This is a genomic window from Pseudomonas sp. FSL W7-0098 (assembly GCF_005930585.1).
Lineage (GTDB): Bacteria > Pseudomonadota > Gammaproteobacteria > Pseudomonadales > Pseudomonadaceae > Aquipseudomonas > Aquipseudomonas bubulae.
The window spans coordinates 1-56,027 of the sequence record NZ_RXHW01000012.1 but is presented as its reverse complement, the minus strand read 5'-3'; the positions used below and the strand labels follow the sequence as shown (position 1 = coordinate 56,027).

The window sequence follows — 56,027 nt, the reverse complement described above, 5'->3', positions numbered from 1 at the left end:
CTCATCTCATGCTGTAGAGGTCGTGTTTGCGACCTTAGATCACCCGCGAATAGCGCTGACGGGTTTGTTGCTCAAGGTAAGCGTCGAACACCATGCACACCGAGCGCACCAGCAGCCTGCCAGCAGGCAGCACAGTCAGTTGCTGGTCGTCCAGGGCGATCAGGCCGTCGGCGGCCATGGTCTTGAGCGTCGGCCACTGAGGGGCAAAATAGCCGCGAAAGTCGATATTGAACGCCTGCTCCACGGTCGCGAACGGCAGGTGCAAATTGCAGATGATCTGCTGGATGACCTCGCGACGGATACGGTCATCCTGATTGCATACCAGGCCACGGCTGGTGGCGAGCTGGCCGCTGGCCAGGGTGTGCTGGTATTTGGCCAGGTCGCTGTCATTTTGGCAGTACAGGTCGCCGATCTGGCTGATGGCGGAGACACCAAGCCCGATCAGGTCGCAATGGCCGTGGGTGGTATAACCCTGGAAGTTGCGTTGCAGGGTTGATTCTTCCTGGGCGATGGCCAGTTCATCGTCTGGCAGGGCGAAATGATCCATGCCGATATAGCGGTAGCCGGCGCCGGTCAGTTGCTCGATGGTGCGCTCCAGCATCTGTAGCTTGGCGGCAGGCGAGGGCAGGTCGCTGGTGTTGATGCGTCGTTGGGGCATGAAGCGTTCAGGCAAGTGCGCGTAGTTGAACACCGACAGGCGATCGGGCTGCAGGCTGATCACTTCTTCAACGGTGCGGGCAAAGGCTTCCGGGGTCTGCTTGGGCAGGCCGTAGATCAGGTCGATATTGATCGAGCGAAATTGCAGCGTGCGTGCAGCGTCGATCACTGCCCGGGTCTCTTCAAGGCTTTGCAGGCGATTGACCGCCCTTTGCACGTCCGGGTCGAGGTCTTGTAGGCCGATGCTGACACGGTTGAAGCCCAGTTCACGCAACAGGCCCATGGTCGACCAGTCGGCTTCGCGGGGGTCGATTTCGATGCCGTAGTCGCCGGAGTCGTCGTCCAGCAGATTGAATTGCTGACGCAGCTTGGCCATCAGTTGGCGCAATTCGTCGTGGCTAAGAAAAGTCGGGGTGCCGCCGCCAAAGTGCAGTTGCTCGACCTTCTGCCTGGGGTCGAGGTGGCAGGCGATCATCTGGATTTCCTGCTCGAGTTTCTGCAGGTAGGGCTGGGCCCGGCCACGGTCTTTGGTAATGACCTTGTTGCAGGCGCAGTAATAGCAAATATTGGCGCAAAACGGCACGTGCACATACAACGACAGCGGGCGCAGAGCCTTGCGGCTTTCGCGCAGGGCGTGCAGCAGGTCGAACGGGCTGACCTGGCTGTTGAACTGCATGGCTGTCGGGTATGAGGTGTAGCGCGGTCCGGCAAGATCGTAGCGGCGGATCAATTCTGGGTCCCAACGAATGGCGTCGAGCATGCGGGCATTCCCCTGGGATGGCTGGCAATGCTGCGGATTCTAGGGGGTGGGTCGTTGTAGCATCTTGATTTGCATCAACAGCTGTGATTGGCAAGTTCACCTGTGGGAGCGAGCTTGCTCGCGATACCGGCGACGCAATCTGTCAGGCAAATCGCGGTGATGCCATCGCGAGCAAGCTCGCTCCCACGGGTTCTGTCTAGTGCCCCATCAACCAGTGCTGATGCGGGCCGGGCAGGGTCCAGATACCGAACAGGATCACCAGTAATCCTCCAGCCATGCGCACGCTGCGTTTGCGCAGCACTGCGGTAACACGTTCTGCGGCAAGGCCGGTGGCCAGCAGTACGGGCCAGGTGCCCAGCCCGAACCCCAGCATCAGTAATGCACTGTCGACTGCGCTGCCCTGGCTGGCGGACCAGATCAGCGTGCTGTACACCAGCCCGCAGGGCAGCCAGCCCCACAGTGCCCCCAGCAGCAAGGCGCGCGGCAGGCTGGTGACCGGCAACAAGCGGCTGGCCACCGGCTGGATATGCCGCCACAGGCCGCGGCCCAGGCTTTCAATGCGGGTCAGGCCGCTCCACCAGCCGGCGAGGTACAGGCCCATGCAAATCAGCAGCAAACCGGCGAGGATGCGCATAAACATGGCCGCCGGGCTGTTGGCTACTGCCCAGCCTGCCAGCCCCAGCAGTAGTCCTGCTGTGGCATAGCTGAGAATTCGGCCAAGGTTGTAGGCCAGCAGCAGCCTGAAGCGTCGGCTGCGTTGCTCTTTGGGGATGGCCAGCGTCAGCGCGCCCATCAGACCGCCGCACATGCCCAGGCAGTGTCCGCCCCCGAGCAGGCCCAGGATAACGGCCGATACCAGCAGCGGGGCCAGCTCAAGCATGGGGCGGGGCTTTTTTGTCGGTGTCGCTGGCCGACTCCGGGTGCAGGTTTTTGGCTTCTTCGACGGCAGCGGTATGCTGCGGATCCTGGTCATCGAACAGGATGCTGTGGGCTGGGCTGTCCAGGTCATCATACTGGCCGCTGTCGACTGCCCAGAAGAAGATAAAGATGCAGATGGCGACAATCAGCAGGGCCGCCGGAATCATGATGTAAAGCGCTGGCATAAGGGCTCCAGGGGACCGGGTCAAGCCGGTAGCGGGCGAGAGTGTGGCATGGCTGGAGTATGCGCCTGGGCGGGCATGCGCGTCAGGCGCAAGGCGTTGAGCACCACGGTCAGTGAGCTGATCGACATGCCGATGGCGGCCCAGATCGGAGTAATCCAGCCCAGTGCGGCGAATGGCAGCATCAGGCCATTATAGAGTCCGGCCCACAACAGGTTTTCGATGATCACCCGTCGGGTCCTTCGCGCCAGGCTGAACGCTTGCACCAGCGCGTCCAGGCGGTTGGACAGCAGCACCGCATCGGCGCTGGTTTTCGCCAGGTCGGTCGCCGAGCCCATGGCCACGCTGATATCGGCAGCGGCGAGCACAGGTACATCGTTGACACCATCCCCCAGCATCAGCACCTTGCGGCCTTGGGCGTGCAGTTTTTGCAAGACCTGCAATTTGTCATCCGGGCGCAAGCCGCCCTGAGCTTCATCGATCCCCAGTTCGGCGGCCACGCTGGCGACCATCGGCGAACTGTCCCCCGACAGCAGCAGCGTGTGCCAGCCGCGGGCCTTGCACGCTGCCAGCAATGCCGGGGCATCGTCCCGCAGGCGGTCGTCCAGAACAAACCAGGCCAGCACGCCTTGGGTGTCGCCCAGCAGCAGCCATTGGCCGGGTTCATCCGGCATGTCCGGGATCGGGCACTGGCTTAGCCCACAGGCAAATCCTGGCTGGCCTATGCGCAAGCGCTGCTCGCCGACCAGCCCTTCAAGGCCCAGTCCAGGCACGCTGCGTACTTCTTCAGCGGCTTGCGCAGCGCGGCCAAACGCACGGGCAATCGGGTGCTCGGAGCGGTTTTCCAGAGCGGCCGCAAGGGCCAGGCAGTGGTCGCTGTCCAGCTCGCGCAAAGGGCGAATGGCCCGCAGCGCCAGGCGTCCTTCAGTCAGGGTGCCGGTCTTGTCGAAAATCACTGTGTCGATCTGGTTCAGGCCTTCGATCACATGGCCACGGGTCAGTAGCAGGCCCAGCTTGTGCAGGGTGCCGGTAGCGGCGGTGAGTGCGGTCGGCGTCGCCAGCGACAAAGCGCAAGGGCAGGTGGCGACCAGCATCGCCAGGACAATCCAGAAGGCCCGTGATGCATCAAGTTGCCACCACCACAGGCCGATACCCGCAGCAGCGATCAATGAGAACAGCAGGAACCACTGCGCGGCCTTGTCGGCAATCTCCGCAAGGCGAGGTTTTTCGCTTTGAGCGCGATCAAGCAGGCGCACGATGGCGGACAGGCGCGTGTCCTGGCCCAGCGCCATGACTTCAACGGTCAGCGCGCCTTCCACATTGAGGGTGCCGGCCGTGACGGCGTCGCCAATCTGCCGTGGTTGTGGCAGGTATTCGCCAGTCAGCAGGGATTCGTCGATGCTGGACTGACCATCCAGGATCTTGCCGTCAGCCGGCATGATTGAGCCGGGGTGCACCAGCACCCGGTCGCCGACCTTGAGTTCAGTCAGCAGAATGCGTTCGCTTTGCCCGTCAGCGCTCAGGCGCAGGCATGAGGCTGGCAGCAGGTTGACCAATTGCGCAGTGGCGGCGGCGGTGCGCTCGCGGGCGCGGCGCTCCAGATAGCGGCCGGCCAGCAAAAACAGGGCAAACATGCCCACAGCATCGAAATACAGCTCGCCGACGCCGGTGATGGCCGTCCAGATCCCGGCGATATAAGCACCGCCGATGGCCAGGGAGACTGACACATCCATGGTCAGGTGGCGGGTGCGCAGGTCGCGCATGGCGCCTTTGAAAAAGGGGGCGCAACTGTAGAACACGATAGGTGTTGTCAGAAACAACGCTACCCAGCGCAGGATGGTGTGCATCTCGGGGCTGAGGTCGATATTGAACTCTGGCCAGGTGGCCATGGTAGCCATCATGGCCTGAAACCACAGCAGCCCGGCGACACCGAGCTGGCGCAAGGCCAGGCGGTTTTCGCTGGCCAATTGTTCGGTGGCACGGTCGGCCTGGTACGGGTGCGCGGCATAGCCGATATGGCGCAGTTCGCTGAGGACTTCACTCAATGGCAATTGGCTATCGTCCCAGCGTACCTGCAGGCGATGGTTGGACAAGTTGAGTCGCGCTTCACTGACGGCTGGCAGATGGCGCAGGTGCTTTTCGATCAGCCAGCCACAGGCGGCGCAGCTGATGCCTTCGATCAGCAGGGTGGTTTCGGCTTGCTCGCCCTCATGTCGGACAAAGGGTTTTTGCACGTCGGGGCGGTCATACAGCGCCAACTCTTCAACCAGTTGCACGGGCAGGGCTTGAGGGTTGGCGGATGCTTCACTGCGGTGCTGGTAATAGCTTTCGAGACCGCCAGCGACGATAGCCTCGGCCACTGCCTGGCAGCCGGGGCAGCAGAACTCGCGAACTTCGCCCAGAACAACGGCGGTAAACCGGCTGCCGGGCGGGACGGGCAGGGCGCAGTGATAGCAGGGAACGGGAGTGGTCATGGTGCTCTATCGCGATATTGTGTCACCAGAAAATACGTCATCGCGGACAAGACCGCTCCCACAGGGTTCGCGCATCCCTGTGGGAGCGGGCTTGCCCACGATGGGGTTATTTCGACTTGTGGTCTTCAGCGCCTTGAATGGGCTCGTCGCCCAGCAGCAGGTCCTTGTCGTGGCCGACCAGTTCTTCTTCGAACAGGCGCCAGGTCTTGCCATCTTCAACACCCAGCAGCTCAACAAAGCGGCGACCTTCAATCTTGTCATCCAGTTGGCCGATATAGCGACCCGGTTCCGTTGCGCTCTGGCTCAGGCTGACCTTGCGGTCTTTTTCCGGCTGGGTCGGTGAAATCAGGTTCAGTTCCAGCACTTGGGGCTTGCTGTTGCCCTCAAGCAGCAGCACGACTTCGCCGGTCATTTCATCCAGGCGCAACTTGGCTTTGAGTTGCAGGGTCTGGCCCAGCAGCTCACGGTCCAGTGCCCGATTGATGCCTTTGCCCGCCTCGTAGTAATTATCGTTGACCAGGTTGTCCGGGTTGTTCACGGCAATGGTGACCATCGACAGGGTCAGGGTTACCGAGCAGGCCAGGATGGCAATGATGATCCATGGCCAGATGTGCTTGTACCAGGGGCTGGAAGCATTTGCTGCGGGCATGTCGAGTTCTCTTATCTGATTTGTGGGCCGATGAATCGGCTCTTGGCTTTAACGTTGACGTCGTTGTTGTCGGCGTCCTTGAGGATAAAGAACACCTCGTTGGTACTCGACGGCAGCTTCTCGGGGGCAATTGACAGCTCGACCGGCAGGCTGACGATATCGCCGGCCGCGACCTTGATTTCGCGTTTGCCCTGCAGCTTGAGATCCGGCAGGCCGGTGGCCTCCAGCACGTAGGTGTGGTCGTGCTGGTCCTTGTTCATGATCTTCAGGCTGTAGACGTTTTCGATCCGCCCTTCGGCGTTCTCGCGATACAGCACGCGGTCTTTGCTCACGTCGAAGCCTACCAGCGTGCGGGTAAAGAACGCAGCGGCCAGCAGACCCATCATGGTCAGCAATACCAGGGCATAGCCGATCAGGCGCGGACGCAGCTTATGGGTTTTCTGGCCGGAGAGGTTGTGCTCGGTGGTGTAGCTGATCAAGCCGCGGGGGTAGTTCATCTTGTCCATGATGCTGTCGCAGGCATCGATACAGGCCGCGCAGCCGATGCACTCGATCTGCAAGCCATCGCGGATATCAATCCCGGTCGGGCATACCTGCACGCACATGGTGCAGTCGATGCAGTCGCCCAGGCCCATGGCCTTGTAGTCGGCGTCCTTTTTGCGCGGGCCACGGACTTCACCACGGCGCGGGTCGTAGGAAACGATCAGGGTGTCTTTATCAAACATCACGCTCTGGAAGCGCGCATACGGGCACATATAGATGCACACCTGCTCGCGCAGCCAGCCGGCGTTGCCATAGGTGGCGAGGGTGAAGAAGCCGACCCAGAAATACGCCCAGCCATCAGCCTGACCAGTGAAGAAGTCGATCACCAGTTCGCGGATGGGTGAGAAGTAGCCGACAAAGGTCATGCCGGTGACAAAGCCGATCAATAGCCAGAGTGTGTGCTTGCTGAACTTGCGCACAAACTTGTTGGCGCTCATCGGTGCCTTGTCGAGCTTGATGCGCTGGTTGCGGTCGCCTTCAGTCACCTTCTCGCACCACATGAACACCCACGTCCAAACGCTTTGCGGGCAGGTGTAGCCGCACCACACGCGCCCGGCGTAAACCGTAATAAAGAACAGGCCAAAGGCCGCGACGATCAGCAGCCCTGAGAGCAGGATAAAATCCTGTGGCCAGAAGGTGGCGCCAAAAATAAAGAATTTGCGTTCGGGCAGGTTCCACCACACCGCCTGGTGACCGCCCCAGTTGAGCCATACCGTACCGAAATACAGCAGGAACAACAGCGCTCCGCCGCCAATGCGCAGATTGCGGAAAAGCCCGGTAAAGGCGCGGGTGTAGATTTTCTCCCTGGCCGCGTACAGGTCAGTGCTTTCAGCGGGTTTTTTGGCAGGTGGAGTGACGTTGTGTACAGGAATCTGATTGCTCATTAGTGCGTCCCACGGCAGTGGAAAATGCCTCGGTCAGTACGTGCCGACCGCGGTCAGAAGGTGTTGCGATAGCGTAATGATACCCCTGTGACTCTAGCTCAAGGGTGCGACCTTTGGTCGCGTTCCGGAAAATGGCAAGTTGGTATAGGAGTTGTAACAACTCATGACATGGATCAATTGACTTACACCTGCAGGTGAGTTGCGTTCTGGCCGAGTCAAAGCTCCCAAGGGTTGAGTACAGGGGCGCCGCTAAAGGCAAAGTCCCGGGTATTGCGGGTAACCACGGTCATGTCATGCACCAGTGCGGTGGCCGCGATCAGGGCGTCGCATTCATTGCTGCGGTCAGGCACATGCAGGCGGGCGCAGCGTCTGGCAACGGCGCCATCGACTGACAGCACGCGCCCGGCAAAAGCAGACATAACATGTACTTCAAGCCAGTTGCGCAAGGGGGCTGCCTGCTCCGGGTCGCGGCGCTCCAGGCGCAAGATGCCAGTTTCGATTTCCAGCAGGGTAATGGCCGAGATATACAGTTTGTAAGCCGGGACGCTGCGGGCCCAGGCCACCACTGCAGGGTCGGCCTGGGTTTTGCGCAGTTCAGAAACTACGTTGGTATCGAGCAGGAACATTAGAAATCCACTGGGCGCGGCGTGATGACTGCGCGTTCGGGTTCGAATTCAACCGGCGTTGTTTCGGGCATCACCAGCAGATCGACAATGCTGGTGTCCAGGCCGGTTAGCCGTTGGTACTCCTCCATGCATAGCAGTACATGGGCGGGGCGGCCACGGTCCGTGATGTAAACAGGCCCTTGTTGCGATGCTTTTTTGGCACCGCTTGTGTCCTGGTTGAATTCGCGGCTTGAAATGGTGGTGATGGTCATGGGCTGATCCTCCCCAAAAATACAATGTAGAAACGTTACTACCTTGTGGGTGCGTACGGCAATAGCTGCTGCAGCCCTGAAACAAAATGGCCCCGCCAACTGTCGTTGGCGGGGCCATTTTTTGCAGCGTTCAAACTAACGCGTTACTCGTCTGTCTTGGCTTCATCACCATGGGACAGGCTGTACACGTAGGCGGCCAGCAAGTGAACCTTGTCGTTCCCTTGCAGGTCAGCCTGGGCAGGCATCTGGCCCTGACGGCCGTAGCGGATGGTCTGCTGCAGTTGAGCAAAGCTCGAACCGTAGATAAACGCCCCCGGGTGAGTCAGGTTGGGTGCGCCCATCAGCGGGTTGCCCTTGCCCTCCGGCCCGTGGCAAACCGCACAGTTGGTCGCGTAGATTTCCTTGCCTTTGGCAGGGTCGGCTTTCGCACCTTCCGGCAGCTTGCGCCCGTCGAGACTGGTCAGCACGTAGGCGGCCACGTCGCTGACGCCTTGCTCACCGATCACTTCGGACCAGCCCGGCATGACCGCGTGACGGCCGGCCATGATGGTGGTCTTGATGTCGGCAGGCGTCCCGCCCCAGCGCCAGTCGGCGTCGGTCAGGTTGGGGAAGCCGTAGGCGCCTTTGGCGTCGGAGCCGTGGCACACCGAACAGTTGGAGGCGAACAGGCGGCCACCCATTTTCAGTGCTTGCGGGTCCTTGGCCACTTCTTCAATGGGCATGGCGGCGAATTTGGCGAAGATCGGCCCAAACTTGGCGTCCGATTTGGCCATTTCCTTTTCCCACTCGTGTACACCGGTCCAGCCGGTCTGACCATTGGCAAACGGCGTCTGCTCTTTGGTGTCCAGGTACTGGTAGCCCGGCAGCAGGCCTTTCCAGTTACCCAGGCCCGGGTACAGCACAAGGTAGCCGAGGGCGAAAATGACGGTGCCCACAAAGAGCATGAACCACCATTTCGGCATTGGGTTGTCGTACTCTTCGATGCCGTCGAACGCGTGGCCGACTTTCTCGTCGGTCTGCTCGCTGCGCTGGCCCTTGCGGGTGGCCAGCAACAACCAGGTCAGGGCGAAGATGGTACCCAGAGTGAGGACTGTAACGTACAGACTCCAGAACGTAGTCATTCTTTGTTACTCCTAGAAGCTTGCTCTTGCTCGACGTGCTTGATGGCTTCGGGATCATCCTTGAACGGCAACAGGGTCGCGTCGTCAAATTCTGACTTGCGTCGCGGGCTGAAGACCCACAATGCCAAACCGATAAAAGCCACCATCACGACGACAGTGCCCAGGCCACGAATCATCCCGATATCCATTCAGATCACCGTTTGCTTTTGATGATGGTGCCCAAGCCCTGGAGGTAAGCCACCAGTGCGTCCATTTCGGTTTTGCCCTTCACTGCATCCTTGGCCCCGGCGATGTCTTCGTCGGTGTAAGGGACGCCGAGCGTGCGCAAGACTTCCATTTTTTTCGCGGTGTCCTTGCCGTCCAGCTTGCGCTCAACGAGGAACGGGTAAGCCGGCATGATCGATTCGGGCACAACGTTGCGCGGGTTATACAAGTGCGCGCGCTGCCAGTCATCGGAGTAACGCCCGCCCACTCGGGCCAGGTCCGGGCCGGTGCGTTTGGAGCCCCACAGGAACGGGTGGTCCCACACGCTTTCACCGGCAACCGAATAGTGGCCATAGCGTTCGGTTTCGGCACGGAACGGACGGATCATCTGCGAGTGGCAGCCGACACAGCCGTTGGCGATATAAATGTCACGGCCTTCAAGTTCCAGCGCGCTACGCGGCTTCATGCCCTCGACCGGGGTGTTGGTCACGTCCTGGAAGAACAGCGGAACGATTTGGGTAAGGCCGCCGATGCTCACGGCGATAACCATGAAGAAGGCCATCAGGCCGATGTTCTTCTCGATTGTTTCGTGCTTGATCATCAGTGCGCTCCAACTACAGCGATCTTGGTCGCCGCTTCAGCTTCTACCGGGTTCGAGGCACGCACGGTGCGGAACACGTTGTAGGCCATGAACAGCATACCGCTGGCGAAAATGGCACCGCCAAGGGCGCGAACAATAAAGCCCGGGTGGCTGGCTTGCAGTGCTTCGACAAACGAGTAGGTCAGAGTGCCGTCGTCGTTGATCGCACGCCACATCAGGCCCTGGGTGATGCCGTTGACCCACATCGAGGCGATGTAGAGCACGGTACCGATAGTCGCCAGCCAGAAGTGAACGTTGATCAGGCCGGTGCTGTACATCTGCTTCTGGCCATAGACTTTGGGGATCATGTGGTACATGGCACCGATCGAAATCATCGCCACCCAGCCCAGAGCGCCGGCGTGTACGTGGCCGATGGTCCAGTCGGTGTAGTGCGACAGCGCGTTGACGGTCTTGATCGCCATCATCGGGCCTTCGAAGGTCGACATGCCGTAGAAGGCCAGGGATACCACGAGGAAGCGCAGGATCGGGTCGGTGCGCAGCTTATGCCAGGCGCCCGAGAGGGTCATCATGCCGTTGATCATGCCGCCCCAGCTGGGTGCCAGCAGGATGATCGACATCGCCATGCCCAGAGACTGGGCCCAGTCCGGCAGTGCGGTGTAGTGCAAGTGGTGCGGACCGGCCCAGATATACAGGGTGATCAGCGCCCAGAAGTGCACGATGGACAGGCGATAGGAGTAGATCGGACGTTCGGCCTGCTTGGGCACGAAGTAGTACATCATCCCCAAAAAGCCGGTAGTCAGGAAGAAACCTACCGCGTTATGGCCGTACCACCACTGAATCATGGCGTCAGTCGCACCGGCATAAGCCGAGTAGGACTTGAAGAAGCTCACCGGCAGGGACGCGTGGTTGACGATATGCAGCATTGCCGTCACGACAATGAATGCACCGTAGAACCAGTTACCGACATAGATATGCTTGGTTTTACGCTTGGTGATGGTGCCGAAGAACACAATGCCGTAGGTCACCCAGACAATGGCCAGCAAAATAGCCAAAGGCCATTCCAGCTCGGCGTATTCTTTGGTGGTGGTGTAACCCAGTGGCAGGGTGATGATCGCGCCGACGATAACCGCTTGCCAACCCCAGAAGGTAAACGAGGCCAGCGAATCGGAGATCAGTCGTGTCTGGCAGGTTCGCTGCACGACGTAGTAGGAGGTGCCAAACAATGCACAGCCACCAAAGGCAAAGATCACAAGGTTGGTATGCAGGGGACGCAGACGGCCGAAGGTCGTCCACTCGAGGCCAAGGTTCAATTCAGGCCACACAAGCTGTGACGCGATGAAAACCCCGAGCCCCATGCCAAGGATCCCCCAGACCACCGTCATGATGGCGAACTGGCGGACTACCTTATAGTTATAAGCAGTCGGGCTGATTGCTGTGCTCATTCTAAGGTTCCACGGTTTAGGTATTTTATTAGGATAAAAATCGGTCGCAAGTATGTATAAAGCGTAGGGCTATTGCAACGAACCATGACCCCGGTCAATGCTTTCCAAGGCTTGTTCTGCGGCCTTTCCATGCGCGGAGTAAGGTCAAAGTGACCTCGCCAAAAACGCCGCATGCAGGGCAAAAGTGGAGGGGTCGAGGCGGGCGGGTTGAGGTGGGGGCAAGGCGCGGCAAACATCGTAATGCACGATAGCCGGTGCAAACCCACCATTGTGGCCCGTAACGCTGCCCTTCAACTTACCGGTTAGTTTCACTTGACGTGGCGCTGCACAGATCCGGCTCACACAAGCGTTGAGCTTAGTCCTGAATGGCGGGAGAGCAATGGCGGGGCTGAAAGAGGTGCGACACTTGGTCGCGCTTTGAGGCGGGAACTGCCGCACCAAAATGATGCGGCAGGAAATGTCCGGTAATTATTCGGCTATTTTTTCCTCTTGATTACCGTGTGACAAGCTGAACACGTAGGCCGCCAGCAGCTGCACCTTGTCGTTGCCCAGCAAATCGTTTTGCGCAGGCATGTGGCCCTGACGGCCATGGCGAATGGTTTGTTGCAATTGCGCCAGGCTGGTGCCGTAGATAAAACCGGCAGGTTGGGTCAGGTCTGGCGCGCCCATCAGCGGCATGCCTTTACCGTTTGCCCCGTGGCAGGCCACGCAAGTGGTTTCGTAGGCTTGCTTGCCAGCCGTCAGATCGACAGTGGCGCCTTCAGGGAGGGGCAGGCCCGCCAGGTCGTGGCGTACATAGGCGGCGACGTTTTTGACTCCGTTTTCACCCAGTACTTCACCCCAGGCCGGCATTGCCGCGATGCGACCGCCCATGATGGTGGCCTTGATCGTGTCGGCGTCGCCGCCCCAGCGCCAGGTGTTGTCGGCCAGGTTAGGGAAGCCGAAAGCGCCCTTGGCATCCGAGCCGTGGCACACCGAGCAGTTGGAAGCAAACAGGCGCCCGCCCATTTTCAGTGCTGCCGGATCCTGAGCGACTTGTTCAACGGGCATGGAGGCATATTTGGCGTAGATGGGCCCAAATTTGGCGTCCGCCTTGTCCATTTCCTTTTCCCACTCATGTACACCGGTCCAGCCATTCTCATAGCCGGGCAGCAGGCCTTTCCAGTTGCCCAGGCCCGGGTACAGGATCAGGTAGCCCACGGCAAATACCAGCGTGCCGACGAACAACATGAACCACCATTGTGGCAGCGGGTTGTCGTACTCCTCGATGCCGTCAAAGCTGTGGCCCATGGTTTCGACCGTATCGCTTTTGGTCTCGCCCTTGCGCGTGCTGACCAGCAGCCAGGTCAGGCCGATCAGCGTGCCGATAGTCAGCACGCATATGTACAGACTCCAGAAGGTGGTCATGCTTTTTTACTCCTAGACGCTTGTTCTTTCTCGACGTGTTGAATCGCCTCTGGATCGTCCTTGAATGGCAGTAAGGTCGCGTCTTCAAACTCCGATTTGCGTCGCGGGCTGAACACCCACAGCGCCAGGCCTATAAACGCCACGGCCACCACCACGGTGCCCAGGCCGCGAATCATTCCACTACTCATCTCCAAGACCATGGCTCACCTCTTGCTCTTGATGGCAGTGCCCAGCACTTGCAGGTAGGCGACCAGAGCGTCCATCTCGGTCTTGCCCTGCACGGACTGCTTGGCGTTGGCGATGTCTTCGTCGGTGTAAGGCACGCCCAGGGTGCGCATCACTTCGAGTTTTTTCTCGGTATGGCTGCTGTCTACCGGCGAGGCCACCAGCCATGGGTAAGCTGGCATTTTTGATTCGGGCACGACGTTGCGCGGGTTGTACAAGTGCGCGCGGTGCCAGTCATCCGAATAGCGGCCACCGACGCGGGCCAGGTCCGGCCCGGTGCGCTTGGAACCCCACAGGAAGGGGTGATCCCACACGCTCTCACCGGCTACCGAGTAGTGACCATAACGCTCGGTCTCGGCACGGAACGGACGGATCATCTGCGAGTGGCACTGCACGCAGCCTTCACGGATGTAGATGTCGCGACCTTCCAGTTGCAGTGCGGTGTAAGGCTTCATGCCCTCCACCGGGGTGTTGGTCACGTCTTCAAAGAACAGCGGGACGATTTGCGTCAGGCCGCCCACGCTTACGCACAGGATCATCAGCAACAGCATCAGGCCGATATTTTTTTCAACGACTTCGTGTTTCATTGCCAACTCCTCAGGCCATCTGCGCGGCGGCTACGACTTCAGCGGGCTCGGCGTTACGCACGGTGCGCCAAGTGTTGTAAGCCATCAGCAACATGCCGCTGAAGAAGATTGCACCACCGACCAGTCGCACGACATAGCCCGGGTGGCTGGCCACCAGAGTTTCGACGAAGGAGTAAGTCAGCGTGCCGTCTTCGTTGACTGCGCGCCACATCAGGCCCTGGGCAATGCCGTTGACCCACATCGAGGCGATGTAGAGCACGGTGCCGATGGTGGCCAGCCAGAAGTGCGCGTTGATCAGGCCCAGGCTGTACATCTGCGGGCGGCCGAAGATTTTCGGGATCATGTGGTACAGCGCGCCGATCGAAATCATCGCCACCCAGCCCAGGGCACCGGCGTGTACGTGGCCGATGGTCCAGTCGGTGTAGTGGGAGAGGGCGTTGACGGTCTTGATTGCCATCATCGGGCCTTCGAAGGTCGACATGCCGTAGAAGGCCAGGGACACCACGAGGAAGCGCAGGATCGGATCGCTGCGCAGCTTATGCCAGGCGCCCGAGAGGGTCATCATGCCGTTGATCATGCCGCCCCAGCTCGGTGCCAGCAGAATCAGCGACATCACCATGCCCAGCGACTGCGCCCAGTCCGGCAGCGCGGTGTAGTGCAGGTGGTGGGGGCCCGCCCAGATGTACAGGGTGATCAATGCCCAGAAGTGCACGATGGACAGGCGATAGGAGTAGATCGGACGTTCGGCCTGTTTAGGCACGAAGTAGTACATCATCCCCAAGAAGCCAGCCGTCAGGAAAAAACCCACAGCGTTATGCCCGTACCACCACTGCACCATGGCGTCAGTGGCGCCACCGTAGAGCGAGTAGGACTTGGTGAAACTGACCGGGATTTCCAGGTTATTGACGATGTGCAAAATCGCCACGGTCACGATAAACGCGCCGAAGAACCAGTTGCCCACGTAAATATGCTTGGTTTTGCGCTTCATGATCGTGCCGAAGAACACGATGGCGTAGGCCACCCAGACAATGGTGATCAAAATGTCGATCGGCCATTCCAGCTCGGCGTATTCCTTGGAGCTGGTGTAACCCAGTGGCAGGCTGATGGCCGCCAGGACGATGACCAGCTGCCAGCCCCAGAAGGTAAACGCCGCGATTTTCGGCGAAAACAGGGTGGCCTGGCAGGTGCGTTGCACCGAGTAGAATGAAGCCGCGAACAGCGCGCAGCCGCCGAAGGCGAAAATCACCGCGTTGGTGTGCAATGGGCGCAGGCGCCCGAAACTGGTCCAAGGCAAATTGAAGTTAAGTTCTGGCCAAACCAACTGCGCGGCGAGAAAAACGCCGAGCCCCATACCGACGATGCCCCAAACCACCGTCATAATGGCAAATTGGCGGACCACCTTGTAGTTATAGGCGGTACTTGTAGAAGTGTTCATGGTTCCCCATCCACGGTTCAGGCGCGTCAAACGCACGCCTGGAGTTATAGGCAGACTAAAAGCGAGGCAAGCATGGTCGTAGCGGGCAAGGCCGGTATTGACGGGGATCAATGGGCGCAGTGCGTGCAGGACAGGGGCTGGCTGTGGAATGGCGCGTCAGCGGGTTCAACCGCGACCCTTATCCTGGCCCACGGCGCGGGTGCGCCGATGGACAGCAGCTGGATGAACGGCATGGCTGCACGCCTTGCTGCACGCGGGGTGAGCGTGTTGCGCTTCGAGTTCCCGTATATGGCGCAGCGCCGTCTCGATAATGGCAAAAGGCCTCCTAATCAGCAGGCGAAACTGCTCGAAAGCTGGCGTGAAGTTTTTACCGAGGTGCGACCGCATGTCGCTGGGCCATTAGCCATTGGCGGCAAGTCAATGGGTGGGCGTATGGCCAGTCTGCTGGCCGATGAGCTGCAAGTGGACGCGCTGGTGTGCCTGGGTTATCCGTTCTATGCCGCAGGCAAGCCGGAAAAACCCCGGGTGGCGCACCTGGCTGAATTGGCAACGCCGACGTTGATCGTACAAGGCGAGCGCGATGCCTTGGGCAACCGCGAAGCGGTAGAGGCCTACACGCTGGCGCCGGGCATTGAAGTGTCGTGGCTGCTATCGGGGGATCACGACCTTAAGCCGTTGAAGGCCTCCGGGTTTACCCATGAGCAGCATCTGGATGCGGCGGCGGACCGGATTGCGCGGTGGTTGCAGCAACCTTGAACGATTTGTGGGAGCGAGCCTGCTCGCGATTGGATCGCTGCGGCGTGTTGATGCCATCGCGAGCAGGCTCGCTCCCACAAGGCTCAGCGGTTAAACCGCTCCACCAGCGAATACTGGGTGTTGACGGTCTGGGTCAGTTCTTCGCTGAGCAGCGCCGAATGCTGCGCCTGCTCTGAGGTCTGGTCAGCCAGGTCGGCAATGGTGCTGATATTGCGGCTGATTTCTTCAGCCACGGCGCTTTGCTCCTCGGTCGCTGCCGCGATTTGGGTGGTCATGTCGGTGATATTGGCCACCGCTTCGCTGATGCCCACCAGTGCCTGATCTGCTTCCAGTACCCGCGCTACGCCTTCTTCCGCCTGACGATGGCCAGCGTCCATGGTTTGCACCGCGGTGGCTGCTGTCTGCTGCAGCTTGGCGATCAGGCTGTGAATCTGCCCGGTCGAAGCGCTGGTGCGTTGCGCCAGCTGGCGCACTTCGTCAGCCACCACGGCGAAGCCCCGGCCCATTTCTCCAGCCCGTGCCGCTTCGATGGCGGCGTTCAGGGCCAGCAGGTTGGTCTGGTCGGCAATGCCCTTGATCACATCGACCACGCCGCCGATCTCGTCACTGTCCTTGGCCAGTTGCGTTACCGTGGCCCCGGTTTCACCCACCACAACCGACAGGCGCTGGATCGCTTCGCGGGTTTCGCCGGCAATATCGCGACCGCGGCTGGTCAGACGGTTGGCTTCCTGGGTCGCGTCGGCAGTGCGCTGCACATGGCTGGCCACTTCCTGGGTGGTGGCAGCCATCTGGTTGACGGCGGTGGCCACTTGCTCGGTCTCGACGCGCTGGCGCTCCAGTCCGGTCGAGCTTTTGTGCGCCAGAATGTCGGACTGACGGGCCTGGCCGCTGAGGTGTTCGGCGGTATCCTGCAGGCGTGTCAGGCAGGTCTTCAGGCGCGCTTCCTGGCTCAGGATGGACATTTCCAGACGCGCTTGCGGGCCACGGCTGTCGGTGTACATCTGGGCAATCAACGGGTCGGAGGTGGTCTGCTCGGCCAGACGCAGCAGGCGTTTGACCCCGCGCTGTTGCCAGCTCAGGCCCAGCAGCCCCAACGGTATCGACAGCAGGGCTGCCAGGGCAAAACCCCAGCTCGAATTGAGCATGGCGCCAATCATGAAGCTCAATTGGCTGACCAGGATAAAGGGCAGCCAGTCCTGCAGCACCGGCAGCCACTTGTCGCGCTGAGGCACCGCGGATTTGCCGCGGTTGAGGCGTGTGTACAGGGCTTCGGCGCGGCGGATCTGTTCGGCCGTTGGCTTGACCCGCACCGACTCGTAACCCACGACCTGCTCATTCTCGAAAACCGGCGTTACATAGGCGTTAACCCAGTAATGGTCGCCGTTTTTGCAGCGGTTTTTGACGATGCCCATCCACGGCGAACCCTTTTTTAGGGTGCTCCACATATGCTCGAAGACTGCTGAGGGCACGTCCGGGTGGCGCACCAGATTGTGCGGCGCGCGTATCAGCTCCTCACGCGAAAACCCGCTGATTTCCCTGAACGCATCGTTGCAGTAGGTGATCACGCCTTTGGCATCGGTCGTGGAAATCAACCGTTGTTGCGCGGGGAATGTGCGTTCGCGTTGAGTGATGGGCTGGTTGTTACGCATGTCGTTTCAATCCGCAAGACTTTGACAGGCTGTCGGCATGCTCAAGGAATTGTTTAATTTATATTTCAGGCCCCTGGCCTTCAGGGGGCGAGCATCGGGTAGGTAAAAAACAGGAAATGCAGCACATTGAGGCCAAAGTGGGTGGCGATCGCCGCACCCAGCCCGCCAAAGCGGTAGGCCAGGCCGTAACCGACACCGGCCAGCCCGGCCAGTAGCATCCATTGCCAGCCGGCGGGTGCATGGGCCAGGCCAAACAGTATCGAGGCCAGCACCAGCGCAATGCTCTGCCCATGGGGCAGCAACTTGAACTTGCGGCTAAGTCCGCCCTGGATGTAACCGCGAAACAGCGCTTCTTCAACCAGGGTGACCAGCAGTAGATTATTCAGCAGCCAGAGGGTGCTCTGATGAGGCCATTTCGGTGCCCAGGCAATCATGCCCAGCAGCATCGCTCCGCCCAGCGCCGCAATGGCGGCCAGGGCCAGACCCATTGCAGTGGCCCCCAGGGATACCCGCCAGGCAAAGCGCGGTGCTATCCAGGGGCATACCAGCAGCAGCCAGAAGCCAATCAGCGGTTTGTCCAGATTGAAGTACATCGAGAAGGGCACGGCATCAGGGGTCAGTCGCGTGGGGGTGATGGCGCGACCGTTATGGAAACCTGGCAGCCAGTGCAAGGCCAGCGCCAGCGCCAGCAGCACAAACAAGGCATGCCCGGCATAGCGCAGCAACTGGCTTTTGTTCTGCACAACGGCAAACCCGCTGACAGTCAACAAGGCTAGCGCGATGAGGGTTTGAGCGCCTAATTGCCCGTAGCTGAGGGCAAGGCCGTAGCCGAGGGTCAGTAGTGCCAGATAAGGCCAGGGCAAAGCAATCATGTGAATCCTTGCAATCGTTAAAAAACACCCCGGATCCAGTCCGGGGTGCGCAAGTATAACGATTCGTGGCCCTGTGGGAGCGGGCTCGCTCGCGATGGCATCACCTCGGCCTGGCTGACAGACCGTGTAGTCCGAATCGCGAGCAAGCCCGCTCCCACAAGGTTGAGGTGCGTCTATGAAGCAATCAGCTGACGCAGCACATAGTGCAAAATCCCTCCGGCCTTGAAGTATTCCACCTCGTTAAGGGTATCGATCCTGCAGAGCACTTCGACTTTTTCCTGGCTGCCGTCCTCGCGGGTGATCACCAGGGTCAGGTTCATTCGCGGTTGCAGTTCGGTACCGGTCAACCCGAGGATATCCAGGGTTTCCTTGCCTGTAATGTTCAGGCTTTTGCGGTTCTGATCGAGCTTGAACTGCAAGGGCAGCACGCCCATGCCCACCAGGTTTGAGCGGTGGATGCGCTCGAAACTCTCGGCAATCACCGCCTTGACCCCCAACAGGTTGGTGCCCTTGGCCGCCCAGTCGCGGCTTGAGCCAGTACCGTATTCCTGGCCGGCTATCACCACCAGCGGAGTGCCTGAGGCCTGGTAACGCATGGCCGCGTCAAAGATCGGCAGTTTTTCACCGGTGGGGATGTAGATCGTATTGCCGCCTTCTTCGCCGCCGAGCATTTCGTTGCGAATGCGAATATTGGCGAAGGTACCGCGCATCATCACTTCATGGTTGCCACGCCGCGAGCCGTAAGAGTTGAAGTCCCGTGGTTCTACGCCCTTGTCGCGCAAATAGCGCCCGGCGGGGCTGTCAGCCTTGATATTGCCGGCCGGGGAAATATGGTCGGTGGTGACCGAGTCGCCCAGCAACGCAAGGATGTTTGCGCCTTTGATGTCGGCAATCACCGGTAGTGGCCCGCTGATTTCGTCGAAGAACGGCGGATGCTGGATGTAGGTTGAGTCCTCTTGCCAGACATAAGTTGCGGCTTGCGGTACTTCGATGGCTTGCCACTGTTCGTCGCCGGCAAACACCTCGGCGTATTCCTTGTGGAACATGCCTGTGGTCACCTGGGCCACGGCGTCGGCGATTTCTTTCTGGCTGGGCCAGATATCGCGCAGGTACACCGGTTTGCCGTCTTTTCCGGTCCCCAGCGGTTCACGGCTGATATCAATGCGTACTGTGCCCGCAAGGGCATAGGCCACCACCAGGGGTGGCGAGGCCAGCCAGTTGGTTTTCACCAGCGGATGCACGCGCCCCTCAAAGTTGCGGTTGCCCGACAGCACTGAAGCCACGGTCAGGTCGGACTGGGTAATGGCCTTTTCGATCGGCTCGGGCAGTGGCCCGGAATTGCCTATACAGGTGGTGCAGCCGTAGCCCACCAGGGCAAAGCCCAACTGGTCGAGGTACGGGGTCAGGCCGGCGGCCGCGTAGTAATCGGTGACTACCTTGGAGCCCGGTGCCAGCGACGTCTTGACCCACGGTTGGCGTGTCAGGCCTTTTTCGACGGCTTTTTTTGCCACCAGGCCTGCAGCCATCATCACACTGGGGTTCGAGGTGTTGGTGCAGGAAGTAATGGCGGCAATCACCACAGCGCCGTTTTTCAGGCGATAGGTATGGCCTTCGTAACTGTAGTCCGCTTCACCGATCAAGTCGGCATTGCCCACGGCAACACCGCCGCCACCTTCGCTTTCGAGGCGACCTTCCTCTTTTTTAGTGGCCGGCTTGAATTGCAGGCTGAGAAAGTCGTCGAAAGCTTGCCCGACATCGGGCAGTGCAACCCGGTCTTGCGGTCGTTTTGGCCCGGCCAGGCTGGCTTCGACGGTGCCCATGTCCAGAGCCAGGGTTTCGCTGAAAACCGGCTCCTGGCCTGCGACCCGCCATAGCCCTTGGGCCTTGCAGTAAGCCTCGACCAGTTTGACTGTGGCCTCTGGGCGGCCTGAAAGACGCAGGTAATCCAGGGTGATCTCATCCACCGGGAAAAACCCGCAGGTGGCGCCGTATTCCGGGGCCATATTGGCAAGCGTGGCACGGTCGGCCAGCGGCAGATCCGCCAGGCCATCGCCATAGAATTCTACGAACTTGCCGACCACACCCTTGCTGCGCAGCATTTGCGTCACGGTCAGCACCAGGTCGGTGGCGGTGATGCCTTCTTTGAGCTTGCCGCTGAGCTTGAAGCCCACGACTTCGGGGATCAGCATCGACACGGGCTGGCCCAGCATGGCCGCTTCGGCTTCAATGCCGCCCACGCCCCAGCCCAGCACACCCAGGCCATTGATCATGGTGGTATGGGAGTCGGTGCCTACCAGGGTGTCGGGGAAGGCGTAGGTGCGGCCGTCTTCATCCTTGGTCCAGACCGTGCGGCCCAAGTATTCCAGGTTCACCTGATGGCAAATCCCGGTACCGGGTGGGACCACGCTGAAATTATCGAAGGCATTTTGACCCCAGCGTAAAAACGCATAGCGTTCGCCGTTGCGCTCCATCTCTATATCGACGTTTTGCTCGAAGGCGCTGGCGCTGGCAAACCGGTCGACCATCACCGAGTGGTCAATTACCAGGTCCACGGGGGACAGCGGGTTGATACGTTGCGGATCACCCCCGGCTTTGGCCATGGCGGCGCGCATGGCGGCCAGGTCGACCACTGCCGGTACGCCGGTGAAGTCCTGCATCAGCACCCGCGCAGGGCGGTACTGGATTTCCCGGTCGCTGCGCCGTGCCTTGAGCCAGGCGGCCAGAGCTTTGAGGTCGGGCTCGGTGACGGTTTTACCGTCTTCCCAGCGCAGCAGGTTTTCCAGCAGCACTTTGAGTGACATGGGTAGCCTGCTCAAATCGCCGAGTGATTTGGCGGCGAGGGCAAGGCTGAAATAGTGATAAGTCTTATCGTCGACTTTTAGTGTGGCTAGGGTGTTCAGGCTATCGAGGGAGGACATGAAATGACTCCTTTAGACGGATCACGTGGCACAAGCAGAGCTTCTAACCTAGCTCTGATTAGGGGCTGTGGCTAATAACTGGACTGTCTATGCGGGTTCAAGGTTCCGAACTCGGCTATCATGCCGACCTTTTCGTGACAGTCCTTGCGCCAAATCAAGGATGCGCAGCCGGGCAATTCCTGCCCGCTGCCCAGGAGTAATTCAATGAACACCGTTTTTATGCACTGCCGGCCCGGGTTTGAAGGCGAAGTCTGCTCGGAAATCGCCGAGCACGCCGCCCGCCTTAATGTGGCTGGCTACGCCAAGGCCAAGCCTGGCACTGCCTGTGCCGAGTTTGTGTGCACTGAAGAGGGCGGCGCTGAACGGCTGATGAACAGCTTGCGTTTTGCCGAACTGATTTTCCCGCGTCAATGGGCTCGTGGCGGCTTTGTCGAGCTGCCGGAGACCGACCGGATCAGCGTGATCCTCGAACACATGGCCGACTTCCCGGTGTGTGGCAGCCTGTGGCTGGAAATCGTCGACACCAATGACGGCAAGGAACTGTCCAACTTCTGCAAAAAGTTCGACGGTCATCTGCGCAAAGCGCTGATCAAGGCCGGCAAACTGACTGAAGAAAAGGACGGGAGCAAACCGCGCCTGCTGCTGACGTTTAAAAGTGGTCGTGAAGTGTTTCTTGGCCTGGCCCCGGCCAACAACTCGGCCATGTGGCCCATGGGCATCCCGCGCCTGAAATTCCCCCGCGAAGCGCCTAGCCGTTCAACCCTCAAGCTTGAAGAGGCCTGGCACCATTTTATCCCCCGCGACCAGTGGGACGAGCGCCTGCACAGCGACATGACCGGTGTTGACCTTGGCGCTGCGCCGGGTGGCTGGACCTGGCAACTGGTCAACCGTGGCATGATCGTGACTGCCATCGACAATGGCCCTATGGCTGAAAGCCTGATGGATACCGGTCTGGTGCAGCACTTGATGGCCGATGGCTTTACCTTCAAGCCCAAGCAGCCGGTGGACTGGATGGTCTGCGATATTGTGGAGAAACCGGCGCGCAATGCGGCCATGCTCGAAGAGTGGATTGGTGAAGGTCATTGCCGTGAAGCGGTAGTCAACTTGAAGCTGCCGATGAAACAGCGTTACGCCGAAGTACGCCGTTTGCTCGACCGTATTGCAGACGGTTTCAAGGCACGCGGCATTCAGGTTGAAATCGGCTGCAAGCAGCTGTACCACGACCGTGAAGAAGTGACCTGCCATTTGCGTCGACTGGACGTTAAAAAAACCAAATCTCGCTGATCGGGGAGTAAGTGATGAGTTTTACCAACCTGCCGGTTGACGGCACCCTGGACGCTACCGGCCTGAACTGCCCGGAGCCGGTGATGATGCTGCACCAATATATTCGCGACCTGGCGCCGGGTGGCTTGTTGAAAGTCATTGCGACGGATCCTTCGACCCGCCGCGACATTCCCAAGTTCTGCGTGTTTCTGGACCATGAGCTGGTGGGCCAGCAGGAAGAGGCGGGCACGTACCTGTACTGGATCCGCAAGAAGCAGGATTGACGGCGCCCATAGCAATTGCGCCGGTCTTGTGGGAGCGGGCTTGCTCGCGATGCAGGGCGCCACGGTCTGTCAGGCAAACCACGCTGATGCCATCGCGGGCAAGCCCGCTGCCACCGCATTTATGTGCGGCGGCGGATATGTTTTTTCGCACTGCGCGCCAACCGCACACCCAGCATCAGTGCCGCGCAGGTCAGGCCAACGATCAAGCCCTGCCATAGCCCGCTCGGGCCATTGGCCGGGCCGAACCAGTCGGTCAGCCCCAGGGCGTAGCCCACCGGCAAACCAATCCCCCAGTAGGCAAACAGGGTCAGGATCATCGTCACTCGTGTGTCCTGATAACCGCGCAGGGCACCGGCAGCGGTGACCTGGATCACGTCCGAGAACTGATACAGCGCAGCAAACATCAACAGCATGGTCGCCACCTCGATCACCATGGGATCGGCGGTGTAGACGGTGGCAATCTGCTCACGCAGCAGCAGGATCAGACTGGCGGAAATCGCCGCCCAGACCAGTGCGGTGCCCATGCCCACGCCCGCTACAAAGCGTGCCTCGCGCGGTTGCTGGCGGCCCAGGGCCTGACCCACGCGCACGGTAATCGCCATACCCAGTGAGTATGGAATCATAAAGACCAGCGAACTGAAGTTCAGGGCGATTTGATGGCCCGCCACCACCGTGGCCCCCAAACTGCCGATCAACAGCGCAATCACCGCAAAAATGCTCGATTCGGCAAAGACTGCGATGCCAATCGGCAAGCCCACACTGAGCAAACGCTTGAGGATCGCCCATTTTGGCCATTCAAAATGGCTGTAGACCTTACTCGACTGGTAGATGGCCCCTCTGAACGTCCAGACCACCATGCCCAGAGCCATAAACCACATCACAATGGCCGTGGCCCAGCCGCAGCCCACACCGCCCATGGCAGGGACGCCAAAGTGGCCATAGATGAAGATGTAGTTGATCGGGATATTCAGTGCCAGGGCACTGAGCCCCAGGATCATGCTTGGCCGGGTTTTTCCCAGGCCATCGCTGAAATTACGCAACACGCAATACAGCCCCACGGCGGGCATGCCGCTGGCGATCCCGTGCAGGTAACCCATGCTGGGGGTGATCAGCTCAGGGTCGACCTTCATCAGATGCAATAGCGGCTCGGCCGCAATCAGGATCAACGCTGCGCACAGGCCGGTAATCAGTGCCAGCCACAGTGCCTGGCGTACGATGGGGCCGATTTCGCCGTGTGCATTGGCGCCAAACCGCTGGGCGACCTTGGGCGTGGTCGCCAGCAGAATGCCGGACATCAACAAAAACACCGGAACCCAGATCGAGTTGCCCAGTGCCACGGCGGCCAGATCCCGAGGGCCGACACGCCCGGCCATCACGGCATCGACAAAACCCATGGCCGTGGTTGCGATCTGCGAAATGATGATGGGAAATGCCAGCGCCAACAGCGCGCGCACCTCGGTGCGTACCCGGGCCGGGCGGCTGACAGGGAGGGAAGAGGGGGGGTGAGTCACAGAGTTCACTGGCTTGTATCCACAGGGTTAAACGCGCAAAGCCGGGGATTGTACGCCTGACCATGTGGTCAGTTAATAGCGAGTTGTAGGCCCTTTGTAAGCGTGCCCGCAAGTACCTGCACACCCGGCTGGCCCATTGCGCGTAACAACGCCTACACTGCCACTCCGCGAAAGGAGCCTGCCATGTTGATTGTTGCTGATGAAAATATTCCGCTGATCGAAGAATTTTTTGCTGACTTCGGTGAAATACGCCGCTTGCCGGGGCGCCAGATCAACCGTGCAGACGTTCACGATGCCGATGTTTTGCTGGTGCGCTCGGTGACCAAAGTGGACCGCGAGCTGCTCGAAGGCAGTGCAGTGCGGTTTGTCGGAACCTGCACCATCGGCACTGATCACCTGGCGCTGGATTACTTCCAGCAGTCTGGTATCCACTGGTCCAGTGCTCCTGGCTGCAATGCCCGTGGCGTCGTGGACTACGTGCTCGGCAGCCTGCTGACGCTGGCTGAAATCGAAGGCGCCGACTTGACCCAGCGCACCTACGGCGTGATTGGTGCCGGTGAAGTGGGCGGTCGCCTGGTCAACGTCTTGCGTTCACTGGGCTTCAATGTGCTGGTTTGCGACCCGGTGCGGGCGGCGGCCGAGTGCGGTGACTATGTCAGCCTTGAGCACGTGATCGAGCAGTGCGATGTACTCAGCCTGCATACGCCGCTGGACAGGACCGGCGATTACCCGACCTGGCATCTGCTTGATCAGCAGCGGCTGGAACAGCTGAAACCGGGTACCTGGCTGATCAACGCCAGCCGCGGCCCGGTGGTGGATAATGCCGCGCTGCGTGAAGTTTTGACCCGCCGGGATGATCTGCAAGCGGTACTCGATGTATGGGAGGGTGAGCCGCAAGTAGACCGCGAACTGGCGGATCTGTGCGTGCTGGCCACCCCGCATATTGCCGGCTACAGCCTGGATGGCAAACAGCGGGGTACGGCACAGATTTATCAGGCATTGTGCGAATTTCTGGGGCATAGCCCTGAAGTCAAACTGGCCGACCTGCTGCCGTCCCCCTGGCTGGCCAAGGTTGAACTGAGTGCTGACAGCGACCCGGCATGGGCCCTGGCCATGCTCTGTCGCGGTGTGTACGACCCGCGCCGTGACGATGCCGACTTTCGCCGCAGTTTGAGTGGAACCGTCCAGGAGCAAAAGCTGGCATTCGACGGACTGCGCAAAAACTACCCGATTCGCCGCGAAATTGAAGGCTTGCCGGTGCATATCGCGGGTGATTCAGTGGCCCTGAAGCAACTGGTAAAAGCCTTGGGCGCCGTGCCGGTCTGAATGTGCAGGCCTAAAAAAACCGGCCCTACGCAGTAAGGCCGGTCAGTGACGCGAATGCTGTTTAATCATGTACAGGGTCTTGTTGGCAAGGATCAGCCCTTGCGTGATGGCGTGACCAGGCGTTGCTCCAGCTCATGGCAGGCGTCCTGAATCATCGCCTCGGTGATCAGGATCTCCTGACCATTTTCGTCGATAAACGCGCACCCCAGAGATTGCTGTGGCTGGGTACGAATCACCGGTACGGCTTGAGCGTTCTGTTGCAAATCCATGGCCTGTCTCCTCATCAGGGTGTAGCGCTACTGTAGATCCGCTTAATGACCAAGCTGTTACAAACTTGGCGACCACCCCAGTCCAACAGAAATATCCTGAAACTTCCAGCCCGACTTTAGAACATTACTGTCTAGGGTTTGTGGTGACAGGTCATATTCAAAACGAGTGAGAAAGATTTACCGGTTTTAGGCGAACTTCGTTGTAGGCTGTGTAAGGCTTTTTACGCTGATCCTCACTGCGGATACCCTCCCATGCTTTCTTCCCGTCATCGCCGCGCCATTCGTCTGGCAGCGCATTTTATTGCACCCTATCGTTGGCAGGTTCTTGGCGCCCTGTTGGCGCTGATTGTTACGGCGGGTATTACCTTGTCGATGGGGCAGGGCATCCGTCTATTGGTCGACAAGGGTTTCATGACCCAGTCAGCGCATTTGCTAAACCAGTCCATCGGCTTTTTTCTGTTGCTGGTGCTGGGCTTGTCAGTGGGCACTTTCGTGCGCTTTTACCTGGTGTCATGGATCGGTGAACGGGTGGTCGCCGATATTCGGCGCCAGGTGTTCAATCACCTGATCGGTCTGCACCCGGGGTTCTACGAGAACAACCGCAGCTCGGAAATCCAGTCGCGGCTGACCACGGATACGACCTTGCTGCAGTCGGTGATCGGTTCATCGCTGTCGTTGTTCCTGCGCAACAGCCTGATGGTGATCGGCGGCGTGGTGCTGTTGTTTGTCACCAACCCCAAGCTCACCAGTATCGTGGTGGTGGCCTTGCCACTGGTGCTGGTGCCCATCCTGTTTTTTGGTCGCCGGGTGCGCAGCCTGTCGCGCCAGAGCCAGGACCGTATCGCTGATGTCGGCAGTTATGTCGCCGAGGCCCTGGGCCAGATCAAGACGGTGCAGGCTTATAACCATCAACAGCAAGACCAGCAACGCTTTGCCAGTACCGTGGAGCAGGCGTTTGCCACTGCCCGCAAACGCATCCTGCAACGGGCGTGGTTGATCACGCTGGTGATCTTGCTGGTGCTGGGCGCCGTGGGTGTGATGCTGTGGGTCGGCGGCATGGACGTGATCGCCGGGCGCATCACCGGCGGCGAGCTGGCCGCCTTTGTGTTTTACAGCCTGGTGGTGGGCAGCGCATTCGGCACCCTGAGCGAAGTGATTGGCGAGTTGCAACAGGCGGCGGGCGCGGCCGAGCGAATTGCCGAGCTGTTGCAGGCGAAAAGCTTGATCCTGCCACCGAGCACGGATTTGCGCGTGTTACCCGCACGGGTGAAGGGCAATTTGCAGCTTGAAAACTTGCGCTTTTCTTACCCTTCACGGCCCGAAAGCCATGCGATCGATGGCCTGAGCCTGACGATCAATGCGGGAGAAACCCTGGCGCTGGTCGGCCCTTCCGGGGCGGGCAAGTCAACATTGTTCGACTTGTTGCTGCGCTTTTACGATCCGCAACAAGGGCAAATCCTGCTTGAAGGGCAGCCGATCACTCAGCTTGACCCGCAAGACCTGCGTCGTTGTTTTGCCCTGGTGGCGCAAACACCTGCGCTGTTTTTCGGCACCATTGAAGACAACATCCGGTATGGCAATGCCGGGGCCAGCGATGAGCAGGTCCAGGCTGCGGCGCGAATTGCCCACGCCCACGACTTTATCCTGCAAATGCCCGAGGGTTACAAAACCCACTTGGGTGATGGCGGCCTGGGCTTGTCGGGCGGTCAACGCCAGCGTCTGGCGATTGCCCGGGCGTTGCTGGTGGATGCGCCGATCCTGTTGCTGGATGAGGCCACCAGTGCCCTGGATGCCCAAAGCGAGCATCTGATCCAGCAGGCTTTGCCGAGCCTGATGCAAGGCCGTACCACGCTGGTGATTGCCCACCGTCTGGCCACCGTGCAAAACGCTGATCGTATCGCGGTAATGGATCAGGGCAAGCTGGTCGCCATCGGCACCCATGCCCAATTAATCGCCGCCAACCCGCTGTATGCACGGTTGGCGGCGTTGCAGTTCAACGTAGGGGTGTAGCTGTGGGAGCGGGCTTGCTCGCGATGGCATCAACGCGATTCAACAGACAGACCGGGTCGTCTGTATCGCGAGCAAGCCCGCTCCCACATGGCAGCATCAAGACAGTTGCTGCCAGAGGGAGATTTAGCGGTACTCACACAGGTAGGCGGTATCCACTGCGACCTTGAGCTGGAACTTGCTGTTGGCCGGCACGTTGAACTGGCTGCCGGTCTTGAAGGTTTCATATTCGCTGCTGCCCGGCAACTTGACGCTCAGCTCGCCCGAGACCACGTGCATGATTTCACGCTCTGCGGTGCCGAACTCGTATTCACCTGCAGCCATGACGCCAATGGTGGCCTTGCCTTCGGTTTGGGCGAAGGCAATCGACTTGACGGTGCCGTCGAAGTATTCGTTGACTTTAAACATGGCGATTCCTCGGAATGGGCTAAAAAGGGCTGGCCAGTATGCAGAAGCGGTTTTATCCCGTCACGCCCTTTTATGGCCGTCACCCCTTGAGCACCAGGGGCAATAAACGCGCAGTATTACGGGCATCTTCCAGGGCCCGGTGCTGTTGACCATTGAATTGCATTCCGGCCAGTTGCAACGCGCTGTTCAGGCCCAGCGGCTGCTTTAACTGGCGGGCCCTGGCAAATTGCTGCTTGAGGTTCATATGCGGCAATTGCTGCAGGGCGCTGTGCAGTTGTTTGTGCTGCCATTCCTGTTCCAGTTGTTTTCGGTCGTACTCGCCCCAGCTGGCCCAGCCTTCAAGCTTGGGCAGGTGCTGGCCGAGCCAGCGTTCAAATTGCTCCCAAACCAAAGGCATCGATGCAGCGGCATCAATCTTGGCCTGGGTGATGCGGGTCAGTTGCCGACAGAACGGGGTCAACAGCGGACGACGTTGCGGGCGAATAAATCGCTGAAAATGATCCACCTCACGACCTGCGCGGGTGACCACGCTGGCGCCGATTTCGATCACTTCCATTTCCTCCAGGGGCCAGCCGCCATCATCGGTAGTGGCTTCCAGGTCAATTACCAGCCAGTGAGGCATGTGCAGCTTCCTTTAACAGCATCGGCGTTGAAGTTGGAGCGTAGCTAAAACACTGAGCACGGTGCTTATTTTGTAGTGGGCCAGTCGACCCCTTGCTTGCTAGTCTATATGCGCTTTAATGGTGTGCGTGCCCGATCTCAGGTCGTGTGTCGATCAATAAGTTCCAGCCATGAACGGCGTCAGGTGTGTATGGTTTTGAAGTGTTCGCCAATTCAATTGGCCCACAGCCTGTTGCTGACCCTGGGAATGGGCTGGCTGGCACCGGTGTGGGCGATTCAGGAAATCAGGGTTGGAGCTGCGCACTTTCCGCCTTATATCGTACGTCCCGAGCGCGGCACCGACACGGGCCTGTTGTCGCAACTGCTTGCAGCCCTCAACCAGTTGCAAGGCGACTACCGCTTTGTCCTTGTGCCCAGTTCCATTGCCCGGCGTGTGCGTGACTTCGAGCGTGGGCGGGTGGACATGCTGATGTTCGAGAACCCGGCCTGGGGCTGGCAGGCGTTCTCCTATGCTGCAGTTGATATGGGCCTGGAAGACGCTGAAGTGTTTGTTGCCCGGCAGCATCCTGACCGTGAACAAGGCTATTTTGATGACCTCAAGGGCAAGCGCCTCGCCCTGTACAGCGGCTATCACTATGCTTTTGCCGGGTTCAACGCCTCGCCGAAATTTCTCACCGAGACCTTCGGCGCAACCCTGACCTATTCCCACGAAAGCAATTTATTGATGGTCTTGAGGGGGCGGGCGGATATTGCCTTGATGACACGTTCCAACCTGATCGACATGCTGGGCTGCGACCCGCAGGCCAAGGCGCAGGTGATGGTGTCAGAGCGTATCGATCAGACTTATCGTCACTTCGCCCTGCTGCGGCCACAGGCACCGATCCAGAGTCAGCAGTTTGCACAAATGCTGCAAAAGCTGCGCGACAACGGCCAGTTGAAGGCGATTTTTGCGCCTTACAAAATTGCCGTGGTTGAGATGTAGGAAGGTGCAAGCCCGGTTGTATCAACGCCGCGCGTAGGTATCTGCGTGGGTGCCCGACACTGCGCGGCAATGGATCAGGGCATCGCGGATCATGAAGTTGACCAGGGTGGGAGATACGCCCAGTTCCTTGGCAATATCTTTTTGCTGTACGCCATGCAGGCGATACATCTCGAAGGCATAACGGGTACGGCTTGGCAGCTCGGTGAGTGCCACCGCGATATGTTCCAGAGTCGAGAAATTGATCAGCGAGGTTTCCGGGGAGGCGCCGTGGATCACCACGTTCATGCCTTCTTCTTCGGTGCCGGAGTATTTTTGCTCCAGCGCCTGCTTGCGGTAGTGGTCAATTGCCAGGTTACGCACGATCTGGAACAGGTAGCTCAGTTGTGCCTTGAACGATGAAGTGATCTGCGGTGCGGACTGCAAACGGAAGAAGGCATCCTGAACCACATCTTCAGCCCGGTATCGGCAGCCCGTTATGCGGGCTGCGATTTTGACCAGGACCAGTCGGTTATCAACAAAGGCTTGAAGTAGGGGTGAGTCGCACTTGCCTGTGGACATTGGTTCCGTCATGGAGATCACCTGCTGCGAATGAGTGAGTGAGGACCTCTTCGTGGGAAGCGTCCTACACAGCTGTTCACAAGCTAGGCTTAATGATAATGATTGTCAATTGAGAAATAGAATTAATAGCGCTGCAGGTGGTGAGCTGAGACATGCCTCACGCCAGCATCGGCGTGGGCTGCGAACGCTTTGTAGCGCGATCGCAGCCCTCGGGTTTTACTTGGGCCCCAGGATCTGGACCAGTTTCTCCGGCGATGGCGCGCCTTGCTGCTGTTGCAGGTTACCTTGTGCGTCCTGGTAGAAAATGGCCGGGGTGGCGGCCACGTCCAGCTCTTCCATCAACTTGGCATTGGCATCGAGCTTGGCTTGAATGTCAGCCGGGATTTTGGCCAGGGGCTTGAGGCTACTGGCCTTGCCGGCTTTTTCGTGTTCGTGCAGGGCTTGCTGCGGGTCCTTGGCGGCCAGCAGGGCGGCAGATTTGGCCGGGCTGTCTTCGCGGATGATGCCCACCATGATATGGCGCAATTGCACTTTGCCCGAGTCAACCCAAGGGCGGGCCTGCTCCCAGAACATGTTGCAGTACGGGCAGTTGGGGTCGCTGAACAAGTACACGATACGCGGTGCATCCGCCTTGCCGTCGGCAATCCAGTTGCTCTTCTCCATTTCGCCCCAGACCTGCTTGGCCATCGGCTCGTACACCAGCTTTTGCAGCGGCGCCAGGCTCAGGTCTTTGCCGTCGGCATCATACAAATTACCCACCAGAACGTTACCGTCCTGGGTCAGGTACAGCGCCATGCCACGGTTCTGGTACTGGGCGGCATAGCCACGCAAGCCGCCGGGAGCATCGAAGCTGCCAATGATTTTTGCACCCTTGGCTTCAATCTTCTTGATCGCCGGCGGCAGCTCTTCTGCCTGCAATACAGGCGATTGCAGGAGCGCAGCTCCCAGCAGGGAGGCCATGCCCAGGGTTAGCAGTTTGCGGTTAAACATTTTTGCTCATTCCTTGCAGGGTCGACCTGTTGGGCCGACATTGAATGGTTCAGATTGAAAGGCTCCATGGCCCGGGCCAGACTGGCTTTTGACAGCTCGCCCAAATGACTGCCCAGCAGTCGACCATCAGCGCTGTAGAACAGCGTAGTCGGCAGGGCCATCGAACCGACTTTTTGTGCCAACTGGCCGCCGCTGTCGAACAGCACGTTGCTGAGGTTCAGACCCTGGGTTTCAAGGAAGGTGCTGACGCTCTGCATGCTCTCGCCCTGATTGACGAACAGGAAGGTCACGTTTTGATGTTGATGCTGGGCGTTTTGCAGCACCGGCATTTCGCGCCGGCACGGCGGGCACCAGGTGGCCCACAGATTGATCACCAGCGGGCCGCCCTGATAGCTGCTCAACTGCACCGACTCGCCATTGGCATTGCGCAATACCATTTCCGGCAGGCGCGTGCCTTTTTCGTAAAGGCTGGACGACAGGCTGGCCAGCAGCCAGAACGCCAGCCCGCTGGCCAACCCCCAACCCAGCGGGCGACGCAAACCGGCGCGGCGCCAGCCCCAGATAAGCCCACCCAGCAGTACCGCCACCAACCCCGGCCACAGTAAAAAACCGCCATCGCGCAGGTCGAGAATTTGCAGTGGGTCGTCCTTGAAGTAGCGCCAGTAGCTGAGCACAAAGCCGATGCGTGCGCTTAGCAAACCCAGTAAGAACAGGCTGAACAGCACTGATTCGGGGTTTTCACCACCGCGTTTGGCCACACGCCACCCCACCAGTGTCGCCAGGGCAAGGGCCAGTATCAGCAGCAAGTGGTTGATGGCCAGCGCAAACGAACCGATGGTCAGGGTCAGCATTTAGAGGAGTTCCCGAGTGGCGTTCCAGTTATTCAAAAAGGTCTGGGCGTTGACTTCGCCAGTGATGCGTTGTCCGCGCCGCTCAACACCATTGGGGCCGATCCAGACAAAACTGGGCGGGCCGGGTACTTGATAGCGGCTGAGCAGCTCGCGGCTGGCGACATTATCGGCGGTCACGTCAAGACGCAACAGGCGCACGCCTTGCAGGGCATCCATCACCTGGGGTTTGGCAAATACCTGCTTCTCCATGACCTTGCATGACACGCACCAGTCGGCGTAGTAGTCGAGCATCACCCATTGGCCTGCTGCCTTGGCATCTGCCAGCTCGCGGTCCAGGCTGGCCGGGTCCTTGAGGGTGATAAAGGCGTCATGGGCGGAGTTTGTCGTGCTCCCCGCCACGGTTGTGGCGGTATACACCTGCAGCGGTTGCCACAGCTCGGTCCCGCCCCCGGCCGCTCCCACCAGCAACAGGCTGCCCCACAGGCCGGCCAGCAGGCTGAGCGGGCGGAACAGCGGTTTGGCGCGAAGGAATGCCTGTGCCTGTTGCCACAGGCTGGACGCCAGAACGACCAGCAGCACGCCCCACAAACCGACCCACAAGGATTCATCGAGGACCGGGCGTACCAGCAACAGCGCAGTACCCAGGAAAAAAAAGCCGAACAGGCCTTTCATCAGGTTCATCCACGCACCGGGCTTGGGCAGGAAACGGCTGCCCACGGTGACCAGCAGCAACAACGGCACGCCAATGCCCAGGCCCATCACAAACAGCACCAGGCCACCTTCAACGGCGTTGCCGCTTTGCGCGATATACAACAGGGCACCGGCCAGCGGTGCGGTCATGCAGGGGCCCACCAGCAGGCCAGAGAGAGCACCCAGAATACCCGCACCCAGCAAGCTGCCGCCCTTGCGGCCACGCCCGGCGCTTTCCAGGCGGTCACGCAGGCCGGCAGGCAGTTGCAGTTCAAAAAAACCGAACATCGGCAGTGCCAGCACTACGAACAGGGCAGCAAAACTACCCAGCAACCAGGGTTGTTGCAGCAACGCCTGCAAGTTGGCGCCGAGCAGGGCCGCCAGCACGCCCAGCCCGGCATACACCAGCGCCATGCTGATCACATAACTGCCGGCCACGGCAAAACCGCGCCCGGCCGTGGCGCCACTGCCCACCACCAGCCCGGCCAGAATCGGCAGCATGGGCAGCGAGCAAGGCGTAAAGGCCAGCAGCAGGCCCAGGCCGAAGAACAGCAGCAGGCTCCAGCCCAGGGAGCGCTGCTGTAAGGTGGCCGCCAGCGACTGGTCCTGGGCCTGACCCTGCGCTGCGGCAGACTGCATGCCGCCCAAATCGATGGTCCGGCTTTGTGGCGGATAGCACAGGCCGGCATCGGCGCAGCCTTGCCAGCTGACCTTGACCTGACCGCTGGCACCTGCCGGAATCACTAGCGCAACGTTGTCGCGATACACCTCTGTGGCGCCAAAAAACTCATCGCTGTGTTCCAGCCCTTTAGGCAACTCGGGTGTGTGTGCGGCATCCAGCCCGTCAAACTTGAAGCGTTTTTGATACAAATAGTACTTGTCGGCTATTTTCCACTGCAGGCGGGTTTCACCAGAGGGCAGATCTTCGCTGCTGAACACAAACGCCTTGGCGACCGGAAGGAAGTCCGGCTTTTGTGCAAACGGATCTTCACTGGCATGCGCCTGGCTAAAACCGGCGACCAGCAGCAGGAGAAAGAAAAACAAACGAGACATGCGCCCAACCTTGGAGTGTACGGATACGCCACACCTTGGCGGGCGTTGATTAACCGAGTGTTAATACGCGAGAGGTTCAAGCCGGTTGAGGGCTCAGAGCAAGCAGGCGCGCAGGCGGAATTCGGACAGCAGCGGGTAGTGCTCACGCCACTCATGGGCAATCTCTTTGGCGGTAATGACTTGGGCCGGGCCCAGCTCCGACTCAAGATGATGGAGTTTGTCCTGGATATTATAGGGATTGCTCCCCCGGCCCTTTACCTGGTTGACCAGCCATAACAGGGCATACCCCCCTGTGTAATCGGCTTCGAAACCGCTGACGATATCGTTATGGGTGCCATCGCTGTTCATGCCGGTCAGGGCCAGGCCATATTGCTGGACAGCATTGATGCTGCCGGCCTGGGCTTCCTTGAGTATCCAGTGTTGAATAAGCGCAAAGTTCCGGCGGTTTTCAATGCGGTTCGCAAACCAGTTCATGGCAGGAGGATATCCACCATAGGCTGAGCTGCTGATCAGTTCATAGATGACTTCTTGGGGATCCTCGGCGCTGGCCAGCATTGTTGGGTTTTTATCGTAGAGGGTTGCCAGCAAGTATTGAGCGATGGCATGTCCTGATGCCGCCGAATGCTTTAGCCAATTCAGATCCCTGGTCAAGGCATACATGTCCAGCAGTGCTTCGGGGGTATGGACTCGCAAGCCGCTTTCGAGCTGTGCGCGCACTTTTACGTTCCACGCATCGCCGCCCAGACGCAGCATCGCGTCAATATTGCCGTGCTCCGCGGCAGCCTCGTAGAGGGGCATATACTGCGCCTTGAGGGTGATCTGCAGTCTTTCGATCATCTGTGAGGCCTGTGTTACCAGGTGCCAGTGATGCTCTTTCTGGAGACTGATTTGCGTTATCCCTGCAATTTGTCGCCTGAGCGTGGTGATCTGGGACGAGATTTCAGTAGGGCTATGCTCGATGATGCTGGCCAGTGCAAACTGAGCCTCGGCATCGCCCACCGTCGCGGGTAATTGCAAAAACTGCCGGGCATGTTCAAAGGCGCCAAGGTCGTAAAGACGCATGCCTTTTTGATGAAGTGTGGTGTAGGTGGGGAGCCCTTCGAAGAGCCACGAAAACGCATCACTGGGTGCCAGCATGTGAAGTTCCTTCAGGTTGTTGGCGAGGCGATCTCCAGCTTAGGGATGGATTGGAGTGCGAGTGCGTTACATAAATAGGCACTGTCCGCACTGCGCACAGTGCCACGAGCCACGAGCCACGGTTTGCCCAGGCATAATCGGGCCTTAATCCCATGACCTTTTAATCGGCTTATTTACGCGGGTATCAGCATGCATGTACTGGTTTGCGAAGACGACGAACTGATTGCCAGCGGCATCAAGGCCGGGCTGACGGCACAGGGGCTGACGGTTGAGCATGTGAGTACCGCCGCCGCAGCACGGGCCATGCTCAAGGCTGCCGAGTTCGACGTCATGGTGCTCGACCTGGGCCTGCCCGATGAAGATGGCCTCAAGCTGCTGCAGCAGTTGCGCCAGCAGGGCCTTGAATTGCCGGTGCTGATCCTGACTGCCCGTGACTCGGTCACCGACCGTGTCGACGGCCTGCAGGCCGGTGCCGATGACTACCTGCTCAAGCCCTTCGACCTGCGTGAACTCGCTGCCCGCCTGCATACCTTGTTGCGCAGGGTGGCCGGGCGCAGCGTCAACCTGATCGAACATGGCAGCCTGACCTACGACCCCAGCAGCCGCGTGACCCTTCTGGGCGGCCAGCCGGTGGACTTGTCCCGTCGCGAGCAGGCGCTGCTGCAAGCCTTGCTGCACAACCGTGGACGGGTGCTGTCCAGCGAGCAACTCAAGGACAGCATCTACGGTTTTGGCGACGAGCTGGAAAGCAACGCCTTGAACGTGCATATCCATCATCTGCGACGCAAATTGGGTAACGGTATCGTTGAGACCGTGCGTGGCCTGGGCTATCGCCTGGGCCCGGCCGACAGCGCAGAGTCCGAAGCACGATGAGCTTGCGTCTGCGTCTGAGCCTGACCATCGGTTCGGCGTTTGTGCTGGTGTGGGCTCTGGCTGCGGCCTGGATGCTCAGCGACCTGCGTCAGCAGATGATGTTCTCCCTCGACCAGCGCCTGGTGGCCTCGGCTCGCATGGTCGCCGGGTTGCTGGAGCAGCTGCCGCAATTGCCGGTCAAGGGCGAGGGCACCCATTTCAGTGCCGAGCAACTGACCATCCCCGGCGGCATGGCCTGCCAGGTCAGTTCGCTGCGCGGCGAGGTTCTGGCCCGCAGCCACAACAACCCTGACCAGCCGATGCAATCGCAGGCGGCGGGTTTTCATGATCAGGTCATCGATGGCGCGACCTGGCGTACTTTCACCCTGGACCGTGGCGATGTGCGTATCACCACGGCCGATCGCCAGGTCGAGCGCGAGGCCTTGAACCTGTCGGTGCTACTGGCGGCCTCGGTGCCGGTGGGCATGGCATTGATCGTCTGTTTGCTGCTGCTGTGGCTGGGGATCGGCCAGGGGCTGGCGCCACTCAACCGCATGCGCGATGCCCTGATGCGCCGTGATGCCGATTCGTTGCAGCCGTTGCACATTTCACCGTTGCCCGGCGAACTGAAACCGCTGCTCGACTCACAGAATCAGCTGTTTGCCCGTATCGCCAAGACCATCGAGCGTGAGCGTCGCCTGACCGGCGATGCGGCCCACGAGCTGCGCAGCCCGCTGACCGCGATCAAGACCCACCTGCAAGTGGCGCGCATGACCGACGGCGAGGCCCGCGAACAGTCACTGGCCCATGCCGAGGCCGGTGCCGACCGTCTGCACCGCACCCTGGAGCAATTGCTGTTGCTGGCGCGGGTCGAGGGCAGCCTGTCGTTTGACGACGGGGTCAATTGTTCGGCCGCACAGGTGGCGCATTTCGCGGTGCACGATGCGGCGGCTGGCGATGGTGAGCGTATCTGCCTGCAGCTGCCGCCCGACCTGCCGGACACGGCGCTCGAAGTGCCTTCGGTACTGGCCATCGCTGCGCTGCGCAACTTGCTGGACAACGCCTTGCGTCATACCCCGGCGGGCACCCGGGTGGAGTTGACCGTGGCCGTTGAAGGTTCACAGGTTAAATACCAGGTCCGTGACCACGGCCCCGGTATCCCTGCCGAAACCCTGCAACACATGACCCAGCGCTTCTGGCGCAATGGCAACAGCAACGGCTGCGGCCTGGGCCTGGCGATTGTTCAGGCGATTGTCGAGCGTTGCCGCTGTGAACTGAGATTCGACAGCCAGCCCGATGGTTTGCGGGTTGAATTGCGCATGCCGTTGAAAAGGAGCGCTTGAGGCGCATCCCCTGTGGGAGCGGGCTTGCTCGCGATACAGGCAACGGGGTCTTGCAGGTCGTTTGAGGTGATGCCATCGCGAGCAAGCCCGCTCCCACAATAAAAGCGACTTTCGGCCGCCCACGGTACGAATACGCTCCAATGTACTGATTTCGTTACAACTTCAGTCGGACCATGGTTTACAGTACCCGCGCTCCACTGAACCACCCGCAAACGCTTATTTGTGGAGTGATTCCATTACACACAAACAGACTCGACGGCGCATAAACGGCCCGCTTGACCTCTTGTACGGTGCTGGCACAGAACGTGCTCATGTCCCTTTGTCCGCTCTGGGTAAACATGATGTTTATCTGGTCCAGGGACCCCGTACAAGAACAATAAAGAGGATGATTCATGCAAAATCACCGACCTGATACCCAGGAACCGGAGCTGCAACGCAGCCTGTCCAATCGCCATATCCAGCTGATCGCCATTGGCGGGGCCATCGGTACCGGTCTGTTCATGGGCTCGGGCAAGACCATCAGCCTCGCCGGTCCCTCGATCATCTTCGTCTACATGATCATCGGCTTTATGTTGTTTTTCGTGATGCGTGCCATGGGCGAGCTGTTGCTGTCCAACCTCAAGTACAAATCCTTTATCGACTTCTCCGCAGACCTGCTGGGCCCCATGGCCGGATACTTCACCGGCTGGACCTACTGGTTCTGCTGGATTGTGACCGGCATTGCCGATGTGATCGCGATCTCCGGCTATACCCATTTCTGGTTCCCCGATATCCCGTTATGGCTGCCTGCCATCGGCTGCGTCGCGTTGCTGCTGTCACTGAACCTGATCACGGTGAAGATGTTCGGCGAACTGGAGTTCTGGTTTGCCATGATCAAGATCGTGGCCATTTGCGCACTGGTCTGCACCGGGCTGTATATGGTGACCACGGCGTTTCAGTCACCCACCGGCAATTCGGCATCGCTGGCCAACCTGTGGAATGACGGCGGCATGTTCCCCCATGGGCTGATGGGCTTTTTCGCCGGTTTCCAGATTGCCGTGTTTGCCTTTGTCGGCATCGAGCTGGTGGGCACCACTGCGGCGGAGACCAAAAACCCGGAGCGCAACCTGCCGCGGGCGATCAACTCGATTCCGCTGCGTATCATCATGTTCTACGTGTTTGCGCTGATTGCGATCCTGGCGGTCACCCCGTGGCGTGATGTGGTGGCTGACAAAAGCCCGTTCGTTGAACTGTTCATGCTCGCCGGTTTGCCCGCAGCCGCAGGCATCATCAATTTCGTGGTGTTGACCTCGGCAGCGTCTTCGGCCAACAGCGGTGTGTTCTCCACCAGCCGCATGCTGTTTGGTCTGGCAATGGATGGCGACGCGCCGAGCAAGTTCAAGAACCTGTCGAGCCGTGCGGTACCGTCCAATGGCCTGATCTTCTCCTGCATCTGTCTGCTGGCGGGCGCGCTGGTGATTTATGTGGTGCCCAACCTGATGGAGGCCTTCACCCTGATCACCACGGTATCGGCCACCTTGTTCATGTTTGTGTGGACCATGATCCTGCTGTCCTACCTGGCCTATCGTAAAAAGCGCGATCACCTGCACCGTGCCTCGAAGTACAAAATGCCGGGTGGCAAGTTCATGGTCTGGGTGTGCCTGACCTTCTTCGTGTTTATCCTGACTTTGCTGGCGCTGGAAGATGACACTCGCCAGGCGCTGTACATGGTGCCGGTGTGGTTTGTGGTGCTGGGCCTGGGCTATCGCACGGTGCTGCGCAACAAGCAGGAGGCTGCGGACCTGGCTTGCCAGACCGACTGATGGCCGCTTCACGACATTGATTCTGCCCGGGGGGCGGCACAGGGCGTGCCGCCCCTCGTTGTTTGCTGTCAGGGAGTGCCAGGCCATGCGAATTCACGTTACCTTCAAAGACCGCGTCGGCATCACCCAGGAAATCCTGATGCTGCTGGGCGCGCGCAATCTCAACCTGGACGCGGTGGAGATGAGCCCGCCGAATGTCTATATCGATGCACCCACTCTGTCGCAAAAAGTGCTGGAGGAACTCCACCACGCCTTGCTGGGGGTAGCAGGGGTGCAGGCTGTGGACCTGGTGGACATCCTCCCGGGCCAGCGCCGCCGCCTGCAACTGGAGGCCTTGCTGGCCGCCATGAGCGACCCGGTGACGGCGGTGGATCCCGACGGCTGCGTGCTGCTGGCCAACCCCGGGCTGACGGATCTTTATGGCAGCGACCCCACCGGTGAGCCGTTGTCGAATCTGTTCGCGGCCCCTGACCTGGCCCGTACCCTGATCGATAAAGGCTTTCGCCTGCCCATGTGCGAAGTGAATTTCAAGGGTCGCGACCTGCTGCTCGATGCCACGCCCATCAGCGGCGGCAGGGATGTTCTGGTGGGCGGGCTGTTGACCCTGTATCCGCCGAGCCGTATCGGCGAGCGGCTGGCGTCCTTGTTGCGCGACCCGGCTGAAGGGCTGGAGGCATTGCTCGGCAAGTCACTTGTGCTGGAAGAACTCAAGACGCGGCTGCACAAAGTGGCGAGCCTGGATGCGCCGCTGCTGATCCAGGGCGAAACCGGCACCGGCAAGGAACTGGTGGCCCACGCCTGTCATGCCATGAGCGCCCGCCGCGATGCGTCGTTCCTGGCCTTGAACTGTGCAGCGCTGCCCGAGAGCCTGGCCGAAAGCGAGTTGTTCGGCTATGCCGCCGGGGCCTTTACCGGTGCCCAGCGTGGCGGCAAACCGGGGCTGCTGGAGTTGGCAGACCGTGGCACGGTGTTTCTCGATGAGGTGGGGGAGATGTCTCCGTACCTGCAAGCCAAGCTGCTGCGGTTTCTCAGCGACGGCTGCTTTCGACGTATCGGCGGCGAGCGCGAAGTGCGGGTCAATGTGCGGGTGCTCTGCGCGACCCACCGCGACCTGGAGCGCATGGTGAGGGAGGGGACTTTCCGTGAGGATCTGTATTACCGTCTTAACGTCCTCAATTTGCTGGTGCCACCGTTGCGCGACCGTGGCATGGACATTCTGCTGTTGGCCGAACACTTTCTGCGCCAGGCCTGCGAACAGATTCACCGCTCGCCCTGTCAACTGGCTGTGGCGACCCACCCGCTGTTGCTGGGCAATCGCTGGGCGGGCAATGTTCGGCAACTGCAAAACGTCATCTTCCGCGCGGCAGCCACCAGCGAGGGCGATGTGATTGATTGTGGGGATCTGGAACTGGCGGGTACCGAGCTGACCGGCCAAAAGGCGGCCAGCGAAGAAGTGACCAGCCTGGAAGCGGCGGTGCAAGGCTTTGAAAAAACCTTGCTGGAGCGTTACTACGTGGCCTATCCATCGACCCGGCAGTTGGCCTCCAGGCTGCAGACGTCGCATACCGCCATTGGCCAGCGGTTGCGTAAATACGGCATAACCTCGCGTTCGTAACCCGCACCGCTGAACGGTAGATACTCTGTTGTAGATCAAGCCCTATTGTGGGAGCGAGCCTGCTCGCGAACGACCTTCGCGAGCAGGCTCGCTCCCACAGTTGCAGTTTTTCCTGTAGCCGCTGAGCTCCTCAGCGGCTGCATTCAGTGCGCGCAGCGTACGTTGGTTCGAGTGGTGTGATTCTGCTCCAGTGGAATGATTTCGCTCCGTACCCATCCTGACCCCGCCCTTGCGGGATCAACCCGCCAGACCCTCTCCAGAGCTGGAGCAGTTTCACTCCACTGCTTTCGTCACAATGCGTTCTTTTTTATTTAAGTTATTGATTTTAAAGGTTTTTTAAAACTTGGCATTGCCTTTGCTCTTGTCCTGTCAGTTGCGTCTGTTCGTCCTGCACCAGGACACATTGATAACAAGAGAAAAGTACATGAGCACTCTGCGTTTTACTCCTGAACACGAATGGCTGCGCCTGGAAGCATCGGGCCATTTGACCGTTGGCATTACCGACTTTGCCCAGCAGGCACTGGGTGATGTGGTGTTTGTGCAGGTACCCGAGCTGGGGGCGTTCGAGGCAGGTCACGAAGTGGCCGTGCTGGAGTCGGTCAAGGCAGCCAGCACTATCACCATGCCGCTCACCGGAGAGGTGGTGGCCGTTAACCAGGCTCTGGCCGATGACCCGGCACTGGTCAATGCCTCACCCATGGGCGAAGGCTGGTTCTTTCGTATTTGCATCGAAGACATGTCGGCTTTCAACGATCTGCTCGACCAGCAGGCCTATGACGCCTTTGTTGCCGAAAACGGCTGATATCGCCGCGCAGGCATTGCTTGAATCTCTAATAAAAAGGAAATCCCTCATGTTCCATAAAAGCCTGACCCTGTCCGATTTCGACCCCGCCCTGTTCGACGCCATTACCCGCGAGGCGCAACGTCAGGAAGAGCATATCGAACTGATCGCCTCGGAGAACTACACCAGCCCGCAAGTAATGCAGGCCCAGGGCACCGAGCTGACCAACAAATACGCCGAAGGCTACCCGGGCAAGCGTTATTACGGCGGCTGTGAGCACGTTGATGTGGTCGAACAACTGGCCATCGACCGCGCCAAACAATTATTCGGCGCAGGCTATGCCAACGTCCAGCCGCACTCCGGCTCACAAGCCAACGCGGCGGTGTACCTGGCGTTGCTGCAAGCAGGCGACACTCTTCTGGGCATGAGCCTGGCTCACGGCGGCCACCTGACTCATGGAGCCAAAGTCAGTTCATCGGGCAAACTGTACAACGCGGTGCAATACGGCACCGACGCCAATGGCCTGATCGACTATGACGAGGTCGAACGCCTGGCCCTGGAACATCGGCCCAAAATGATCGTGGCCGGGTTCTCGGCCTACTCCAAGACCCTGGATTTCCCGCGTTTTCGTGCCATTTCCGACAAGGTCGGGGCGTATCTGTTTGTGGACATGGCCCATGTCGCCGGGCTGGTGGCGGTCGGTTTGTACCCCAACCCGCTGCCTTACGCCGATGTGGTCACCACCACCACCCACAAGACCCTGCGCGGGCCGCGGGGCGGGCTGATTCTGGCCAGGGCTGATGCCGATCTGGAGAAAAAACTCAACTCGGCAGTATTCCCCGGCGGGCAGGGCGGCCCTCTGATGCATGTAATCGCGGCCAAGGCGGTGTGCTTCAAGGAGGCGCTGGAACCAGGCTTCAGGGACTACCAGTTCCAGGTGATCAAGAATGCCCAGGCCATGGCTGAAGTGTTCAAGCAGCGCGGCTATGACGTGGTTTCCGGCGGCACCGACAACCACCTGTTTCTGGTCAGCCTGATCCGCCAGGGCATTACCGGCAAGGATGCCGACGCAGCACTGGGCCGTGCCCATATCACTGTCAACAAAAACGCTGTGCCCAACGATCCGCAGTCACCGTTCGTGACCTCGGGCCTGCGTATCGGCACCCCGGCGGTGACCACCCGTGGCTTGCAGGTACCCGAGTGCCGTGCGCTGGCCACCTGGATCTGCGACATCCTCGACCATCCGGGCGATGCGGCGATCGAGGCCCGGGTTGCCCGTCAGGTCGGCGAGCTGTGCGCACTGTTTCCAGTGTATTCGGCCTGAATGCATACCCGTGTGGAGCCAAGCCATGAATGCACCATTGCCTGTTACCAGCCGCCCGCAGCCCTTGCAGACCGGGGTAAAACTGCGGGGAGCCGAGAAGGTGGCGCGTATCCCGGTGAAGATCCTGCCCACCGAAGAAATCCCGCGCAAGCCAGAGTGGATCCGCGTGCCCATTGCCACCTCGCCCGAGGTGGCACGGGTCAAGGCGCTGCTGCGTAAGCACAAGCTGCACAGTGTGTGCGAAGAAGCGGCCTGTCCAAACCTGGGCGAGTGTTTTTCGGGCGGTACTGCGACCTTTATGATCATGGGTGATATCTGCACCCGGCGCTGCCCGTTCTGCGACGTGGGGCACGGCCGGCCCAAACCTCTGGACAGGGACGAGCCGAAAAACCTGGCGATTGCCATTGCCGACCTGGGCCTCAAGTATGTGGTGATCACTTCGGTGGACCGTGATGACTTGCGCGACGGCGGCGCGCAGCACTTTGTCGATTGCCTGCGTGAAATCCGCAAGCTGTCGCCCGGTGTGCAACTGGAAACCCTGGTGCCCGACTATCGCGGGCGCATGGATGTGGCGCTGGCGATCACTGCGCAGGAGCCCCCCGATGTGTTCAACCACAACCTGGAAACCGTACCGCGACTGTATAAAGCCGCACGCCCGGGGTCGGATTTCGGGTGGTCACTGGATTTGCTGCAGAACTTCAAACACCGGGTGCCCCATGTGCCGACGAAGTCGGGGCTGATGCTGGGGCTGGGCGAGACGGACGAAGAGGTGATCGAAGTGATGCGGTGCATGCGCGAGCATGAGGTCGACATGCTGACCCTGGGCCAGTACCTGCAACCTTCGCGCAGCCACCTGGCGGTACAGAGGTTTGTGCACCCTGACACCTTCGCCTGGTTTGCCGAAGAAGGGTTGCGCATGGGCTTCAAAAACGTCGCCTCGGGGCCGTTGGTGCGCTCCTCCTATCATGCCGACAAGCAGGTACTTAACACCTTGTAGCAGCTGCCGGAGGAACGAGGCTGCGTTCGGCGGCGCAGCCGTCGTAAAACCGGATACAGCGGTGTGTCAGACAAGTGCCGGATTCAGGTTTTACGGGCGCTGCGCACCCGAACGCAGCCTCGTTCCTTCGGCAGCTGCTACGGTACGTGGCGTTCAATCCTTATTCAGTGCCTTGATGATCGCTTCAAAGTTGCCCTGCAACTCAGTCACGGGATCGGTGCCATCGGCACCGATCACCACCAGCGTGCTGCCACCCTCGGCAATGGCTTTTTGTACTTCGGCTGAAGGCTGGCGATGGTCCAGCACCAACGCCACTTCATTGTTTTTCAGGGTTTGGGTCAACCCTTGCAGTAATTCAGGTGTCCAGGTTTCATCACCCTTGTGATTGACCTCGACCCGCTCCAGATTCAACCCGCCAATCAGGTAATCCAATCGGTCGGACAGGCTCACCACACTCAAGTTGTCCGCCTGGGCCAACTGCGCTTCGCTGTCGGCGCTGAGCTTGAGCAGGCGCTGCTTGAGGCTCGCCAGATTGGCTTCGATCTGCGGCTTGGCATCCGGTGCCAAACGCACCAGATCGGCAGCGATCACATCCGCCATGCGCCCCATATTGTTGCTGGTCAGCCACGGTTGGCTATTGAGGCCATCGACATGAACACCTGGTTGCACGGCAATGCCCGGCAGGCTGCCGTCCACCGGCCGCGCCGCGTCCACTTCAACAATGCGGATATTGCTGCGCCGCGCCATCGGGTATAGCGGATCGTCGCTCCACACGGAGCGCAGGCCGATCACCGCATCGGCTTCTGTGGCCAGCGAGTGCAGGGCCGGGGCACCACGGCTGCTGAAATAGGCACTCTGGCGGCTGCCCGGCAGGTTGGCCGGTGCTGCCCGTTGCAGTTTCACGCCGCTGTCCTTGAGCAGCAGTTCGCTCAACCCAAAGGTAATCGGCAGGCTGGCCAGTACGGTGGTTTCGGCCAGCACCGGGGTGCTCAACAGACCGGTGAGGGCCAGGGCGAGGGTCAGTTTACGCAGAGTGAACATTTATCCAATATTCCCTTTCAGGCTGGGCACCACGCCACGGGCGATGGCGGCGAGGGCGAAGGCGATGCCGGCCATCAGAATTATCGCGGCACCGGACGGGATCGGCAGGTCAAACACGATGGGCAGCAGAATGCCGCACAGGGTGCTGACGGTGGCGATCAGCACCGAGATCCAGAAAAACCCCTTCAGCGACTGGCTGAGCAATCGTGCCGCCGCCGCAGGAATCACCAGCAGGGCGCCGACCAGAATCGCGCCGATAACTTTAACGGCGGCGACGGTGATCAGCGTCACCAGAATCACGAACAGGTAGTCCAGCGCCTTCACGGCCACCCCGCGTACAGCGGCCAGTTGCGGGTTGAAGCTGGCCAGCATGATGCGGTTGTACAGCGGCAAGCTGAGGCCCAGCACCAGCGCGCCGACCACGGCCAGTACCAGCAGGTCGTTACCGTTGACCGTCAATACCGAACCGAACAGCACGTTTTCGAGGATATGCACGTTGATCTTGCCGGCCAGAATCAGCAGCAGGCTCGCGCCTAGGGCCAGCGACACCGAGAGGAACACTCCGATCAGCGTATCCGGTGCCAGCCCGGTGCGGTTGCGCAGGTAGTTGAGCGAAATCCCGAACAGCAGGCAGTAGCCGAACAGGCTGCCATAGGGGCCGGTGTAGGGTTCGCCGAGCAGGATGCCGATGGCCACGCCGGTCAGTGCGGCATGGCCCACGGCCTCGGAAAAAAACGCAAAACGCTTGACCACTACCAGGGTGCCCAGGCCGCCCAGCACGGGGCCGATCAGCAAGCCTGCGAGCAGGGCGTTGACCACAAAGCCATACGCCAGTACTTCTGGCAGATAACCGGCAGACGCCCAGCCCTGGACTAGCAAGCGGAAGGCTTCGTAACTCATGAAAGGGCGCTCCCGTGAGCCTTGGGATGGGTCGAAAACAGCGTGAGCAAACGTTCCGGGCTCAGGGTTTGTTCCGGCGGCCCGTCGAACAGCACCTGGCGGTTGAGCCCGGTGACACGCTCGGCCAGGCGCTTGACGGCGGCCAGGTCGTGTTCGATCCACACCACCGTGACCCCGGCCCGGCGCCAGTCTGTCAGCAGCCGCTCAAACACCTGGGCACCGGCTTCGTCCAGGGCCGACATGGGTTCATCCAGCACCAGCAATTGCGGTGCCGGGATCAGGCCCTGGGCCAGCAGCACCCGCTGGCGTTCACCACCGGACAGCGCGCCCATGCGCCGCTTGCGTTTATCTTGCATGCCCACCCGTTCCAGCGCTTCGCCGATGGCCGGGGCGACCTTGCGCGACAACCCCATAAAGGCCGGGCGACGCTGGCACATGGCGGCCATAAAATCATCGACGGTCATCGGCAGGCCACGGTCGAATTCCAGTGCCTGGGGCACATAACCGATCAGCCCCGGCTCACCGGGCCAGTTCAGGCACAGGCGACCCTGATGGGGCATTTGCCCCAATAGCGTCTTGATCAGCGAACTTTTACCGCCGCCGTTGGGCCCTACCAGGGCATGCACACTGCCAGGGCGGATGCTGAAGCTGACATGATCGAGAATGGGCGTGCGCCCCAGGGTCAGCGACACCTGGTCAAACTCCACCCCCGGCCCGCAGGCCGTGACGCAGAGGCGTTCGGCGGCGGTCATGCGCCGGCCTCCTGGATTGCCCGGACCACAGTATTGAGGTTGCCGGTCATTTCTTTTTCGTACTTGTCGGCGCTGTAGTCACCGTAGGAAATATGCGACAGCGGGTACAGCCTGACCCCTGACTCGCGCTGGATGGTGTCGACGTAAGTGGACGGGAAATCCATCTCGGAGAAGATCACCTTCACATCCAGTTCGCGCAATTGGTCGATGGTTTTCTTCAGTTGGCTGGGGCTGGGCTCGATACCGTGGGCAGGTTCGACCACAGCCGTCACTTCCAGGCCAAACTCGCGCAGCAGATAGTCGTAAGCCGCGTGCACCGTGGCTACGCGCAGGTCGGCATTGGGCGCCTGGGTCAGTTTGGCCAGGGCATCTGCGCGCATCTGGCGCAGGCGTTTGCCGTAGGCGCGGGCATTGGCGGTGTAAGCCTTGGCGTTGGCCGGGTCGAGCTTGCCCAGTTCACGGGCAATGTTGTTGACCTGAGCGATCGAGGCGCTGATGGACAGAAAGGTATGCGGGTTGACCACCTTGCCTGCACCCCGTGCCGCGTTACCCGTGGCGGCCAGCAGCGGTACGTTCTGGTTGGCCTCGATCACCGGGATCTGCGGTTTTTCGCTGGCCTCGATCATGCGGTCGGCGAAGTCATCATGGCCCACACCATTGAGCACGATGACATCCAGGGTGCCGATGCGCTTGATGTCTTCAGCGCGGGGCTCGTAGGCGTGCGGGTTGAACCCGGCCGGAATCAGCGGCACCACTTCAGCCCTGTCACCGACGATGTTTTTCACATAGCTGTAGTAAGGGTGCAGGGTGATGCCGATACGCAGCGGCTTGGCCAGGGGCGCGGGCGCGGTGTCGGCGCTGACCAGGGGAGGCAGGCAAAGGGCGAACAGGCTGGCCAGCAACAGGGTGCGGCGGCGCAATACAGATGAAATCGACATGGCGAGCAGTCTTCTCTCAGGGCAAGCGGTGGGTTCAGTGGCGGTGCTGACGGGTAACCCCGGCATCGAATTGCGCGATCACTTGTTGCCAGCCACTCTGGTTGAGGGCGGCATCGTCAAGGACGGCAGGGACACTGGCGCCGGGATTGCGGTTAAGCCACACGTCCGGTTGGTCGCCAATGCGCAGCAGAAACGAGCCTGCCACTTCAGGGCTGGGGCTCAGGCCCAGGTACGCCTGCTCGCCGAGCAACTGCCAGGCGTGGTTGCCACGGCTCACCGAACTGGCGTCTTGGCCAAAGGGCGCGAAGCCTTCTTCGGCCAGTTGCGCGGGTTGGGGCAGGGCGGCGGACTCTTCGCGCAGCAGCAGGATTTCGTCCAGGGTGACCCGCAGATCGGCATAGATCCCTTGTTCGGCGGCATTCAGGTCGCGGCGCGCATCCAGCTGATGGGCCGCCACCGACGTCACCTCGCTGGATTCATGACGCCAGGCCACCACCGAGCCGGCCACGGTCACAATCAGCAGGCACAACAGCAGCACATACAGGGTTTCATGCCCCGCCCCGGCCGGGCGTACGACTTGAGTACTCATGGGGCCTCGATATCGGCTTGGTCGATTTCAACGATATGCCCAGGGCCGGCGTCGAAGAGCACATAAAACTCGGCATCCGGACGTTTGAAGGTCAGGGTCGAATCGGCCCCCAGCTTGCCGGGTACCAGGATGGTTTCGTCGTAGCCGATCACGTCCAGGGTCACCCCCGGTGCGCCGCTGCCATCAGAAAACCCGCCGGTGCAGCGGATTTGTCCGTCTTCAATGGCCTTGCATTCGCACATCGGGTTGTGGGCCTGTGCCTGGCTGCAAACGCCGATCAAGGCGATCAGGGCCGTTGCCAGGGCAGGTGTTTTAAACAGGCGCGCATGCATTATTTCGCTCCTCGTTGGGCCAGCCAGGCGAGGGTTGCCGGTGAGGCCTGGCTCAGGGGAATGGCGGCCTGGTGCATGGAGCCGTCCCACCCTTCGAGGGTGATCCACAGCTCGGCATCGGCCTTGGTGCGTTCCGGGATGGGCAGGGTGGCGCCCATGCGATAAGGCGTGCCGAAGAAAATCACCCCGGCGGCGCGCAGGCTGCGCGGTTTGCCGATACGCAGGTAGGCGGCCTTGACCTGATCGATGCAGGTGTCACACAGGGCCGCGTTAAAACTTTTCATATAACCTGCCGGGCCATCGGGGCGCGGGGCCTCGTTGCGCAACTCGGCCAGTTGCAGGCTCCAGGGGCCGACCTGCACGGTGCCGATGTCGCGCTCGCCCAGGCCGCTGTCGCCGCGAAACAGGGAAGCGTCGGCAAAGTACTTGGGCATAAAGCCCAGCGGCACCAGTAACAGCAGGACATTGATGTGAAAGCGCCATTTGTGCCACAGCCGGCTCAGGGTGGACGCAGGCTGTGCAGCCGCTGCCTTGCTCATACATTGGCCTCTTCGTGCTGTGGTTTATGCGCCGAGACGGCGGCTGCCCGCCGGGGTTTTTCGCTGCGTTTGAGGGCATTGGCGGTGGCCAGGGCCGTCCGTTTGGTCCAGATCAACAGGCCGCTCAACACCATCATGCTGAGAATCAGGCCGAAGAAGAACCAGATCAGCTTGACCCACAACCCGCCAAAATCGCCGGTGTGCAGCGGGCGCATGGACTCGGTCACCAGCTCCAGCCCGGAGCGGTCGGCAATCATCCGTGAGCCTTCGATTGCGCCGTTGTACGGGTTGATGTCGGCAGTCTGGAACAGCAGCGGGTACCAGCCCGGGCCGCCCACTTCGATATGCCCGTAGGCATTGCTCGGCAGGCTGACAAAGCTGGCTTCCAGCCCCGGGATGTTGTCGGCGGCAATCTTGACCGCCTGATCGAGGCTGATCTGCGGTGCTGGCTTGCCGTCCGGCATAAGCGGCACATCCTGGCGGGCCACAACCGGCGGGTTGCCTGCGGTCGAGATGGAGATCTGGTTATCGAACATGAAAGCCTGGATCAGGAACCACAGGCCGGTGATGGAAATCACTGCAATAAACCAGATCGACCAGATGCCGCACAGGCGATGAAAATCCCCCCAAAAAATCCGCGCCCCGTGTTTGAAACGCAGGTTGGGCTTGAAAAAGCCTTTCCAGAACTTCTTGTAGACCACCAGCCCGGTGATCAGCGATGCCAGCAGCGGCAGGCCGAGGAATGACACCAGGTACCAGCCCCAGCTATAGCCGTTGGTAAAGGGCACCAGCCACCAGCCGTGGAGGGCGCGGGTAAAGGCCTTGAAGTCAAAGCTGGGGCTTTCGCCCTGGATCACCCCGGTATAGGGACTGATATACAACGATGGCGAGCGGCCGTCCGGGTACACCACGCTGGCCACCAGGGCAAAGTGCGACTCGTCCGGGCGGCTGATCGACTGTACGGCCAGCGTCGGTTCGGCCTTGTGAATGGCGCTCAGTACCTGCTCGTAAGTCAGCAGGGGTGCATCATCGGCCGGTTGTGTGGCACGGGCCTCGGGGGTGGCCAGCCAGACGATCTCCTGGCTGACCACAGCCAGTGTGCCGGTCACGCAGACAATCAGCACAAAGAACCAGATGGGCAGGGTCATCCAGCTGTGAACCAGGAACCAGAGTTTTGAACGGGATTTTTTGGACATGGGAAACGGCAAACTCGCGGCGGGGCGGGTGTGTAATCGCCATTGAGAAGCGATTGCTTATCCATGTAGGACGGATGAGAAGAGCAAAACCCGAAGCTAGATATGTAAAAAATTGTTTCTTGTTCTCATTCGCCTGTAGCAGCTGACGAGCGGAACGAGGCTGCGTTCGGCAGCTGCTACAAGGGCCAGTATCACCCTAGCGACCGACCCTGCTTCCAATACCCCATCAAGGTCAGCCCCTTGCGGTCCATGCCGCACTCATGGACGAAAAACCGCCTGATCGCCATCACCGCCATCGATTCCCCGGCTACCCAGGCATAAAACTCATTGTGTTTGGCGCTGGCCCGCTCCCATAGGCGCTGGTTATCCAGATCCAGCTCTTGCAGTTCAGCGCACGCCCGGGCCTGCATGCGTCTGGGCGGCAGGCTGGCCAGTTCGCGGGCGGCCAGGAGCATGCCATCGCCATGCTGTTTGCCCAGGCTGGCACGCGGCAACCAGTGCACCTTGGTATTCGGGCCACAGAGCAAGGGCTGGCAGTCGGCTTCTTGAGGAACTTCAATAAAGGCCTGGACCTGGGGGGAGTCGGGGTGCAGGGCAAGTTCTTCAAGGATGCCGGCAATGGCTGGCAGCGCAGTTTCGTCGCCGATCAGCAACAGTTTGCGCATGCCTTGCGGTGGCTGCCATTCATAGCCACCGGGGTCGTCGGTGCAGGCTGCATTGGGCGCTGCGATCTGCAGGCGATCCCCCGCCTTGGCCTGGCTAGCCCAGCGTGTGGCAGGGCCGGTGACGCCGTGGAGGACGAAGTCGATATCCAGTTCGCCGGCCTCTGTGCGCAGGTTGCGAAGGGTGTAGGAGCGCATGGGTGGCACTGACTCGGGGCTCATATCCCGCAGGGGCGCTCGCCAGTCGCTCTGTTTGGGCAGGTTGGCGGTGGCGCCGTTGGCGCTGGGGAACAGTAGCTTGACCCGTTGGTCGGGTGCCAGGGTGCGCATCAGCGCCACATCGCTACCGCTGAACACAAAGCGCGTCAGTGACGGGCTCAAGGTGATGCGGTGCTTGAGCTGGATATCGAACAGACGATATCCCGCAGGCTTGCTCAGACGATTGCGCAGGTTTTGCACCAGGGTGGCAGCGGCGGACATAACAGCACCTCAATAGCAGGAGTCGTCTTGTATAACGAGCCATTGCGCGCCGAATTTAAGGGGCTGGGGGTTAGGCGCCGAACCCGATCTGTGCAATCAGCCACAGGTTGGCGCAACTGATGACTGCAAACAGAAACCACGCCAGCAGCCGCGTCGGCAGTCGGTTGGCAAACGGGCCCATAAGTCGTTTGTCGCTGGTCATGCGGATCAGCGGGTACAGGGCAAAGGGCAGTTGCAGGCTGAGTACCACCTGGCTGAGGATCAGCAGCTTGCCCACCGCATCGTCGCCCATCAGCCACACGCCCAGGAATGCAGGCACCAGTGCCAGCCCGCGGGTGATCAGGCGCCGTTGCCAGCAGGGAATCTTCAGGTTCAGATAGCCCTCCATGATCACTTGCCCGGCAATGGTGCCGGTGAATGTCGAGCTTTGCCCCGAGGCCAGCAATGCCACGCCGAACAGGATGCTGGCCATGGCTCCGCCCACCAGCGGGTCGAGCATGCGGTAGGCGTCCTGGATCTCGACCACGTCGGTATTGCCGGTCTGGTGGAAAGCGGCCGCAGCGAGGATCAGGATGGCGGCATTGACCAGCAGCGCCAGGGCCAGGGAGCCGATGGTGTCGATGCGTGAAAGGCGTACGGCATCCAGTTTGCTGGCGTAGTCGCTGCCGGTCAGGCGTGTCTGGACGATGGAGCTGTGCAGGTACAGGTTGTGCGGCATCACGGTGGCGCCAATGATGCCGATGGCGATGTACAGCGGTGCTGCGTCGCTGATGGCCGACAGTGACGGTTTGAAGCCCTCGAACACGTCGGGCCAGTAAGGTTTGATCAGTACCAGTTCGACAAAAAAACAACCGACGATAGTCATCACCAGCGCCAGCATGATCGCTTCAAGTCGGCGAAATCCCCTCCCTTGCAAGGCCAGCACCAGCAAGGTGTCGAAGGCAGTGAGGGCGATGCCGGTGGTCAGCGAGCAGCCCAGCAGCAGATGGAACGCCAGCGCGCAGCCGAGTACTTCGGCCAGGTCGGTGGCGATGATCGAGATTTCCGCCAGCAGCCATTGCACCCGCGCCGAGCGCTTGCTGTAGCGCTCACGGCACAGCTGCGCCAGATCGCGGCCGGTGGCGATGCCAAGGCGCGAACACAGGCATTGCACGGCCATGCCCGCGAGGCTGGCGAGCAGTACCACAAACAGCAGGTGGTAGCCGTAACGTGAGCCGGCTTCGATGGCGGTGGCCCAGTTGCCAGGGTCCATATAGCCGATGCTGATCAGCAGGCCGGGCCCGGCAAAGCGCAGCACGCGCCTGAAAAACGGCGCGCTGGCGTCGACGGGCACGCTGCCACTGACTTCGGAGGGGCAGAAGGGCGCAGTGGCGGTTGTTGGCAGGCGGAATTTCAAGCGCAGGCTCCGGGTCAGGCAGGGTGGGGCAATGGCACCGGGGTGAGAACGGGTTTGCCGGCAAAAAACGCCCGCAGGTTATCGACCACCAATTGCACCGTGGCTTCGACCGCGTCGGGTGACTGGCCGGCCACATGCGGGGTCATGACCACGTTGCCGAGGGTCTTGAGCGGGTCGGGCACCCGCGGTTCGTCTTCAAACACATCCAGCCCGGCCCCGGCGATTTTGCCGGCGGTCAGGGCGCTGATCAGCGCCTGGGTATCGACCACACTGCCGCGGGCAATATTGATCAGGTAGCCCTCGCTGCCCAGGGCGTCCAGCACACGGGCGTTGACCAGGTGATGGGTGGCGCTGCCACCGGGGGTGGCGATCATCAGGAAATCCACCGCAGCGGCCAGTTCCAGCACGCTGGCACAGTAGGTGTAGGGCGAGTCGGGGTGCGGCTGGCGGCTGTGGTAGCGGATGCTCATGTCAAAGCCGTGGGCCGCACGTTTGGCGATGGCAGCGCCGATGGCGCCGAGGCCGATAATGCCCATGCGTTTGCCCGACAGTGACGGCTGGCGCACCTTGACCCATTCATTGCGGCGGATGCTGGCGTCGGCCTGGGGGATGCCGCGCACCACGGACAACAGCAGCGCCATGGCGTGGTCGGCAACCGATGAAGCATTGGCCCCGGCGCCAAAAGTCACGGTAATGCCCAGGTTGCTGGCGGCCTGCAAATCGACCTGTTCGAAGCCGGCGCCGATCACGCAGATGATTCGGAGCAGGGGCAGGGCGGCCATTTCATCGGCCTGCAAGCCCAGCGGGCCGCGAGTCAGCACGGCGTCGATGCGGGCGCCGTGTCGGGCTATGGCTTCGGCGCGACTGGCGGGGGTGGGCGCAAGGATCAGCTCGTAGCCCTGGTTCTCCAGCATATGCAGGTAATCGTTAACGCTCTCTACCAGCACCAGCACAACGTGGGGCATAGGTCTCTCCAGTCAGGGGATGTCGGGAATGAGCCGAGATTAACACCGGTATAGGCTGTTTTTCCCCGTATCAATTCGATACAAACGCTCTATTACAGCTTTTTTCAACCGTGTGGCGGCCGGGCTGAGTCCTGTACTGGAGCCGGGCCGGGTCGGCCTGTTACCATTCGCCCTTTGTTTTATCTTCACTTCGAGACCGCCCATGACCACCGTTCGCACGCGCATTGCGCCATCGCCTACCGGCGACCCCCACGTCGGCACCGCTTACATTGCTTTGTTCAACTACTGCTTTGCCAAGCAGCATGGCGGCGAATTCATCCTGCGGATCGAAGATACCGACCAACTGCGCTCGACCCGCGAGTCCGAGCAGCAGATCTACGATGCCCTGCGCTGGCTGGGTATCACCTGGAGTGAAGGCCCGGACGTCGGCGGCCCGCACGGCCCGTACCGTCAGAGCGAACGTAGCGACATTTACAAGAAATACACCCAGCAACTGGTGGATATGGGCCATGCGTTCCCGTGCTTCTGCACGAGTGAAGAGCTGGACCAGATGCGCGCCGAGCAAATGGCCAAGGGCGAGACCCCGCGCTACGACGGTCGTGCGCTGCTGTTGTCCAAGGAAGAAGTGGCTGAACGCCTGGCCGCTGGCGAACCTCACGTAATCCGCATGAAAGTGCCGACCGAGGGCGTCTGCGTAGTACCGGATCTGCTGCGCGGCGACGTTGAAATCCCGTGGGACCGCATGGACATGCAAGTCCTGATGAAAACCGACGGCCTGCCGACCTACTTCCTGGCCAACGTGGTCGACGATCACCTGATGGGCATCACCCACGTACTGCGTGGCGAAGAGTGGCTGCCATCGGCACCCAAACTGATCCTGCTGTATGAATACTTCGGCTGGGAACAACCGCAGCTGTGCTACATGCCGCTGCTGCGCAACCCGGACAAGAGCAAGCTGTCCAAGCGCAAGAACCCGACTTCGGTGACTTTCTACGAGCGCATGGGCTTTATGCCTGAAGCGATGCTCAACTACCTGGGCCGCATGGGCTGGTCGATGCCGGACGAGCGCGAGAAGTTCTCGCTGCAGGAAATGGTCGACAACTTCGATCTGAGCCGTGTATCGCTGGGCGGGCCGATTTTCGACGTTGAAAAGCTGTCCTGGCTCAATGGCCAATGGCTGCGTGATTTGCCGCTGGACGAGTTCGCCAGCCGCGTACAGCAATGGGCGCTGAACCCCGAGTACATGATGAAAATCGCGCCGCTGGTACAGGGCCGTGTCGAGACGTTCAGCCAGATTGCACCGCTGGCCGGGTTCTTCTTCTCCGGCGGCCTGCAACTGGATGCCAAGCTGTTTGAGCACAAGAAGCTGTCCAACGAGCAAGTGCGTCAATTGATGCAGTTGATCCTGTGGAAGCTGGAAAGCCTGCGTCAGTGGGAAAAGGACGCCATCACCGGCAGCATCCAGGCCGTGGTTGAAAGCTTGGAGTTGAAGCTGCGTGATGCCATGCCGCTGATGTTTGCCTCGATCACGGGGCAGGCCAGCTCTGTGTCGGTGCTGGACGCCATGGAAATCCTGGGGCCGGACCTGACCCGTTTCCGTCTGCGTCAGGCGCTGGACCTGCTGGGTGGCGTGTCCAAGAAAGAAAACAAAGAGTGGGAAAAGCTGTTTAACACGATTGGTTAACAGGGCGTAAAAAACCGTAGCAGCTGCCGAAGGAACGAGGCTGCGTTCGATTGCGAAGCAATCGTAAAATCTAAATGCACGGTTTTTCAGTCAAATCGAGCATTCTGCATTTACGACGGCTATGCCGCCGGACGCAGCCTTCGGCAGCTGCTACAAGGTTTTGGTTGGGGTTTGGCCCCGTATTTACGGGGCGGGAAGGGTAAGTGGTTGTTCTCACGGCAAATTTTTTTAAAAAAGTTTAAAAATAAGTTTGACAGCCTACCCATCCAGTCTTAATATGCGCCCCGTCAACACAGCAACACGAAACAAGCAGAACGCAACACAGCAACACAGCAACACCCAATACTGAAAGTTTGGGGCTATAGCTCAGCTGGGAGAGCGCTTGCATGGCATGCAAGAGGTCAACGGTTCGATCCCGTTTAGCTCCACCAATTTACTGTTCAATGCCTGGCCACACCGGCATTGAATCGACCAGCACTCAGCGCTGGTCAATGTTAGAAGGGTTTGTGTCCCCTTCGTCTAGTGGCCTAGGACACCGCCCTTTCACGGCGGTAACAGGGGTTCGAGTCCCCTAGGGGACGCCAGTTTTACAGAAGCAGCACTTCGGTGATGCTCCGCCGCCAGGCGATAAATCGGGGCTATAGCTCAGCTGGGAGAGCGCTTGCATGGCATGCAAGAGGTCAACGGTTCGATCCCGTTTAGCTCCACCAATTTACAGTTCAATGTCG

53 protein-coding genes and 3 tRNA genes are annotated in these 56,027 nt (G+C 60.2%); 17 read left to right on the top strand and 39 right to left on the bottom strand.

Annotated elements, in window-relative coordinates:
• Nucleotides 1-34: 34 nt before the first annotated feature.
• From hemN to ccoN (FHL07_RS20130), 16 genes are all read right to left on the bottom strand, one after another.
• On the bottom strand, nt 35-1,417 hold the full coding sequence (hemN, locus tag FHL07_RS20205; RefSeq protein ID WP_095002763.1) for an oxygen-independent coproporphyrinogen III oxidase: 1,383 nt from the start codon (nt 1,415-1,417) through the stop codon (nt 35-37).
• Nucleotides 1,418-1,613: 196 nt separating this feature from the next.
• On the bottom strand, nt 1,614-2,297 hold the full coding sequence (locus FHL07_RS20200; protein ID WP_095002762.1) for a sulfite exporter TauE/SafE family protein: 684 nt from the start codon (nt 2,295-2,297) through the stop codon (nt 1,614-1,616).
• On the bottom strand, nt 2,290-2,520 hold the full coding sequence (gene ccoS / locus FHL07_RS20195) for a cbb3-type cytochrome oxidase assembly protein CcoS (RefSeq protein WP_095002761.1): 231 nt from the start codon (nt 2,518-2,520) through the stop codon (nt 2,290-2,292). The genes FHL07_RS20200 and ccoS overlap by 8 nt, the downstream gene beginning before the upstream one ends.
• Nucleotides 2,521-2,540: 20 nt before the next feature.
• On the bottom strand, nt 2,541-4,991 hold the full coding sequence (locus FHL07_RS20190) for a heavy metal translocating P-type ATPase (protein ID WP_095025021.1): 2,451 nt from the start codon (nt 4,989-4,991) through the stop codon (nt 2,541-2,543).
• Nucleotides 4,992-5,097: 106 nt separating this feature from the next.
• Complete coding sequence (locus tag FHL07_RS20185; protein WP_095002759.1) at nt 5,098-5,640, bottom strand: FixH family protein; 543 nt, start codon at nt 5,638-5,640, stop codon at nt 5,098-5,100.
• An 11-nt stretch (nt 5,641-5,651) separates the two neighbouring features.
• Nucleotides 5,652-7,067 (bottom strand): cytochrome c oxidase accessory protein CcoG, encoded by a 1,416-nt coding sequence (gene ccoG, locus FHL07_RS20180; protein WP_095002758.1) that lies wholly within the window; start codon nt 7,065-7,067, stop codon nt 5,652-5,654.
• Nucleotides 7,068-7,282: 215 nt separating this feature from the next.
• The gene (locus FHL07_RS20175) at nt 7,283-7,693 is read right to left on the bottom strand and encodes a type II toxin-antitoxin system VapC family toxin (protein ID WP_095002757.1); all 411 of its coding nucleotides are present in this window, start codon (nt 7,691-7,693) and stop codon (nt 7,283-7,285) included.
• Entirely contained in the window at nt 7,693-7,944 is a 252-nt protein-coding gene (locus FHL07_RS20170; RefSeq protein WP_095002756.1) for a type II toxin-antitoxin system Phd/YefM family antitoxin, read from the bottom strand. The genes FHL07_RS20175 and FHL07_RS20170 overlap by 1 nt, the downstream gene beginning before the upstream one ends.
• A gap of 143 nt (nt 7,945-8,087) precedes the next feature.
• Nucleotides 8,088-9,065: a cytochrome-c oxidase, cbb3-type subunit III gene (ccoP, locus tag FHL07_RS20165; RefSeq protein WP_095002755.1), complete on the bottom strand. Its 978-nt coding sequence runs from the start codon at nt 9,063-9,065 to the stop codon at nt 8,088-8,090.
• Complete coding sequence (locus FHL07_RS20160; RefSeq protein ID WP_003447209.1) at nt 9,062-9,253, bottom strand: CcoQ/FixQ family Cbb3-type cytochrome c oxidase assembly chaperone; 192 nt, start codon at nt 9,251-9,253, stop codon at nt 9,062-9,064. The genes ccoP (FHL07_RS20165) and FHL07_RS20160 overlap by 4 nt, the downstream gene beginning before the upstream one ends.
• 5 nt (nt 9,254-9,258) lie before the next feature.
• On the bottom strand, nt 9,259-9,870 hold the full coding sequence (gene ccoO / locus FHL07_RS20155) for a cytochrome-c oxidase, cbb3-type subunit II (protein ID WP_016780305.1): 612 nt from the start codon (nt 9,868-9,870) through the stop codon (nt 9,259-9,261).
• Entirely contained in the window at nt 9,870-11,312 is a 1,443-nt protein-coding gene (ccoN, locus tag FHL07_RS20150) for a cytochrome-c oxidase, cbb3-type subunit I (protein ID WP_095002754.1), read from the bottom strand. Before ccoN (FHL07_RS20150) ends, ccoO (FHL07_RS20155) begins: the two co-directional genes overlap by 1 nt.
• Nucleotides 11,313-11,780: 468 nt before the next feature.
• Entirely contained in the window at nt 11,781-12,719 is a 939-nt protein-coding gene (gene ccoP, locus FHL07_RS20145) for a cytochrome-c oxidase, cbb3-type subunit III (RefSeq protein WP_095025023.1), read from the bottom strand.
• Entirely contained in the window at nt 12,716-12,907 is a 192-nt protein-coding gene (locus tag FHL07_RS20140; RefSeq protein WP_095002822.1) for a cbb3-type cytochrome oxidase subunit 3, read from the bottom strand. Before FHL07_RS20140 ends, ccoP (FHL07_RS20145) begins: the two co-directional genes overlap by 4 nt.
• 15 nt (nt 12,908-12,922) lie before the next feature.
• Nucleotides 12,923-13,531, bottom strand: a complete 609-nt coding sequence (gene ccoO, locus FHL07_RS20135; protein WP_095002752.1) for a cytochrome-c oxidase, cbb3-type subunit II — start codon at nt 13,529-13,531, stop codon at nt 12,923-12,925.
• Nucleotides 13,532-13,541: 10 nt separating this feature from the next.
• Nucleotides 13,542-14,966 (bottom strand): cytochrome-c oxidase, cbb3-type subunit I, encoded by a 1,425-nt coding sequence (ccoN, locus tag FHL07_RS20130; protein WP_019826669.1) that lies wholly within the window; start codon nt 14,964-14,966, stop codon nt 13,542-13,544.
• A 72-nt stretch (nt 14,967-15,038) separates the two neighbouring features.
• Between ccoN (FHL07_RS20130) and FHL07_RS20125 the strand changes: the two genes are divergently transcribed.
• The gene (locus FHL07_RS20125; protein ID WP_095002751.1) at nt 15,039-15,722 is read left to right on the top strand and encodes an alpha/beta family hydrolase; all 684 of its coding nucleotides are present in this window, start codon (nt 15,039-15,041) and stop codon (nt 15,720-15,722) included.
• An 83-nt stretch (nt 15,723-15,805) separates the two neighbouring features.
• Here the strand turns inward: FHL07_RS20125 and FHL07_RS20120 are convergent, their stop codons facing one another.
• From FHL07_RS20120 to acnA, 3 genes are all read right to left on the bottom strand, one after another.
• A complete protein-coding gene (locus FHL07_RS20120; RefSeq protein ID WP_095002750.1) occupies nt 15,806-17,371 on the bottom strand; it encodes a methyl-accepting chemotaxis protein in 1,566 nt (521 codons plus the stop codon).
• An 80-nt stretch (nt 17,372-17,451) separates the two neighbouring features.
• Nucleotides 17,452-18,243, bottom strand: coding sequence for a CPBP family intramembrane glutamic endopeptidase (locus FHL07_RS20115; protein WP_138738842.1), 792 nt, complete (start codon nt 18,241-18,243; stop codon nt 17,452-17,454).
• Between the two features lie 173 nt (nt 18,244-18,416).
• Nucleotides 18,417-21,161, bottom strand: coding sequence for an aconitate hydratase AcnA (acnA, locus tag FHL07_RS20110; RefSeq protein WP_095025025.1), 2,745 nt, complete (start codon nt 21,159-21,161; stop codon nt 18,417-18,419).
• 204 nt (nt 21,162-21,365) lie between these two features.
• Between acnA and rlmM the strand changes: the two genes are divergently transcribed.
• Together rlmM and tusA are read left to right on the top strand one after the other, a co-directional pair.
• Nucleotides 21,366-22,445 (top strand): 23S rRNA (cytidine(2498)-2'-O)-methyltransferase RlmM, encoded by a 1,080-nt coding sequence (rlmM, locus tag FHL07_RS20105; RefSeq protein ID WP_138738841.1) that lies wholly within the window; start codon nt 21,366-21,368, stop codon nt 22,443-22,445.
• A 14-nt stretch (nt 22,446-22,459) separates the two neighbouring features.
• Nucleotides 22,460-22,708: a sulfurtransferase TusA gene (gene tusA, locus FHL07_RS20100; protein WP_138738840.1), complete on the top strand. Its 249-nt coding sequence runs from the start codon at nt 22,460-22,462 to the stop codon at nt 22,706-22,708.
• A 119-nt stretch (nt 22,709-22,827) separates the two neighbouring features.
• Here the strand turns inward: tusA and FHL07_RS20095 are convergent, their stop codons facing one another.
• On the bottom strand, nt 22,828-24,228 hold the full coding sequence (locus FHL07_RS20095) for an MATE family efflux transporter (RefSeq protein WP_095018983.1): 1,401 nt from the start codon (nt 24,226-24,228) through the stop codon (nt 22,828-22,830).
• Between the two features lie 174 nt (nt 24,229-24,402).
• Here FHL07_RS20095 and pdxB point away from each other — a divergent pair, with 174 nt between their 5' ends.
• Complete coding sequence (gene pdxB, locus FHL07_RS20090; RefSeq protein ID WP_138738839.1) at nt 24,403-25,545, top strand: 4-phosphoerythronate dehydrogenase PdxB; 1,143 nt, start codon at nt 24,403-24,405, stop codon at nt 25,543-25,545.
• A gap of 92 nt (nt 25,546-25,637) precedes the next feature.
• Here pdxB and FHL07_RS23700 read toward each other — a convergent pair whose 3' ends face one another.
• Complete coding sequence (locus FHL07_RS23700) at nt 25,638-25,814, bottom strand: PA1571 family protein (protein WP_165446486.1); 177 nt, start codon at nt 25,812-25,814, stop codon at nt 25,638-25,640.
• A 252-nt stretch (nt 25,815-26,066) separates the two neighbouring features.
• On the opposite strand from FHL07_RS23700, the gene FHL07_RS20085 reads away from it, so the two are divergent.
• Nucleotides 26,067-27,824, top strand: a complete 1,758-nt coding sequence (locus FHL07_RS20085; RefSeq protein WP_095018982.1) for an ABC transporter transmembrane domain-containing protein — start codon at nt 26,067-26,069, stop codon at nt 27,822-27,824.
• 123 nt (nt 27,825-27,947) lie between these two features.
• Here the strand turns inward: FHL07_RS20085 and ppnP are convergent, their stop codons facing one another.
• Together ppnP and FHL07_RS20075 are read right to left on the bottom strand one after the other, a co-directional pair.
• Nucleotides 27,948-28,229, bottom strand: coding sequence for a pyrimidine/purine nucleoside phosphorylase (ppnP, locus tag FHL07_RS20080; RefSeq protein WP_016780320.1), 282 nt, complete (start codon nt 28,227-28,229; stop codon nt 27,948-27,950).
• 79 nt (nt 28,230-28,308) lie between these two features.
• Nucleotides 28,309-28,851, bottom strand: a complete 543-nt coding sequence (locus tag FHL07_RS20075; RefSeq protein ID WP_095018981.1) for an exonuclease domain-containing protein — start codon at nt 28,849-28,851, stop codon at nt 28,309-28,311.
• Nucleotides 28,852-29,040: 189 nt separating this feature from the next.
• On the opposite strand from FHL07_RS20075, the gene FHL07_RS20070 reads away from it, so the two are divergent.
• Nucleotides 29,041-29,832, top strand: coding sequence for a substrate-binding periplasmic protein (locus FHL07_RS20070; RefSeq protein ID WP_095018980.1), 792 nt, complete (start codon nt 29,041-29,043; stop codon nt 29,830-29,832).
• Between the two features lie 21 nt (nt 29,833-29,853).
• Here the strand turns inward: FHL07_RS20070 and FHL07_RS20065 are convergent, their stop codons facing one another.
• From FHL07_RS20065 to FHL07_RS20045, 5 genes are all read right to left on the bottom strand, one after another.
• Nucleotides 29,854-30,402: an RNA polymerase factor sigma-70 gene (locus FHL07_RS20065; protein WP_095002740.1), complete on the bottom strand. Its 549-nt coding sequence runs from the start codon at nt 30,400-30,402 to the stop codon at nt 29,854-29,856.
• 204 nt (nt 30,403-30,606) lie between these two features.
• Nucleotides 30,607-31,380 (bottom strand): thiol:disulfide interchange protein DsbG, encoded by a 774-nt coding sequence (dsbG, locus tag FHL07_RS20060; protein WP_095002739.1) that lies wholly within the window; start codon nt 31,378-31,380, stop codon nt 30,607-30,609.
• Nucleotides 31,359-32,231 (bottom strand): TlpA disulfide reductase family protein, encoded by an 873-nt coding sequence (locus FHL07_RS20055; RefSeq protein WP_095002738.1) that lies wholly within the window; start codon nt 32,229-32,231, stop codon nt 31,359-31,361. Before FHL07_RS20055 ends, dsbG begins: the two co-directional genes overlap by 22 nt.
• Nucleotides 32,232-33,974, bottom strand: a complete 1,743-nt coding sequence (gene dsbD / locus FHL07_RS20050; protein WP_138738838.1) for a protein-disulfide reductase DsbD — start codon at nt 33,972-33,974, stop codon at nt 32,232-32,234. It abuts the gene before it with no gap.
• A 93-nt stretch (nt 33,975-34,067) separates the two neighbouring features.
• A complete protein-coding gene (locus FHL07_RS20045) occupies nt 34,068-35,111 on the bottom strand; it encodes a hypothetical protein (protein WP_138738837.1) in 1,044 nt (347 codons plus the stop codon).
• A gap of 189 nt (nt 35,112-35,300) precedes the next feature.
• Here FHL07_RS20045 and FHL07_RS20040 point away from each other — a divergent pair, with 189 nt between their 5' ends.
• The 7 genes from FHL07_RS20040 (at nt 35,301) to lipA (ending at nt 43,825) form a co-directional block, all read left to right on the top strand.
• Nucleotides 35,301-35,984, top strand: coding sequence for a response regulator (locus FHL07_RS20040; RefSeq protein WP_095002735.1), 684 nt, complete (start codon nt 35,301-35,303; stop codon nt 35,982-35,984).
• Nucleotides 35,981-37,306, top strand: coding sequence for an ATP-binding protein (locus FHL07_RS20035; protein WP_095002734.1), 1,326 nt, complete (start codon nt 35,981-35,983; stop codon nt 37,304-37,306). The genes FHL07_RS20040 and FHL07_RS20035 overlap by 4 nt, the downstream gene beginning before the upstream one ends.
• 392 nt (nt 37,307-37,698) lie before the next feature.
• Nucleotides 37,699-39,108 (top strand): D-serine/D-alanine/glycine transporter, encoded by a 1,410-nt coding sequence (cycA, locus tag FHL07_RS20030; RefSeq protein ID WP_095002733.1) that lies wholly within the window; start codon nt 37,699-37,701, stop codon nt 39,106-39,108.
• A gap of 85 nt (nt 39,109-39,193) precedes the next feature.
• The gene (locus FHL07_RS20025; RefSeq protein WP_138738836.1) at nt 39,194-40,723 is read left to right on the top strand and encodes a sigma-54-dependent transcriptional regulator; all 1,530 of its coding nucleotides are present in this window, start codon (nt 39,194-39,196) and stop codon (nt 40,721-40,723) included.
• 424 nt (nt 40,724-41,147) lie between these two features.
• Complete coding sequence (gene gcvH / locus FHL07_RS20020; RefSeq protein ID WP_095002731.1) at nt 41,148-41,525, top strand: glycine cleavage system protein GcvH; 378 nt, start codon at nt 41,148-41,150, stop codon at nt 41,523-41,525.
• 49 nt (nt 41,526-41,574) lie between these two features.
• Nucleotides 41,575-42,828, top strand: coding sequence for a serine hydroxymethyltransferase (gene glyA, locus FHL07_RS20015; protein WP_095025031.1), 1,254 nt, complete (start codon nt 41,575-41,577; stop codon nt 42,826-42,828).
• Nucleotides 42,829-42,853: 25 nt separating this feature from the next.
• Nucleotides 42,854-43,825, top strand: a complete 972-nt coding sequence (lipA, locus tag FHL07_RS20010) for a lipoyl synthase (protein WP_130871716.1) — start codon at nt 42,854-42,856, stop codon at nt 43,823-43,825.
• Nucleotides 43,826-43,978: 153 nt separating this feature from the next.
• Here the strand turns inward: lipA and FHL07_RS20005 are convergent, their stop codons facing one another.
• The 11 genes from FHL07_RS20005 to FHL07_RS19955 form a co-directional block, all read right to left on the bottom strand.
• Entirely contained in the window at nt 43,979-44,866 is an 888-nt protein-coding gene (locus FHL07_RS20005) for a metal ABC transporter solute-binding protein, Zn/Mn family (RefSeq protein WP_138738835.1), read from the bottom strand.
• A complete protein-coding gene (locus FHL07_RS20000; protein WP_095018972.1) occupies nt 44,867-45,766 on the bottom strand; it encodes a metal ABC transporter permease in 900 nt (299 codons plus the stop codon).
• Nucleotides 45,763-46,518, bottom strand: a complete 756-nt coding sequence (locus FHL07_RS19995; RefSeq protein WP_095025034.1) for a metal ABC transporter ATP-binding protein — start codon at nt 46,516-46,518, stop codon at nt 45,763-45,765. Before FHL07_RS19995 ends, FHL07_RS20000 begins: the two co-directional genes overlap by 4 nt.
• Complete coding sequence (locus FHL07_RS19990; RefSeq protein WP_095032205.1) at nt 46,515-47,456, bottom strand: metal ABC transporter substrate-binding protein; 942 nt, start codon at nt 47,454-47,456, stop codon at nt 46,515-46,517. The genes FHL07_RS19995 and FHL07_RS19990 overlap by 4 nt, the downstream gene beginning before the upstream one ends.
• 34 nt (nt 47,457-47,490) lie before the next feature.
• Nucleotides 47,491-48,045 carry a DUF6162 family protein gene (locus FHL07_RS19985; protein ID WP_138738834.1) on the bottom strand — a complete coding sequence of 185 codons (555 nt, stop codon included), beginning with the start codon at nt 48,043-48,045 and terminating at the stop codon, nt 47,491-47,493.
• Entirely contained in the window at nt 48,042-48,377 is a 336-nt protein-coding gene (locus tag FHL07_RS19980; RefSeq protein WP_095002723.1) for a hypothetical protein, read from the bottom strand. The genes FHL07_RS19985 and FHL07_RS19980 overlap by 4 nt, the downstream gene beginning before the upstream one ends.
• Nucleotides 48,377-48,916: a thiamine pyrophosphate-binding protein gene (locus FHL07_RS19975; protein ID WP_095002722.1), complete on the bottom strand. Its 540-nt coding sequence runs from the start codon at nt 48,914-48,916 to the stop codon at nt 48,377-48,379. The genes FHL07_RS19980 and FHL07_RS19975 overlap by 1 nt, the downstream gene beginning before the upstream one ends.
• Complete coding sequence (locus FHL07_RS19970; protein WP_095002721.1) at nt 48,913-50,112, bottom strand: PepSY-associated TM helix domain-containing protein; 1,200 nt, start codon at nt 50,110-50,112, stop codon at nt 48,913-48,915. The genes FHL07_RS19975 and FHL07_RS19970 overlap by 4 nt, the downstream gene beginning before the upstream one ends.
• A gap of 191 nt (nt 50,113-50,303) precedes the next feature.
• Nucleotides 50,304-51,254, bottom strand: a complete 951-nt coding sequence (locus tag FHL07_RS19965; RefSeq protein ID WP_138738833.1) for a siderophore-interacting protein — start codon at nt 51,252-51,254, stop codon at nt 50,304-50,306.
• Between the two features lie 70 nt (nt 51,255-51,324).
• Nucleotides 51,325-52,650, bottom strand: coding sequence for an Nramp family divalent metal transporter (locus tag FHL07_RS19960; RefSeq protein WP_095002719.1), 1,326 nt, complete (start codon nt 52,648-52,650; stop codon nt 51,325-51,327).
• A 14-nt stretch (nt 52,651-52,664) separates the two neighbouring features.
• A complete protein-coding gene (locus tag FHL07_RS19955; protein WP_095024076.1) occupies nt 52,665-53,615 on the bottom strand; it encodes a 2-hydroxyacid dehydrogenase in 951 nt (316 codons plus the stop codon).
• A 202-nt stretch (nt 53,616-53,817) separates the two neighbouring features.
• Here FHL07_RS19955 and gltX point away from each other — a divergent pair, with 202 nt between their 5' ends.
• The 4 genes from gltX (at nt 53,818) to FHL07_RS19935 (ending at nt 56,009) form a co-directional block, all read left to right on the top strand.
• Nucleotides 53,818-55,299, top strand: a complete 1,482-nt coding sequence (gene gltX, locus FHL07_RS19950) for a glutamate--tRNA ligase (RefSeq protein WP_130871711.1) — start codon at nt 53,818-53,820, stop codon at nt 55,297-55,299.
• A 355-nt stretch (nt 55,300-55,654) separates the two neighbouring features.
• A tRNA-Ala gene (locus FHL07_RS19945) sits at nt 55,655-55,730 on the top strand.
• 77 nt (nt 55,731-55,807) lie between these two features.
• Nucleotides 55,808-55,883 (top strand) — tRNA-Glu (locus FHL07_RS19940).
• Between the two features lie 50 nt (nt 55,884-55,933).
• Nucleotides 55,934-56,009: transfer RNA gene (locus FHL07_RS19935), tRNA-Ala, on the top strand.
• Nucleotides 56,010-56,027 lie beyond the last annotated feature (18 nt).

Coding starts and splice junctions, on each gene's coding strand:
- hemN (WP_095002763.1), bottom strand. CDS start 1,417: ATGCTCGACGCCATTCGTTGGGACCCAGAATTGATCCGCCGCTACGAT.
- FHL07_RS20200 (WP_095002762.1), bottom strand. CDS start 2,297: ATGCTTGAGCTGGCCCCGCTGCTGGTATCGGCCGTTATCCTGGGCCTG.
- ccoS (WP_095002761.1), bottom strand. CDS start 2,520: ATGCCAGCGCTTTACATCATGATTCCGGCGGCCCTGCTGATTGTCGCC.
- FHL07_RS20190 (WP_095025021.1), bottom strand. CDS start 4,991: ATGACCACTCCCGTTCCCTGCTATCACTGCGCCCTGCCCGTCCCGCCC.
- FHL07_RS20185 (WP_095002759.1), bottom strand. CDS start 5,640: ATGCCCGCAGCAAATGCTTCCAGCCCCTGGTACAAGCACATCTGGCCA.
- ccoG (WP_095002758.1), bottom strand. CDS start 7,067: ATGAGCAATCAGATTCCTGTACACAACGTCACTCCACCTGCCAAAAAA.
- FHL07_RS20175 (WP_095002757.1), bottom strand. CDS start 7,693: ATGTTCCTGCTCGATACCAACGTAGTTTCTGAACTGCGCAAAACCCAG.
- FHL07_RS20170 (WP_095002756.1), bottom strand. CDS start 7,944: ATGACCATCACCACCATTTCAAGCCGCGAATTCAACCAGGACACAAGC.
- ccoP (WP_095002755.1), bottom strand. CDS start 9,065: ATGACTACGTTCTGGAGTCTGTACGTTACAGTCCTCACTCTGGGTACC.
- FHL07_RS20160 (WP_003447209.1), bottom strand. CDS start 9,253: ATGGATATCGGGATGATTCGTGGCCTGGGCACTGTCGTCGTGATGGTG.
- ccoO (WP_016780305.1), bottom strand. CDS start 9,870: ATGATCAAGCACGAAACAATCGAGAAGAACATCGGCCTGATGGCCTTC.
- ccoN (WP_095002754.1), bottom strand. CDS start 11,312: ATGAGCACAGCAATCAGCCCGACTGCTTATAACTATAAGGTAGTCCGC.
- ccoP (WP_095025023.1), bottom strand. CDS start 12,719: ATGACCACCTTCTGGAGTCTGTACATATGCGTGCTGACTATCGGCACG.
- FHL07_RS20140 (WP_095002822.1), bottom strand. CDS start 12,907: ATGAGTAGTGGAATGATTCGCGGCCTGGGCACCGTGGTGGTGGCCGTG.
- ccoO (WP_095002752.1), bottom strand. CDS start 13,531: ATGAAACACGAAGTCGTTGAAAAAAATATCGGCCTGATGCTGTTGCTG.
- ccoN (WP_019826669.1), bottom strand. CDS start 14,966: ATGAACACTTCTACAAGTACCGCCTATAACTACAAGGTGGTCCGCCAA.
- FHL07_RS20125 (WP_095002751.1), top strand. CDS start 15,039: ATGGTCGTAGCGGGCAAGGCCGGTATTGACGGGGATCAATGGGCGCAG.
- FHL07_RS20120 (WP_095002750.1), bottom strand. CDS start 17,371: ATGCGTAACAACCAGCCCATCACTCAACGCGAACGCACATTCCCCGCG.
- FHL07_RS20115 (WP_138738842.1), bottom strand. CDS start 18,243: ATGATTGCTTTGCCCTGGCCTTATCTGGCACTACTGACCCTCGGCTAC.
- acnA (WP_095025025.1), bottom strand. CDS start 21,161: ATGTCCTCCCTCGATAGCCTGAACACCCTAGCCACACTAAAAGTCGAC.
- rlmM (WP_138738841.1), top strand. CDS start 21,366: ATGAACACCGTTTTTATGCACTGCCGGCCCGGGTTTGAAGGCGAAGTC.
- tusA (WP_138738840.1), top strand. CDS start 22,460: ATGAGTTTTACCAACCTGCCGGTTGACGGCACCCTGGACGCTACCGGC.
- pdxB (WP_138738839.1), top strand. CDS start 24,403: ATGTTGATTGTTGCTGATGAAAATATTCCGCTGATCGAAGAATTTTTT.
- FHL07_RS23700 (WP_165446486.1), bottom strand. CDS start 25,814: ATGGATTTGCAACAGAACGCTCAAGCCGTACCGGTGATTCGTACCCAG.
- FHL07_RS20085 (WP_095018982.1), top strand. CDS start 26,067: ATGCTTTCTTCCCGTCATCGCCGCGCCATTCGTCTGGCAGCGCATTTT.
- ppnP (WP_016780320.1), bottom strand. CDS start 28,229: ATGTTTAAAGTCAACGAATACTTCGACGGCACCGTCAAGTCGATTGCC.
- FHL07_RS20075 (WP_095018981.1), bottom strand. CDS start 28,851: ATGCCTCACTGGCTGGTAATTGACCTGGAAGCCACTACCGATGATGGC.
- FHL07_RS20070 (WP_095018980.1), top strand. CDS start 29,041: ATGGTTTTGAAGTGTTCGCCAATTCAATTGGCCCACAGCCTGTTGCTG.
- FHL07_RS20065 (WP_095002740.1), bottom strand. CDS start 30,402: ATGACGGAACCAATGTCCACAGGCAAGTGCGACTCACCCCTACTTCAA.
- dsbG (WP_095002739.1), bottom strand. CDS start 31,380: ATGTTTAACCGCAAACTGCTAACCCTGGGCATGGCCTCCCTGCTGGGA.
- FHL07_RS20055 (WP_095002738.1), bottom strand. CDS start 32,231: ATGCTGACCCTGACCATCGGTTCGTTTGCGCTGGCCATCAACCACTTG.
- dsbD (WP_138738838.1), bottom strand. CDS start 33,974: ATGTCTCGTTTGTTTTTCTTTCTCCTGCTGCTGGTCGCCGGTTTTAGC.
- FHL07_RS20045 (WP_138738837.1), bottom strand. CDS start 35,111: ATGCTGGCACCCAGTGATGCGTTTTCGTGGCTCTTCGAAGGGCTCCCC.
- FHL07_RS20040 (WP_095002735.1), top strand. CDS start 35,301: ATGCATGTACTGGTTTGCGAAGACGACGAACTGATTGCCAGCGGCATC.
- FHL07_RS20035 (WP_095002734.1), top strand. CDS start 35,981: ATGAGCTTGCGTCTGCGTCTGAGCCTGACCATCGGTTCGGCGTTTGTG.
- cycA (WP_095002733.1), top strand. CDS start 37,699: ATGCAAAATCACCGACCTGATACCCAGGAACCGGAGCTGCAACGCAGC.
- FHL07_RS20025 (WP_138738836.1), top strand. CDS start 39,194: ATGCGAATTCACGTTACCTTCAAAGACCGCGTCGGCATCACCCAGGAA.
- gcvH (WP_095002731.1), top strand. CDS start 41,148: ATGAGCACTCTGCGTTTTACTCCTGAACACGAATGGCTGCGCCTGGAA.
- glyA (WP_095025031.1), top strand. CDS start 41,575: ATGTTCCATAAAAGCCTGACCCTGTCCGATTTCGACCCCGCCCTGTTC.
- lipA (WP_130871716.1), top strand. CDS start 42,854: ATGAATGCACCATTGCCTGTTACCAGCCGCCCGCAGCCCTTGCAGACC.
- FHL07_RS20005 (WP_138738835.1), bottom strand. CDS start 44,866: ATGTTCACTCTGCGTAAACTGACCCTCGCCCTGGCCCTCACCGGTCTG.
- FHL07_RS20000 (WP_095018972.1), bottom strand. CDS start 45,766: ATGAGTTACGAAGCCTTCCGCTTGCTAGTCCAGGGCTGGGCGTCTGCC.
- FHL07_RS19995 (WP_095025034.1), bottom strand. CDS start 46,518: ATGACCGCCGCCGAACGCCTCTGCGTCACGGCCTGCGGGCCGGGGGTG.
- FHL07_RS19990 (WP_095032205.1), bottom strand. CDS start 47,456: ATGTCGATTTCATCTGTATTGCGCCGCCGCACCCTGTTGCTGGCCAGC.
- FHL07_RS19985 (WP_138738834.1), bottom strand. CDS start 48,045: ATGAGTACTCAAGTCGTACGCCCGGCCGGGGCGGGGCATGAAACCCTG.
- FHL07_RS19980 (WP_095002723.1), bottom strand. CDS start 48,377: ATGCATGCGCGCCTGTTTAAAACACCTGCCCTGGCAACGGCCCTGATC.
- FHL07_RS19975 (WP_095002722.1), bottom strand. CDS start 48,916: ATGAGCAAGGCAGCGGCTGCACAGCCTGCGTCCACCCTGAGCCGGCTG.
- FHL07_RS19970 (WP_095002721.1), bottom strand. CDS start 50,112: ATGTCCAAAAAATCCCGTTCAAAACTCTGGTTCCTGGTTCACAGCTGG.
- FHL07_RS19965 (WP_138738833.1), bottom strand. CDS start 51,254: ATGTCCGCCGCTGCCACCCTGGTGCAAAACCTGCGCAATCGTCTGAGC.
- FHL07_RS19955 (WP_095024076.1), bottom strand. CDS start 53,615: ATGCCCCACGTTGTGCTGGTGCTGGTAGAGAGCGTTAACGATTACCTG.
- gltX (WP_130871711.1), top strand. CDS start 53,818: ATGACCACCGTTCGCACGCGCATTGCGCCATCGCCTACCGGCGACCCC.